The 57,671-nt window shown below is 27.4% G+C and carries 50 protein-coding genes, 2 pseudogenes and 1 riboswitch; of the genes and pseudogenes, 41 read left to right on the top strand and 11 right to left on the bottom strand.

Features of this window, described 5'->3' with window-relative positions; genetic code table 11:
* Positions 1–160: 160 nt before the first annotated feature.
* Positions 161–751: a sugar O-acetyltransferase gene (locus tag I2A75_RS14470; RefSeq protein WP_195265775.1), complete on the top strand. Its 591-nt coding sequence runs from the start codon at positions 161–163 to the stop codon at positions 749–751.
* Between the two features lie 151 nt (positions 752–902).
* On the opposite strand, the gene I2A75_RS14465 is transcribed toward I2A75_RS14470, so the two are convergent.
* The 6 genes from I2A75_RS14465 to I2A75_RS14440 all read right to left on the bottom strand — a co-directional run bounded on the left by I2A75_RS14465 (position 903) and on the right by I2A75_RS14440 (position 6,351).
* Positions 903–1,832, bottom strand: coding sequence for a TDT family transporter (locus I2A75_RS14465; protein ID WP_195265773.1), 930 nt, complete (start codon positions 1,830–1,832; stop codon positions 903–905).
* 10 nt (positions 1,833–1,842) lie between these two features.
* Complete coding sequence (locus I2A75_RS14460; protein WP_195265771.1) at positions 1,843–2,328, bottom strand: C-GCAxxG-C-C family protein; 486 nt, start codon at positions 2,326–2,328, stop codon at positions 1,843–1,845.
* Between the two features lie 388 nt (positions 2,329–2,716).
* Positions 2,717–3,565, bottom strand: coding sequence for a MurR/RpiR family transcriptional regulator (locus I2A75_RS14455; RefSeq protein WP_195265769.1), 849 nt, complete (start codon positions 3,563–3,565; stop codon positions 2,717–2,719).
* A 67-nt stretch (positions 3,566–3,632) separates the two neighbouring features.
* Positions 3,633–4,484 carry a Cof-type HAD-IIB family hydrolase gene (locus I2A75_RS14450; protein ID WP_195265744.1) on the bottom strand — a complete coding sequence of 284 codons (852 nt, stop codon included), beginning with the start codon at positions 4,482–4,484 and terminating at the stop codon, positions 3,633–3,635.
* Positions 4,485–4,693: 209 nt separating this feature from the next.
* Entirely contained in the window at positions 4,694–5,713 is a 1,020-nt protein-coding gene (locus I2A75_RS14445; RefSeq protein WP_195265742.1) for a hypothetical protein, read from the bottom strand.
* Positions 5,714–5,850: 137 nt separating this feature from the next.
* A complete protein-coding gene (locus tag I2A75_RS14440) occupies positions 5,851–6,351 on the bottom strand; it encodes a DUF2798 domain-containing protein (RefSeq protein WP_195265741.1) in 501 nt (166 codons plus the stop codon).
* 522 nt (positions 6,352–6,873) lie between these two features.
* Between I2A75_RS14440 and I2A75_RS14435 the strand changes: the two genes are divergently transcribed.
* From I2A75_RS14435 to hsp18, 4 genes and pseudogenes are all read left to right on the top strand, one after another.
* Complete coding sequence (locus tag I2A75_RS14435) at positions 6,874–7,743, top strand: GyrI-like domain-containing protein (protein ID WP_195265739.1); 870 nt, start codon at positions 6,874–6,876, stop codon at positions 7,741–7,743.
* A 271-nt stretch (positions 7,744–8,014) separates the two neighbouring features.
* Positions 8,015–8,785 carry a helix-turn-helix transcriptional regulator gene (locus tag I2A75_RS14430; protein ID WP_195265737.1) on the top strand — a complete coding sequence of 257 codons (771 nt, stop codon included), beginning with the start codon at positions 8,015–8,017 and terminating at the stop codon, positions 8,783–8,785.
* A gap of 35 nt (positions 8,786–8,820) precedes the next feature.
* Positions 8,821–9,526 (top strand): annotated as a pseudogene (locus tag I2A75_RS14425) (transglutaminase-like domain-containing protein).
* A gap of 224 nt (positions 9,527–9,750) precedes the next feature.
* Positions 9,751–10,209, top strand: coding sequence for a heat shock protein Hsp18 (gene hsp18 / locus I2A75_RS14420; RefSeq protein WP_195265735.1), 459 nt, complete (start codon positions 9,751–9,753; stop codon positions 10,207–10,209).
* A 147-nt stretch (positions 10,210–10,356) separates the two neighbouring features.
* On the opposite strand, the gene I2A75_RS14415 is transcribed toward hsp18, so the two are convergent.
* Positions 10,357–11,076 (bottom strand): LysM domain-containing protein, encoded by a 720-nt coding sequence (locus I2A75_RS14415; RefSeq protein WP_195265733.1) that lies wholly within the window; start codon positions 11,074–11,076, stop codon positions 10,357–10,359.
* Positions 11,077–11,253: 177 nt separating this feature from the next.
* On the opposite strand from I2A75_RS14415, the gene I2A75_RS14410 reads away from it, so the two are divergent.
* The 19 genes from I2A75_RS14410 (at position 11,254) to I2A75_RS14320 (ending at position 33,880) form a co-directional block, all read left to right on the top strand.
* Positions 11,254–12,333 carry a GntR family transcriptional regulator gene (locus I2A75_RS14410; protein ID WP_195265731.1) on the top strand — a complete coding sequence of 360 codons (1,080 nt, stop codon included), beginning with the start codon at positions 11,254–11,256 and terminating at the stop codon, positions 12,331–12,333.
* A gap of 233 nt (positions 12,334–12,566) precedes the next feature.
* Positions 12,567–14,225, top strand: a complete 1,659-nt coding sequence (locus tag I2A75_RS14405; RefSeq protein ID WP_195265729.1) for a ribulokinase — start codon at positions 12,567–12,569, stop codon at positions 14,223–14,225.
* Between the two features lie 9 nt (positions 14,226–14,234).
* A complete protein-coding gene (locus I2A75_RS14400; RefSeq protein ID WP_195265727.1) occupies positions 14,235–14,930 on the top strand; it encodes an L-ribulose-5-phosphate 4-epimerase in 696 nt (231 codons plus the stop codon).
* A 118-nt stretch (positions 14,931–15,048) separates the two neighbouring features.
* Positions 15,049–16,542, top strand: coding sequence for an L-arabinose isomerase (gene araA / locus I2A75_RS14395; RefSeq protein WP_195265725.1), 1,494 nt, complete (start codon positions 15,049–15,051; stop codon positions 16,540–16,542).
* Positions 16,543–16,657: 115 nt separating this feature from the next.
* Entirely contained in the window at positions 16,658–18,133 is a 1,476-nt protein-coding gene (locus I2A75_RS14390; RefSeq protein ID WP_195265723.1) for an alpha-N-arabinofuranosidase, read from the top strand.
* 1 nt (position 18,134) lies between these two features.
* The gene (locus tag I2A75_RS14385; protein WP_195265721.1) at positions 18,135–18,389 is read left to right on the top strand and encodes a DUF6171 family protein; all 255 of its coding nucleotides are present in this window, start codon (positions 18,135–18,137) and stop codon (positions 18,387–18,389) included.
* Between the two features lie 148 nt (positions 18,390–18,537).
* Entirely contained in the window at positions 18,538–20,772 is a 2,235-nt protein-coding gene (locus I2A75_RS14380; RefSeq protein ID WP_195265719.1) for a glycoside hydrolase family 127 protein, read from the top strand.
* A gap of 281 nt (positions 20,773–21,053) precedes the next feature.
* Positions 21,054–21,872 carry an aldo/keto reductase gene (locus I2A75_RS14375; protein ID WP_195265717.1) on the top strand — a complete coding sequence of 273 codons (819 nt, stop codon included), beginning with the start codon at positions 21,054–21,056 and terminating at the stop codon, positions 21,870–21,872.
* A gap of 343 nt (positions 21,873–22,215) precedes the next feature.
* On the top strand, positions 22,216–22,614 hold the full coding sequence (locus I2A75_RS14370; protein ID WP_195265715.1) for a hypothetical protein: 399 nt from the start codon (positions 22,216–22,218) through the stop codon (positions 22,612–22,614).
* A 187-nt stretch (positions 22,615–22,801) separates the two neighbouring features.
* Positions 22,802–23,932 (top strand): DEAD/DEAH box helicase, encoded by a 1,131-nt coding sequence (locus tag I2A75_RS14365; RefSeq protein WP_195265713.1) that lies wholly within the window; start codon positions 22,802–22,804, stop codon positions 23,930–23,932.
* A 197-nt stretch (positions 23,933–24,129) separates the two neighbouring features.
* Positions 24,130–24,229, top strand: a riboswitch (purine riboswitch).
* A gap of 149 nt (positions 24,230–24,378) precedes the next feature.
* Positions 24,379–25,368 (top strand): adenosine deaminase, encoded by a 990-nt coding sequence (gene add, locus I2A75_RS14360; protein ID WP_195265711.1) that lies wholly within the window; start codon positions 24,379–24,381, stop codon positions 25,366–25,368.
* 212 nt (positions 25,369–25,580) lie between these two features.
* Entirely contained in the window at positions 25,581–26,204 is a 624-nt protein-coding gene (locus I2A75_RS14355) for a plasmid pRiA4b ORF-3 family protein (RefSeq protein WP_195265709.1), read from the top strand.
* A 165-nt stretch (positions 26,205–26,369) separates the two neighbouring features.
* Positions 26,370–26,639 (top strand): hypothetical protein, encoded by a 270-nt coding sequence (locus I2A75_RS14350; RefSeq protein ID WP_195265707.1) that lies wholly within the window; start codon positions 26,370–26,372, stop codon positions 26,637–26,639.
* A 130-nt stretch (positions 26,640–26,769) separates the two neighbouring features.
* Entirely contained in the window at positions 26,770–27,744 is a 975-nt protein-coding gene (gene uvsE, locus I2A75_RS14345) for a UV DNA damage repair endonuclease UvsE (protein ID WP_195265705.1), read from the top strand.
* Between the two features lie 127 nt (positions 27,745–27,871).
* Positions 27,872–28,060, top strand: coding sequence for a hypothetical protein (locus I2A75_RS14340; RefSeq protein ID WP_195265703.1), 189 nt, complete (start codon positions 27,872–27,874; stop codon positions 28,058–28,060).
* 393 nt (positions 28,061–28,453) lie between these two features.
* Positions 28,454–30,220, top strand: a complete 1,767-nt coding sequence (locus I2A75_RS14335) for a methyl-accepting chemotaxis protein (protein ID WP_195265701.1) — start codon at positions 28,454–28,456, stop codon at positions 30,218–30,220.
* A gap of 255 nt (positions 30,221–30,475) precedes the next feature.
* Positions 30,476–32,023 carry a glycosyl hydrolase family 18 protein gene (locus I2A75_RS14330; RefSeq protein ID WP_195265699.1) on the top strand — a complete coding sequence of 516 codons (1,548 nt, stop codon included), beginning with the start codon at positions 30,476–30,478 and terminating at the stop codon, positions 32,021–32,023.
* A gap of 334 nt (positions 32,024–32,357) precedes the next feature.
* The gene (locus I2A75_RS14325; RefSeq protein ID WP_195265697.1) at positions 32,358–32,615 is read left to right on the top strand and encodes a hypothetical protein; all 258 of its coding nucleotides are present in this window, start codon (positions 32,358–32,360) and stop codon (positions 32,613–32,615) included.
* Between the two features lie 17 nt (positions 32,616–32,632).
* Positions 32,633–33,880 carry a DNA polymerase IV gene (locus I2A75_RS14320; protein WP_195265695.1) on the top strand — a complete coding sequence of 416 codons (1,248 nt, stop codon included), beginning with the start codon at positions 32,633–32,635 and terminating at the stop codon, positions 33,878–33,880.
* Between the two features lie 649 nt (positions 33,881–34,529).
* Here I2A75_RS14320 and I2A75_RS14315 read toward each other — a convergent pair.
* Positions 34,530–35,369 (bottom strand): AraC family transcriptional regulator, encoded by an 840-nt coding sequence (locus tag I2A75_RS14315; RefSeq protein WP_195265694.1) that lies wholly within the window; start codon positions 35,367–35,369, stop codon positions 34,530–34,532.
* A 180-nt stretch (positions 35,370–35,549) separates the two neighbouring features.
* Here I2A75_RS14315 and I2A75_RS14310 point away from each other — a divergent pair, with 180 nt between their 5' ends.
* Entirely contained in the window at positions 35,550–38,561 is a 3,012-nt protein-coding gene (locus I2A75_RS14310; RefSeq protein ID WP_347707768.1) for a glycoside hydrolase family 2 TIM barrel-domain containing protein, read from the top strand.
* 198 nt (positions 38,562–38,759) lie between these two features.
* Here the strand turns inward: I2A75_RS14310 and I2A75_RS14305 are convergent, their stop codons facing one another.
* Together I2A75_RS14305 and I2A75_RS14300 are read right to left on the bottom strand one after the other, a co-directional pair.
* A complete protein-coding gene (locus I2A75_RS14305) occupies positions 38,760–39,518 on the bottom strand; it encodes a TSUP family transporter (protein ID WP_243242180.1) in 759 nt (252 codons plus the stop codon).
* A 149-nt stretch (positions 39,519–39,667) separates the two neighbouring features.
* Positions 39,668–40,537: an AraC family transcriptional regulator gene (locus tag I2A75_RS14300; RefSeq protein ID WP_195265691.1), complete on the bottom strand. Its 870-nt coding sequence runs from the start codon at positions 40,535–40,537 to the stop codon at positions 39,668–39,670.
* Between the two features lie 157 nt (positions 40,538–40,694).
* Here I2A75_RS14300 and I2A75_RS14295 point away from each other — a divergent pair, with 157 nt between their 5' ends.
* The 10 genes from I2A75_RS14295 to I2A75_RS14250 all read left to right on the top strand — a co-directional run bounded on the left by I2A75_RS14295 (position 40,695) and on the right by I2A75_RS14250 (position 51,007).
* Positions 40,695–42,182 carry a sulfatase-like hydrolase/transferase gene (locus I2A75_RS14295; protein WP_195265690.1) on the top strand — a complete coding sequence of 496 codons (1,488 nt, stop codon included), beginning with the start codon at positions 40,695–40,697 and terminating at the stop codon, positions 42,180–42,182.
* Between the two features lie 13 nt (positions 42,183–42,195).
* Positions 42,196–43,566: a glycoside-pentoside-hexuronide (GPH):cation symporter gene (locus tag I2A75_RS14290; protein WP_195265688.1), complete on the top strand. Its 1,371-nt coding sequence runs from the start codon at positions 42,196–42,198 to the stop codon at positions 43,564–43,566.
* A 233-nt stretch (positions 43,567–43,799) separates the two neighbouring features.
* On the top strand, positions 43,800–44,912 hold the full coding sequence (locus I2A75_RS14285) for an anaerobic sulfatase maturase (protein ID WP_195265686.1): 1,113 nt from the start codon (positions 43,800–43,802) through the stop codon (positions 44,910–44,912).
* A 489-nt stretch (positions 44,913–45,401) separates the two neighbouring features.
* Entirely contained in the window at positions 45,402–45,728 is a 327-nt protein-coding gene (locus tag I2A75_RS14280) for a metalloregulator ArsR/SmtB family transcription factor (protein WP_195265684.1), read from the top strand.
* Between the two features lie 23 nt (positions 45,729–45,751).
* Positions 45,752–46,120: an arsenite efflux transporter metallochaperone ArsD gene (gene arsD / locus I2A75_RS14275; RefSeq protein ID WP_195265682.1), complete on the top strand. Its 369-nt coding sequence runs from the start codon at positions 45,752–45,754 to the stop codon at positions 46,118–46,120.
* 19 nt (positions 46,121–46,139) lie between these two features.
* On the top strand, positions 46,140–47,885 hold the full coding sequence (gene arsA / locus I2A75_RS14270; protein ID WP_195265680.1) for an arsenical pump-driving ATPase: 1,746 nt from the start codon (positions 46,140–46,142) through the stop codon (positions 47,883–47,885).
* Between the two features lie 15 nt (positions 47,886–47,900).
* Entirely contained in the window at positions 47,901–48,305 is a 405-nt protein-coding gene (locus I2A75_RS14265) for an arsenate reductase ArsC (RefSeq protein ID WP_195265678.1), read from the top strand.
* Positions 48,306–48,314: 9 nt separating this feature from the next.
* Positions 48,315–49,379: an ACR3 family arsenite efflux transporter gene (gene arsB, locus I2A75_RS14260; RefSeq protein ID WP_195265676.1), complete on the top strand. Its 1,065-nt coding sequence runs from the start codon at positions 48,315–48,317 to the stop codon at positions 49,377–49,379.
* Between the two features lie 54 nt (positions 49,380–49,433).
* On the top strand, positions 49,434–49,631 hold the full coding sequence (locus I2A75_RS14255; RefSeq protein WP_195265674.1) for a DUF4177 domain-containing protein: 198 nt from the start codon (positions 49,434–49,436) through the stop codon (positions 49,629–49,631).
* A gap of 443 nt (positions 49,632–50,074) precedes the next feature.
* Positions 50,075–51,007: a DMT family transporter gene (locus I2A75_RS14250; RefSeq protein ID WP_195265672.1), complete on the top strand. Its 933-nt coding sequence runs from the start codon at positions 50,075–50,077 to the stop codon at positions 51,005–51,007.
* A gap of 198 nt (positions 51,008–51,205) precedes the next feature.
* Here the strand turns inward: I2A75_RS14250 and I2A75_RS14245 are convergent, their stop codons facing one another.
* Entirely contained in the window at positions 51,206–51,532 is a 327-nt protein-coding gene (locus tag I2A75_RS14245; protein ID WP_195265671.1) for a hypothetical protein, read from the bottom strand.
* Positions 51,533–52,009: 477 nt separating this feature from the next.
* Here I2A75_RS14245 and I2A75_RS14240 point away from each other — a divergent pair, with 477 nt between their 5' ends.
* The 6 genes and pseudogenes from I2A75_RS14240 to I2A75_RS18020 form a co-directional block, all read left to right on the top strand.
* Positions 52,010–53,161, top strand: coding sequence for a sensor histidine kinase (locus I2A75_RS14240; protein ID WP_195265670.1), 1,152 nt, complete (start codon positions 52,010–52,012; stop codon positions 53,159–53,161).
* 1 nt (position 53,162) lies between these two features.
* Positions 53,163–53,807 carry a response regulator transcription factor gene (locus tag I2A75_RS14235; RefSeq protein ID WP_195265669.1) on the top strand — a complete coding sequence of 215 codons (645 nt, stop codon included), beginning with the start codon at positions 53,163–53,165 and terminating at the stop codon, positions 53,805–53,807.
* Between the two features lie 86 nt (positions 53,808–53,893).
* On the top strand, positions 53,894–54,829 hold the full coding sequence (locus I2A75_RS14230; protein WP_195265668.1) for an ABC transporter ATP-binding protein: 936 nt from the start codon (positions 53,894–53,896) through the stop codon (positions 54,827–54,829).
* A gap of 11 nt (positions 54,830–54,840) precedes the next feature.
* A complete protein-coding gene (locus I2A75_RS14225; protein ID WP_195265667.1) occupies positions 54,841–55,935 on the top strand; it encodes an ABC transporter permease in 1,095 nt (364 codons plus the stop codon).
* Complete coding sequence (locus tag I2A75_RS14220; protein WP_195265666.1) at positions 55,926–56,996, top strand: ABC transporter permease; 1,071 nt, start codon at positions 55,926–55,928, stop codon at positions 56,994–56,996. The genes I2A75_RS14225 and I2A75_RS14220 overlap by 10 nt, the downstream gene beginning before the upstream one ends.
* Positions 56,997–57,309: 313 nt before the next feature.
* Positions 57,310–57,452 (top strand): annotated as a pseudogene (locus I2A75_RS18020) (IS30 family transposase); the annotation flags it as partial.
* Positions 57,453–57,671: the final 219 nt, after the last annotated feature.

Below are 57,671 nucleotides of genomic sequence, written 5' to 3'. Positions count from 1 at the left end.
ATAAATTAGAATATTATAAAATGAATTTTAATGTTATATTCTTATCTTATGGTAGGGACACGAAAAGTATAGATTTAAAGAAATTAATACAAATGGCGATAATTTATTAGAATTGAGCTATTTTTTATAAAAAAGGTTATATAGAGAAGGAGAATTGAAAATGAGAGATTATGAAAAAATGCATAGTGGAAAGATTTATAATTGTGGTGATGAAGAATTATTAGAAATGCAAACTAAGTGTTTGGATAAGTTATATGATTTTAATGCAACACGCCCAACAGAATTTGAAAAACGCCAAAGTATGTTAAAAGAAATGTTAGCAGAAATGGGAGAGGGGTGTTATATTGAACCTCCATTTCGTAGTAACTGGGGTGGGAAACATGTACATTTTGGCAATAATGTATATGCTAATTTTAATTTAACATTAGTAGATGATACACATATTTATGTAGGGGATTATACAATGTTTGGTCCTAATGTTACTGTTGCTACTGCAGCACATCCAATAGATCCTAATTTTCGTATGCCTGTAACACAATATAATAAACCAGTTCATATTGGGAAAAATTGTTGGATAGGAGCAGGTGCTATTATATTACCTGGAATTACAATTGGGGATAATACAGTAATTGGAGCTGGTAGTGTAGTAACTAAAGATATTCCTGCAAATGTTGTTGCAGTAGGAAATCCGTGTAAGGTTTTAAGAAAAATTAATGAAAATGATAAAGCTAATGCTCAAGAAATGATTTAAAAATAAGATTCTATTGAGGTGATTGATATAAAATAACAAGAAACAACTTACAATGTTTTTAATGTAGTAAGTTGTTTCTTATTTACTTAAAAGATTATAATAATTGGTATAATTCATTTTTCTATTTTATAAAAGTGAATTATGATAAAAATTATTGAGCTATTGAATAATCCTTTTTTTCTGGAATTAAAAAAAGAATAAACCTAAGTAAAGTATAAATTACTAATACTGTAGCAATAATTGTTTGAAATAAAAGGATATATTTTAAGAATCCCATATCATATCCTGTTTTAGCTAAGTAGTTCATAGTCATTTTTGTTGCGATTCCACTTATAACAAATGGAAATGTAAATGCAGAGTAGCTTGGGGAAAATGGCATTTTTAAATAATTTGGTAACTTAAATAAAACTATAATAAATGTTATGAATGCTAAAATAGATAAAAAAGATACCATTAAAAATGACTTTGTTTGCATTGATTGGATATACCCAGCAAGACAAAGATTTACAGGAGCTGCATATATACAGAATAATGGCTTAGCTGGAATAGGAATTTCTTTATATTTAACATATCTATATGTTACAACTACAAGTAATATCAGACATAATATAAATGCAAACCAAAATGCCAATGTGCCTATATTTGTTTTTTCAAAATCTGGGGCAGAAACACTTGCAACAGCTAGTCCAACATAAACTATAAAATACGTTGTAAAAACTTTTTTTATATCAAACTTTAATATAAATTTTATCGAGAAGTACACTATTAAACATAGATGAATAATTATTCCTAAATACCAAATATAAATAGCTTTGTCCCCTATAAAAGGTTTTATATAAGTAGATAAAAGCATTATAGCCATTGGAAATGTTGCAGATACACCAGCCATAATTGGATTTTTCATGTCTTCTTTTATCATAAATGGATACATTACAATTTTACATATTAGTAGTAGTCCTAGAATTAAAGATACAATTCCGCATACTAAACGAATAGATTCAGAATAGCTTTGAAGTAAATTACCTAAAGCCGCAAAACCAAGCATTACCCCTGAAATAGGGAGTGGTATTTTCTTTATCATAATTTATCCCCTATACTGTAACTAAAGAATCTGTATTAACTAGATTTAGTTCTCTTACTATTATTTCTGCAACTTTTCCAGCAACCATACCTGTAAACTGTATACATTGTTCTTTATGAGCCCCAGATGACATATCGAATTCTTTAGTTAATATACGGCAGCAAAGAGAATTTTTGCCGTTAGATTCTTTGAACCAATCATGTAATTCCTTTGATAATTCTAAATTTTTCTCTACTTTAGAATCTCCTTGTTTAGTACGACCAAAGAATAAACCTAAAGCCATAACCCCACCAGAAACTGCTCCGCATATACATTTAGAACGTCCGATTCCAACAGGAAATCCTGAAGCCATTGCAATTACTTCTTCTGGTATATCTAACTCAAAGTTAGAGCGTATTGAACTTATTAGTGCTTCAGAGCAGAAAAAGCCTCCTCTAAATAAATCCTCAGCATCTTGAGATATTTTTTTTATGCTTACCTCTTTTTTTATATTCATACAAAACCTCCATTTTATATAGTCACTTTTATTATAAATCATGAGGAAATTTAATACAAATTTATATTTTAATGAAATAAATACAAATTAATTATTTCTTATTTATTAAAATTAGACCAACTATACTTAAGAATATTTCTAATCCATTAATAAAAGATAGTTTACTTTTATAAATAAAAATACCAACTATAATTAATATTATTGTTAAAATTATACTTACAAAAATTTGTAATAATTTTTATTACAGGAAGCATTTTCAATATGAATAGAGTCATCAAAGAATATATAATAAAATGTAAAGTTGAGATGAATTCACAAAATTGCTTAAACAAGATTAATAAGTAGGTTAAACACTATAAGGACTGAGATATTATAAATCAGTCCTTTTTTATTTTCTTGATAATTTTTTATATGTATTAAGTTTAAAGCTTACATTTTTATCATATTCAATATTAAAATAGCATGTATAAATACAATCTAAAATATATAATAAAGATAGCCTAGTTGAAAATGATGATATCTTATTAAAGTGGTTTTCATTTGAACTTAAATATACTTGATAATTTGCATATTTAGTAAGAGGATTTTCATTTGTAGAGGATATTAAAATAATTGGAGTTTTGTTCTTTTTTAAAATCTCTGCTATGTTTTCTGCTATTATTCCTCTGCCTTCAAAGGATACAATTATTGCAATGTGGTTTTCATCACTAGTTGAAGCTGTTAAAAGCTGCTGATATTCCTCTAGAGGAACATTAATAAAAGTTCCTATTTCTTGCATCTGAAATTTAAAGTTTGCTGCAAAATAAATATTTCCAGCAGATGTATAAAAATCTATAAAGTTTGATTTTTTTAAAACATGAGCAATTAATTTTAATTGTTCAAGATCTATTAAGTTTAATGATGATAACAGAGTTTGCTCGTAAAGTTCTTTCATTTTAAGAACAATTTCATATTGAGTTTCATTTTCTTTAAAAGGATAGTTATAATCTATGGAGCTTTTTTCTTTTAAATACTCCTTAATAGAAGAAGAGACTTGTACTTTAAGTTCTGATAATCCAACAAAATCTAATTTTTGGCATAGCCTATAAATTGTTGAAGTAGAAATAAAGCAGGCTTCACTAATTTCGGAAGCACTCATTTTAACAAAGCTTTCTGGATTATCTTGCATATATTTAACTAGTATTTTTTCATTTTCAGTTAAGTTAGTTAATTTAGTCAATTTACTAAAAATGTTCATGAAGAATCACCTCATGAACATTATACAATATTTTAATAAGTTTTAGTTTCTTAAAATTATTTATAGCTTAAACTTCTATTTCTTTAATATATTTACTTAGTGTATATGCAATACCATCTTCTTCATTAGATAAAGTAACTTCATCAGCTATAGCTTTTAAATCATCTACAGCATTTTCCATAGCGACTCCTATACCTGCATACTTAACCATTGAGGCATCATTATGTCCATCTCCAAAAGCAATCATTTCTTCCTTTTTATATCCTCTAGGAATTAAAACAGAATCTAATGCTTTAGCTTTATCTATTCCTTTAGCAGTAAATTCAAAGTAGAAATCTGCTGTGAACATGCAGTTTAAAGTTTCTTTGAAAGGTTCCATCATTTCTTTATAATGAGATTTAAGATATTCAGGCTCTCCAGCAGTTAAAATTTTATTTAACGGATAATCAGCAAAAGCAGCTAAATCATCTTTTTCACAAAGTTTAAATTTACCGCCACGAGATTCATATTGAATTATATTAAAAGGCGCACCTTTATAGTTTATTTCATTATTAAAAACATCATTAACATACATATAATTACCTTTATCAATCATAGGTTTAACATCAAATTTCTTCATATGTTCAAGGACAGCTTGTCCTTCTTCAATACTCATAGTTTCATTAAATAAAACTTCATTAGTTTCACAATCTATAACCTTAGATCCGTTAAAAGCAACTAAAAGCCCATTATTTTCATTCATTTTTAATTCTTTAGCAAGGTCCATTAACCCAGATGTAGGTCTTCCTGATGCTAAAACCAGTATAGCTCCTTTTTCTTGCGCTTTAATTAAAGCATTTTTAGTTCTTTCAGTTACTACTTTTTTACTATTAGTTAATGTACCATCTACATCCATAATAATAACTTTTATATTACTCATTTATCTTTCCTCCATAGTTCTTTTTATTTAATTATACTAATACTGGTCTTATAATGGAATCGATTAATTAAATAATGAGTAATTTATATCAAAAATAATAAAATTAAAGAATAATAAATGAAATAACTTTGTCATTATTGAATTTTTAATAATAAATATGGGAACATAAAATATCCTTAGCTATTTATTAATATTAGCTAAGGATATTTTTATATGGCAAGTATATCTCTTAAAACTTCTTTACTGTGAATTATACTTAATAGTTTATCTTCAGTTTTTATTACATCATTTCTTGTTTTAAAATATTTATTTACTTTCTTTGCAATTTTACTTGAATCTTCATCCAAAGAGGAAATAAAGTCAAATATACTTTTACCTTCATAAATTGCACAAATATATGGAGCTACTATATATTTCACATCACATAGTATAGAATTTTCTATCCAGTAATCTATATGAGAAATGTTGATCTTCTTTTCCATTAACTTAATATATGATTTTAAACCATCTTCAGTAGATTCCCAAAAGTCTATATATACATAATCAAACTTATTAAGATAAGCTTCATTATAGTAATCAAATGCATTACCATGAATAATTTCTAGTTTTTTATTAGTATTAAATTGTGGCCTTATATACTTTTCAAATAAATCAATTACATCTTTATTAAATTCAACTACTGTTACACTTTCTACTTCATCTTTAAGTAACCAAAGATATGGTAAAACTCCAATTCCAAGCCCCATAGTCATACAATTTCCATGGCCTTTTTCTATTCCATCTCCCATACTTTCAATTTCACTAATAGCAGGGGACATCCATACTCTTTCACCTTCTTTTAATACTGGCAAATGGATATCACTTTCAAAATACCCAATTGGATGATAATGAAATAGATATTTTCCTAGAGGTTTATAGAAATCCATATTCATTAAAGTTCTTTTCTTAATAGTTGCTTTTTCATATCTTACAGTATCTGAATAAATATTATCAAGTTTAATGTTTTTATAATAAGGGTTATCTGTAAGTTGTCTTGAGTCGTACTTTAAGTTATTGTAAGGAAGATTATATTTTTTCAATATTTTTATTAGTTCTTTTTCCTTATTTGGAGTAAGAATCTGTTCATTATAAGTTAAAATTGATGATAAATAATCATTCATGTTTACCATAGATAATATAAGATTTTTCATTGATAAGTCTAATTCTTTATTTTTCTCAAATTTAATCATCTAGAACCTCCAGTATATTTTTCATGAAAGAATTAATTAAGTTTTGCTAAGCAGAGCACTTCTTGCGCAGCTATTTATTTTATGGAGGATATCCATTTATCTTCGCCTTTATATCATCAATTTATAAATTTTTATGCTTACGCAAGTTCATTTGCTAAATCTGATTTTTTCATAGATAATTGATTTTTAAAAACTAGTCTAAAGACAAATCTTACAAATGGTTGTACTAAAAACAATTGTGTAAAGATTGCAAACGGGAAGTTGATTACTATGTTTTGCATCCATCTAGCAAAAAATTCTGCGTTAAGGCCATTAAACATAAGTGTTGAAACAAATGACATCATTGGACACATTAAACATACAGTTGAAAATATAATTGCTGTATTAACTATATATGGTTTTTCTTCTCGTGGATTTACAGCTCTAAAAGCTAATTTTAATGAAAGTGGACCTGCAATAAATACTTCAAGTAAGATTGCAAATATAAATTCAATCCAAACTATACTACGAGATTCTATAAATACTTGATTAGACATTCCCCCCATTTCAATTGAAAGATTATAAAACACAAATAAATGTACCGTTATTATTACGGTTAAAAAGGCAAAAAATAATTTTTGTAATTTTGTTGTTGGCATAAATACCATCCTTTCCTCTAATGAAATTATATTTTAATTTTTTGAACGCAAAAAAACGACACATATGATTTGTTTGTACCGTAATCAGATTTACGTGCAAAGCACCACATGTGTCGTTATCTCAAGTTCTATTTAATTATTTTTGTATTATAATATTTTTTTTGTGAAAAGTCAAATAATAGGTATCATTTACAATAATACTTCTGGGTAAAATTTTTATTGTCTTCTTTTTTTAGTTGAGTCATAATGCCAGATACGTTGTTTTTAATAAATTTAATATTTAAATACAAATGTTCAAATCAATAAACAGTTTAAAATGTCGAACTATTTATATTTACAATACTATTTATTTCTTTCATAGCCAATAGATAAATTTTACATAATTGTGATATTATATATACATAAAATGTAATTAATTGAAATTAGTAGATTAAAATAATAAAGATTAGTCTGCAAAATGCGGCATCAAATATCGAGTAAAATGATTATAGAAAGTTTATTATTAATTTGAGGTGAGAGGTTATGGATTGGGTAGATAAATTAAATGAATCAATAAACTATATAGAAGAAAACCTTACAGGTGATATATCGTATGAGATTATTTCTAAAATTGCAGGATGTTCTGTTTATAATTTTCAAAGAATGTTTTCGTATATAGCAGACAAGCCGTTATCTGAATACATAAGAAATAGAAGGTTAACTATGGCGGCTTTTGACTTATTAAACAATTCAGCAAGAATAATTGATATTTCTTTAAAGTATGGATACGAATCTCAAGATGCATTTACACGAGCTTTTAAAAATTTTCATGGGGTATTGCCTTCAAAGGTTAGAAATGAAACAGTCCAATTAAAGTCCTGTCCGAAGCTTTCATTCAAAATAAAAATTAAAGGAGAAAATCATATGAATTATCAAATTGAACAATGGCCTGCATTTAAAGTAATGGGGATATCTAAGAAAGTCAAAACTGATGAAGCTTTCAAAGTAGTTCCTAATATTTGGGGAGATGCTTGGAAAGATGGCACTATGAAGAGATTTTTAGAGAATTTTCCTGGATATAGGCCATCAGGATTTTTAGGAATTGCACAAGGAGGAGAGTGGGGAGAGTCAGAATACATGGAATATATTATAGGTGTAACAAATCACGTTGATACATCAGACTGCGAATACGTTCCAGTACTTGAAGGTATGAAAGATTTTTCTTACCCAGCTGCAACGTGGGCAATTTTTGAAGCAAATGGGGACTTAGCAGCTAGAATAGAAGAAATTTATAAACAAATTTATACTGAATGGCTTCCAAGTTCAGGATATGAGCTAGCCAATCTTCCTGTTATTGAATGCTATATGCAAGACAATAAACAAGAGGTTTGGATGGCTGTTATAAAAAAATAATAAAAACTAAAATTGGTAATGAGTCTAGATTTTTATTTAATGCAATTAGATGGTTAATTAAAATAATATAAGAGTAAAAATAAATAAAAATTATAATTGATGTAAATAAGTATGCAAAATAAAATTAAAATGTTTTGCATACTTATTTTTATTGTATTTAGAATGAATTTTAATACAGCTTCTTATATAATTAAGTTATAAGACTAATTAAAGGAATCGTATCTTATAATTAGTAATGAATTTTATAACTTAATTTTTTAGGAGAGTTATTATGAATTATATTTTTATGGGAGAAAGCTATATATCAGCTTTTACAAATTCAATTAATGCTGAATCACACAAACATTATATGCTTCAATTATTTATGAGTTATAAAGATAATTTAAATATAAATATAAAAGGAAAAAATATATCTTGCAAATGTATAATTGTAAATACTGATGTAGAACATCGTTTTTATTCAGATAACATTATTCATTTTACAATGCTTATAGATGCAACATCGGATATTGCTCAAGAATTTAGAAGTAAATACTTGTTTGAAGAAGATTATTATATTCTTGATTGTGAAGAAGTTACTTTATTTCAAGAAACACTTCAACAAGTAATAAAAAACTTGAATATGGAAAAATATATTGAATTTACTTTTTTACTATTTAGTATCTTAGGAATAAAAGTAAATGAAAGAATTAAGTACGATGATAGAATTATTGAGATATTAAAGGCTATGGATAATTATGATTATGAAATAAACTCATTAGAAGAGTTTTCTAAAATTGTTTCATTATCTGAAAGTAGAGTATCTCATTTATTCAAGGAAAATGTAGGAATACCTCTTAAAAGCTACATTGTGTTATGCAAATTGAAAAGAGCCTACATGTATTTATTGGAAAGTGGGAATATAACAGATGCAGCAATGAAATCAGGATTTGATAGCCCATCACATTTTGCATATACAAGTAAGAAGTTAACGGGAATGTCAGCTAAAAATATTCGTAAAGATAGCGTATTTTTGAAAGTGTATAATTGCAAAATAGAATAAAATATAGCTAATAAATGAAATGGAGGCTATATTTTATGATGAGATATTTAGAAGAAACTAAACTTTTAAACTTTTCTGCAAGTTGTATAAGTAGTTTAATAGAAAAAGAAAAATGGATTAAGCTAAGTGATTATGATAAAATTCTTAAAATATATAATTATGTAAGGGATGATATTGAATTTGGATATAATGAAGATGACGCTATCTCAGCTTCAAAAGTTTTAGAAGATGGTTATGGACAATGTAATACAAAAGGTATTTTACTTATGGCTTTATTCCGTGCTGTAGGTATTAAATGTAGAATTCATGGTTTTACTATAGACAAATCATTACAAAAAGGAGCTATGGAGGGATTTTATTATGAGCTTGCACCTAAAGAAATAGTCCATAGTTGGGTTGAGGTTTATTATAATTCTAAATGGTATAACTTAGAAGGCTTTATTTTGGATATAAAATATTTAAATAATCTACAAAGTAAATTTTCAAGTTGTACAAACTCTTTTTGTGGATATGGAGTTGCAACAGATAATTTTAAAAATCCTATTATTTATTGGAATGAAAATGATACCTATATACAAAAGGAAGGTATAGTAAGAGATTTCGGTATATTCGATAATCCAGATGAATTTTTAAAAAGGCATTATCAAGCAATTAGTCCTATAAAAAAAGTTTATTTATAAAAATTTTATAAGACATTTGATGAATAGAAATATTATCAAAATTAGAAATTTTAAGAATTAAAGAACTATAATTTATTTAATTAGTATCTATATTTTCAAGCAAGAGAATAATAGATACTTTTCATTTTCTATAAATGAATTTTTAAACAATAAAAATCAAATCTAACCTTGACTTTCTTTGACCTTAGTTTTATAATTAAATTGTAAAAAGAAATAGTAAATAAATTTAATTTACTATAAAAATAATTTCAAACTATAATTTTAATATTAAAGGAGGTTTTTAGTATGTTTGAAATGGTTCCTTGGAAGAAAAATAATTATGTACAAAGAAAAGGAGATGATTTTGAAAACATGGTAAATAATTTCTTTAATGATGATTTCTTTAATTCATTTAGTATTGCTCCTTTTGGTCTAGTGAAAAATAATTTTTCTGTAGACTTAAAAGAAACAGACAATGAGTATATCATTGAAGCTGATTTACCAGGAGTTGATAAAAAAGATATTGATATAAATTATAGTGATGGATACTTAACTATTTCTGCTAAGAGAAACAGTTTCGTAGAAGATAAAAAGGATAATTACGTAAGGCAAGAAAGAAGTTACGGAGAATTCAAGAGAAGCTTTTATGTAGATAATATTGAAGATGATAAGATAGATGCAAATTTTGATAATGGAGTTCTTAAAGTAAACTTACCTAAGCTAAATAAAGAAGTTTCTAATATTAAGAAAATAGAAGTTAAATAGTATATACTATAATTAACAATCAAAAAAGTTCTATAAATTACCACAGTTATTTATAGAACTTTTTTGATTTTATTAAATTGATATGAGCTTATGAAGTCAGATCATATATGTAAGATGAAATTTAAATTACAGATTTAATAATAAACTTTATAAATTAGGTAAAAATACATTTTCACCGAGTGGAAGATCAGAATTGGGTAAATTATTAATAGATATTAAAAATTTTATAATATCATCGGTCCTGTATTCAGGATAGTTTGATTTAGCTAGTTTATACCAAGTGTCTCCAGATATAACTTTATATAATCTTCCATTTGCAAGCGCTTTGTCTGGTAAGTTAATAAAAGAACCGATTTCTAGATTGTCTAAATCTACTTGTGGGTTAAGCAACTTTAAATGTTTAACTCCAGTCGTATAGTTACAGGTACCTTCATAAGTTCTTAGGATTTTACTTATAGTATCTCCAGATTGAACTTTATATGTAGAAGTTGTTAAATTTGATTTATAAGAATCTATTGAAATAGACTTAAAAGCATTTTGGGTTATTTCTGTATCACCTGATGATGGTTTAGTTGAGTCTGATGGGATGGTATCTTTTTCGGCTGGGTTAGTATCTCCATTTTCATTATTACTATTATCATTTGGATGTTGCAAATAATCATCTGAAGATACTTCAGTATCAGCTTTTTTAAAGTTAATTCTTTGAGGATTATTTAAAGTGTATTTATCATCAGTTTCTAAATTTAAAATAGAATTACTATTAACTTTTGTTTGTTGTGTAGATTTATAATATATTTGATAAACTAGCAAGCATGTAGGTAAAAAAAGTACAAGAGATAGAATTAGTATTCGTTTTTTTCTTTCCAAAATATTGGCCTCCCGTTAATAATCTATCTTGATTATTAACTAAAATAATTTATAATATTCAAACTAAATACATAAATAAATATTCATTCAAAAAAATTATACATTAAATAATATATTGCAATTAACTTTCAAAATATAATATAATTGTATGTACAATATATGAAAGGTAGTTAAGGCATGGATAAAAAAATAAAATACATTGAAATATTTGAATTTTATAAAGATAAAATATCATCAGGAGAAATAAAGGAAAATGAAAAGCTACCAACAGAACAAGAAATTGGGCAAATTTTTTCTGTAAGTAGGCATACAGTAAGGCAATCTATAGTAGAACTAGAAAAAGAAGGCTATATTTATAGAGAAAAAAGCAAAGGTGCTTATGCTAAAAAATTAGATAAATTAAAAAAGACACATAGTAAGCTTGTTATAGTAATAACTACATATATATCTGAGTATATATTCCCATATTTAATTAAAGGTATTCAGGAAGCATTAAATGAAAATGGTTATGATATATTATTGTTAAATACTAATAATGAAAAGGCTAAGGAAAGAGAGCAATTAAAAAAGCTATTAGAATATGATGTTGCTGGAGCAATAATTGAACCAACAGCAAGTGCCTTAGGAAATACTAATGAAGATTACTACGCAGAAATAGATAAAAACAATATACCTTATCTTATGATAAATGCAACATATGATAAGGAAAACCAATCTTATGTTATAATGGATGATAAAAAGGGAACTTATACACTTTGTGATTATTTAATTAATTTAGGTCATAAAAAAATAGCTGGAATTTTTAAAGAAGATGATATACAGGGGTTAGAGCGTAAAAAGGGTTATTTAAAAGCATTAGAAAAAAATAAAATAGAAATTGATAGTACAATAATAGGGAATTTTAAAACTTACGAAGAAGATTTTTATGTATATGCTTTTGCAAAGAACCTATTAAGTAGAGGGGATAGACCAACAGCAGTTGTATGTTATAATGATAAAACAGCCATAAAAGTAATTAAAGTGGCTAAAGAACTAGGCTTAAAAATACCAGAAGATTTATCCATTGTAGGTTACGATAATGACGAAACTATTTCTGAAATATTAGATTATGGTATAACTACTATAAACCATCCTAAAGAAAAAATGGGAAAAAAAGCAGCAGAAATTCTAGTTTCATTAATAAACAAGGAAAAAGATAAAGCAAATTATATATATGATCCAGAAATAGTTAAAAAGGATAGTGTCAGAAAAATATAAATATTGAATCATAAATAGAAGTATGTATTAACAAAGTGTTAAACATACTTTTTTTATTTAAAATATAATTTTCTGAAAAATGCAAAAATATGTTACTTTAAAATGTTTACAATATAAATTTTATTTGCTATCATTTAATTGTACGTAACATTTATAATAAATATATAATTGTACGTACTGATGTGTAGTGTTTTAAATGTTTTATATTTTGTATGTAAAATGGAGGGGAATTTATGAGTAAATATTCTATAGGAGTTGACTATGGTAGTGAATCTGCAAGAGCATTACTACTTAATGTTAGTACAGGAGAAGAAGTTGTTTCAGAAATGATGACTTATCCTCATATTGTTATGACAGAAAAACTTCCTTGTGGTAAAAAATTAGAGCCTTTCTGGGCTTTGCAACATCCAAAGGATTATATGGATGTATTGGAATACATTATTCCAAAGATAATTGAGAAATCAGGTGTAAAAGCAGAAGATATTATAGGTCTTGGAATTGATTTTACAGCATGTACAATATTACCTATGAAAAAGGATGGAACTCCTCTTTGTTATTTGGATGAATTCAAAAGTAATCCTCATGCTTATGTTAAGCTATGGAAGCATCATGCAGCTCAAGATGAAGCAAATAAGTTAAATGAAATAGCAAATAATATGGGTGAAAAATTTATAAGTCGATATGGAGGAAAGATATCATCTGAATGGTTTATTCCAAAGGTATGGCAAGTGCTAAATGAAGATTCAAAGGTTTATGAAGCAACAGATAAATTCATAGAAGCAACAGATTGGGTAATAATGCAACTTACAGGTAAAGAAACCAGAAATAGTTGCACAGCTGGATATAAAGCAGTTTGGCATAAGCAAGAAGGATTTCCAAGAAAAGAGTTTTTAAAAGCATTAGATCCAAGATTAGAAAATTTATTTGAAGATAAATATGATTGTGAAGTTACTAGTTTAGGAGAAAGAGCAGGAGAGTTAACTGAAGAAATGGCTAAAAAACTTAAACTAAAGACTGGAATGCCAATAGCAATAGCTAATGTAGATGCTCATGTTGCTGTGCCAGCTATGGGAGTTACAGAGCCAGGAAAAATGGTTATGATTATGGGAACTTCAACATGTAGTATGGTTTTATCAGATAAAGAAGTAGTTGTACCAGGAATTTGTGGTTATGTAGAAGATGGAATAATACCAGGTCTTTATGGATATGAAGCTGGACAATCAGCTGTAGGAGATATCTTTGCATGGTTTGTTAATAGTTGTGTGCCACAATCATATATAGAGAAAGCGGACAAGCTGGGATTAAATATACATCAATATTTAACTATGAAAGCAGAAAAGTTAAATCCAGGAGATTCAGGTCTTTTAGCTTTAGATTGGTTAAATGGTAATAGAACAGTTTTAGTTGATACAGATTTAACTGGATTTATATTAGGCTTAAATTTAAATACGAAGCCAGAAGAAATTTATAGAGCCTTAATTGAATCAACAGCTTATGGACATAAAAAAATAGTAGATACTTTTAATGAATATGGTGTTGAAATAAATGAGCTATATACTTGTGGGGGATTACCACAAAAAAATAGAATGTTAGTTCAAATTTATGCTGATGTAACAAATCTTCCAATTAGAATTTCTAAATCCACTCAAACACCAGCATTAGGCTCAGCTATGTTTGGAGCAGTTGTAGCTGGGAAAGAAAATGGCGGATTTGACTCAATACATGAAGCAGCAAAAGTAATTCCAAGATTACTAGATGAAGTAATAACTCCTATACCAGAAAATGTAGAAATTTATTCAAAAATTTACGCTCATTATGATAGATTACACGATTACTTCGGCAGGGGTGAAAACGATGTGATGAAAGATCTAAAGAAAATGAGAAAACTTTAGGAGGTAACTATGTTAGAAGCATTAAAAAAGGAAGTTTTTGAAGCTAATTTAGCTTTAGTTAAAAATAATTTAGTTGTTTTAACATGGGGAAATGTTAGTGGAATTGACAGAGAAAATGGATTAATTGTTATAAAACCAAGTGGAGTAAGCTATGAAAAAATGAAAGAAGAGGATATGGTAGTTGTAGATTTAGAAGGAAATATAGTTGAAGGAAATTTAAGACCTTCATCAGATACAATTACTCATGTAGAGCTTTATAAAAGGTTTCCTAATTTAGGAGGGATAGTTCATACTCATTCCACATTTGCAACATCATGGGCACAAGCAAAAAGAGATATTCCTTCATATGGAACAACTCATGCAGATACTTTCTATGGATCAGTTCCATGCACTAGAATGTTATCAAATAATGAAATAAAAACTGAATATGAAAGAAATACAGGATTTGTAATAATTGAAACTTTAGAATCAAGAAATATAGAAGTTTTAAGCATTCCAGGAATAATAGTTGGAAGTCATGGGCCCTTTTCTTGGGGGGAGACTCCAAGTAAAGCAGTATCAAATTCAGTAGTCTTAGAGGAAATTGCTAAAATGGCACTTATAACTGAAAACTTAAATAATCATGTAACTCCAATAAATAAGGAACTTCAAGATAAGCATTACTTTAGAAAACATGGTGAAAATGCATACTACGGACAAAAGTAGTCAACACAATAGATAAATGGATAAGTATTTATTAACAAGTGATTGAATTAAAAAGTTTTTAAGCTATTTTATAGGACATAAAATAATTAATTTAAAGTAGAATTTAGGAGGGGTTAATATGTTAAGAGTTAAAGAATATAGTTTTTGGTTTGTAACAGGAAGTCAAGATTTGTATGGCGAAGAAACATTAAAGCAAGTTGCTGTAGATTCTCAAAAAATTGTAGAAGGATTAAATGAAGTTGATAGCATTAAATACAATATAATTTATAAGCCAACAGTTAGAAATGCTAAGGAAATATATGATGTTTGCTTAGCAGCAAATAATGATGAAAATTGTGCAGGAATAATTACATGGATGCATACATTTTCACCAGCTAAAATGTGGATTAGAGGTTTATCAATCTTAAATAAACCACAACTTCACTTCCACACACAATTTAACAGAGATATACCATGGGATACTATGGATATGGATTTTATGAATTTGAATCAATCTGCACATGGAGATAGAGAATTTGGATTTATAAATGCGAGAATGGGAAACAAGAGAAAGGTTATAGTTGGACATTGGCAAGATGAAGAAGTTCATAAAGATATAAATAAGTGGATGTCTGTTGCTGCTGCATTTGTTGAAGGCCAAAATATAAAAATAGCTAGATTTGATGATAATATGAGAAATGTTGCTGTAACTGAAGGGGATAAGGTTGAAGCTGCAATAAAACTTGGATGGACTTGTGATGCCTTTGGGATTGGTGATTTAGTTGAGGAAATAGAAAAGGTTACTTCTAATGAAGTAGAAGAATTAATTAAGATTTATGAAGAAAAATATGATTTTTGTGAAGAAGGAAAAATAGAAGGCAGTGTTAGAAATGCTATAAAATATCAAGCTAAGGTTGAAGTTGCATTAAGAAGATTCCTAGAAAAAGGCGATTATACAGCGTTTACTACCAACTTCCAAGTACTACATGGAATGGAACAATTACCTGGACTTGCAGTACAAAGACTTATGGAAGATGGATATGGATTTGGAGGAGAAGGGGACTGGAAAACTGCTGGATTAGTAAGGTTAATGAAGATAATGTCAAATAATATTGGAACATCATTTATGGAAGACTATACTTATCATTTTGAGCCAGGAAATGAAATGATATTAGGTGCTCATATGCTAGAAGTTTGTCCAACGGTTGCTGCAAACAAGCCAAGAATAGATGTAAAACCTTTATCAATTGGAGATAAAAATGATCCAGCTAGACTTATATTTAGTGGCCAATCAGGAAAAGCTGTATGTGCTTCATTAATAGATTTAGGCGGAAGAATGAGATTAATAATAAATGAAGTAAATGCTAAGGAAGTAGAAAAAGATTTACCAAACCTTCCTGTTGCAAGAGTTTTATGGACTCCAGAGCCATCATTAAAAGTTGGAGCTGAAGCCTGGATACTAGCTGGTGGAGCTCATCATACTTCATTTTCATATGTAGTTGATGCAGAATCATTATGTTATCTTGCAGATATGTATGGCTTAGAAGCAGTTGTAATAGGAGAAAATACTAATATAAGAGATTTCTCAAATGAATTGAAATGGAATAGCATTTATTGGATGTTAAATAAATAATGAATTGATGTTGAAACAATTCAAAATCAAGGTGAATTTAAAGTTAATGTAAAAACTAAGATTAATATAAATATAAAAATATACGATTCAAGAAAGGGTAACAAAAGGTGAGGAAATGGCTAAATATATAATAAATACTGACAAAAAGATTTCAAAAATAAATAAGGAGATATATGGACATTTTTCTGAGCATTTAGGAAGATGCATTTATGAAGGAATATATGTTGGAGAAAACTCTGATATACCTAATACAAATGGTATGAGAACAGATGTTGTACAAGCTTTAAAAGAAATGAAAATACCAGTTTTAAGATGGCCAGGTGGTTGTTTTGCAGATGAGTATCACTGGAAGGACGGAATTGGGCCAAAAGAAAAAAGAAAAAAACTTATAAATACTCACTGGGGTGGAACAATTGAAGACAATAGTTTTGGAACACATGAATTTATGGAGCTATGTAGGCAACTTGAATGTGAACCCTATATAAATGGAAATTTAGGTAGTGGTACAGTTCAAGAAATGTCAGAATGGATAGAATACCTAACTTTTAATGGTGTATCTCCAATGGCTGATATTAGAAAAGAAAATGGACATGAGGAAGCTTGGAAGGTTAAATATTTTGGAGTAGGAAATGAAAATTGGGGTTGCGGTGGAAATATGACGCCAGATTTCTATGCAAATATGTATAGAAGATATCAAACTTATTGTAGAAATTATCCTGGAAACAAATTATATAAAATAGCTTGTGGTCCAAATGACAATAATTATAATTGGACAGAAGAGGTAATGAAAATAGCTGGCAATTTTATGGATGGTTTAAGTTTGCATTATTATACTTTCCCTGGAGGATGGTCTGATAAAGGTAGCGCTAGAGAATTTGATAATGAAACCTGGTATAAAACATTGAAAAAAACTCTTAAAATAGATGAGTTTATAAAAAATCATATAAATATAATGAATAAATACGATAAAGAAGAACGAGTTGGTTTAATTGTAGATGAATGGGGGAGTTGGTATGATGTTGAACCAGGAACTAATCCAGGATTTTTATATCAACAAAATACAATGAGAGATGCCCTTATTGCTGGTATTAACTTAAATATTTTCAACAAAAATTCAAAAAGAGTAAAAATGGCTAATATAGCTCAACTTGTAAATGTACTACAATCTGTTATTTTAACAGAAGGCGAAAATATGGTATTAACACCAACATATCACGTCTTTAATATGTATAAAGATCATCAAGAAGCAACTCTTTTAGAAAGTTATATTGAAACTAAAGAAATAGGATTAGAAGAAGATAATTTAGTACCTAATTTACATGAATCAGCTTCAATAGATAAAGATGGCAGAATAATATTTACTATTAATAACTTATCCATAACTGATGATTATAAAGTGGAAACAGAATTATTAGGTAAAAAACCTACAAATATTACTGCAAATATATTAACTAATGAAATGACAGCTTGCAATACATTTGAAAATCCAAATGTAGTTAATGTTGAAGAATTTAATAATTTTATAGTAACAGAAAAAGGATTAAACTTCACAATTCCAAAATGTAGCGTTATGAGATTTATTATTGAATAATATGAGTAAAACATTTTGCAGACGATGTCTTATGGATGAAGTTTTAAGTAAAGAAGAATATGTTCATATGAAAGAATATATTTCTGCAATAGATGATTATATTAAGGCTAGCGAAGAAGAGTATAAAAGAAGATTAAATATATGCAAAGAATGTGATTCATTAATAAATGGAATGTGTAAATTGTGCGGATGTTTCGTTGAAATTAGAGCTGCTGTTAAAAAGAATTATTGTCCTAACAAAAATAAATATTGGTAAAATAGTAGGCTTGTAAAAATATGAAATAGGCAAAGTAGAGATATTTTAGAAATAAGAAATAAAAAATAATATCAATTTAAGTACTAAAAGTATAAGAATTGATATTATTTTTTATATTAAAAACTATTAAAAGTTGAGAGGTTAATATATGAGTAAAATAAAGTTGTTAAATGGAATATTTAAAGAATCAGAAAGTAAGGGAAAGGAATACTTACTTTATTTAGATGTTGATAGATTGTTAGCACCATGTTATGAAGCAATTGGATTAGAGCCTAAAAATAAAAGATATGGTGGTTGGGAAGAAAGAGAAATAAGCGGTCATTCACTTGGTCATTATCTTTCAGCACTATCATATATGTATGTAGCAACGGAAGATGAAAAAATTAAAAGAAAGTTAGATTATGCAATAGATGAGCTAGGATATTTACAAGATATAGAAAAGAGTGGATATGTAAGTGGTTTTAAGAAAGATTGCTTTGATAAGGTTTTTAGTAAGAATTTTAATGTAACAAGATTTGATTTAGGTGGCAGTTGGGTTCCGTGGTATAGTATCCATAAAATTTATGCAGGTCTTTTAGATTCATATAAGCTAACAAATAATAAAAAAGCCTTAGATATATTAATAAAGTTATCAAATTGGGCAAAAAAAGGATTGGACAATTTAACAGAAGAAGAATTTGATAAAATGCTTTATTGTGAGCATGGCGGAATGTGCGAAGTTATGGGAGAGTTATATGAAATAACTAAAAATGAGGATTACTTAAAACTAGCAATAAGATTTATAGATAAGGAAATTATATATCCTCTCATAGATGAAAAAGATGAACTTGAAGGTAAACATGCTAATACTCAAATACCTAAAATTCTTGGAATTGCAAAGCTTTATGATATTACAAAAGAAGAAAAATATAGAAAAGCTAGTGAATATTTTTGGAATATAGTTACAAGTAAAAGGTCATATGTTATTGGAGGAAATAGCATAGATGAACATTTTGGAAAAGTAGGAAGTGAAACTTTAGGGGTTACAACAGCTGAAACTTGTAACACTTACAATATGTTAAAACTTACAGAATATTTATATAAGTGGAATCATGACACTAAATATATGGATTATTATGAAAAAGCATTATATAATCATATACTTGCATCACAAGATCCAATAAGTGGAATGAAAACATACTTTGTATCAACAAAACCAGGCCATTTTAAGGTTTATTGTTCACCAGATAACTCCTTTTGGTGTTGTACAGGAACTGGCATGGAAAACCCAGGTAAGTATACAGGGAATATATATTACGTAGATGATAATAACGTATATATAAATTTATTTGTTGCTTCTAACATAGAATTAGAAGATAAAAATGTAAAAATAAAGCAAATTACAGATTTTCCGAAAGAAGAAAAAACAAAGATTATAATAGAAGAAACAAATGATTTAATGTATGAAATAAAAATAAGAATTCCTTATTGGTTAAATGGAGATATTAAAGTTTCTCTTAATAATGATGAAATAAATTATAAAAAAGAGGAAGGATACATTTCTATAAGTAAGCTATGGAAAAAAGGTGATGTTTTAAATATTAATTTAAATATGAATTTGCACATTTATACATCAAGAGAAGATAAAAATAAAATTTGCTTTATGTATGGACCATTAGTTTTAGCAGGAGCCTTTGGTAGAGAAAATTTCCCAGAAACTGATATATTAGAAGATCACTTAAAATTGAATCACTATAAATGTATAGATGTATCTATGATAATAAGTGAAGATAATAAGCTTATGGAAAATATTACGAAAATAGAAGATCAAAGCTTAGAGTTTAAACTGAATTTTAATAATGGAAATGTCAATAATTTTGTGAAATTAAAGCCATTTTATGATATTCACCATGAAAGATATAGTATTTACTTTACTAAAATGACTAAAAGTGAATATGAAAACAAAGGATTATTTAGCTATAATGAATTATTAGAAAGTATAACTATAGATAAAATTAATTTTAACGAGCAGCAAATGGAAATAGAACATAAACTAAGTACTAAAAATTCAATTTCAGGTTATTCTTTAGAATATAGCATGGGATATAGAGAAGCACTAGATAAGGGACATTTTAGCTTTTTATTAGAAGCAGGATTAGAAGATGAGCTATATTTATATTTAAATAAATTAAATCAAGATAAAACTTCATTTGCCATTTATGTAGAAGATAAATTGTTAGAAAAAGAAATTATTGAAAATGAAGAAAAGAATGGTGTATCATATTACCTTTACCATATTCCAAAGGAGATTATAAAAGAAAAAATAGAAATAAAAATAAAAGCAAGAGGGAATTTATCAACGGGAAAGATATTTTCAGCTAGACTAACAAGTGGAAGAATGTAAGTTAATAGGAAGTGTCGAATCAGTTTGTAAAGAATGATACATCAAGATATTGTTATCTATTTTTATCTTTTAATGCTCTAGCATAATATGCTGGTTATAAATATGAGAATAGCTTTATTAATATTTTTATATCTATATACTAATACTATCCTATATAATTAAATTTTAATTTAATTTTTTATGTGTAAATTTAATATTATATCTTTTTTATCAAAAGTTTCTAATTTTACAAATTAGATATATAATAAATATACATTAATAAAGTATCTAGGAGGGCAAAAATGAATATAGATAGCAAGATAAAAATGAATACTGGCACTGAAATTTATCAATTTGGATTAGGGGTTTGGCAAAGTGGTCCTGAAACTAAAGAAGCTGTTCTTGATGCATTAAAAGCAGGATATAGGCATATTGATACTGCAGCAGCATATAAAAATGAAGAAGCTGTAGGAGAAGCGATAAGAGAAAGTGGAATTCCAAGAGAAGAGTTGTTTATAACAACAAAGCTATGGAATCAAGATATGAGAGATCATAAAGTAATGGAAGCTTTTGAATTAAGCTTAAAGAAACTTGGCTTAGATTATGTAGATTTATACTTAATACATTGGCCAGTTAAAAATGAATATATTTCATCATATAAAGTAATGGAAGAAATTTATAAAAGTGGCAGAGCAAAAGCTATTGGAGTATCAAATTTTAAAACTCATCATCTTCAAGATTTATTAGATAATACAGAAATTGTTCCAGCAGTAAATCAAATGGAGTTTAATCCTCAAATGCAAGACAATGATATTTTAGAAATGTGTAGAGAAAAAGGGATTGTATTTGAAGCTTGGTCACCACTTGGCTCAGGAGCTTGCCTTGATGATAAAGGAATAATAGAAATAGGTGAAAAATATAACAAATCTGCAGCTCAAGTTATTATTAGATGGTTATTACAAAAAGGAATAGTAGTATTCCCTAAATCAGTGCATGAATCAAGAATAAAAGAAAACGCAGATGTATTTGATTTTAACTTAACAAATGAAGATATGAAATTAATAGATGGAATGAATAGAAATTTAAGAACTGGTGCTGATCCTGATAACTTTGATTTTTAATATATTTAGAAGAGTTTAGTTAGAAGTGTTCATATATTATGATTAAAATAAATTAAATTAAATACTATAGAGAAAATGTATTCAAGCATACTATTACTATCAGAAAATGTTAAAGTTAATGAAGTAGAAGTCTATTTTATAAATAAAGCAACATAGACTTAATATCTTTATTTTAAAAATAGGTATATAGTGAATTATTTGTAATTTGATTTGCCTTTTATTTGAAATATATACTAAAGTTTTTAAAAAGTTTATATATAATGAATATTATATAGGCTTAAATGAATATCATATAGGCTTAAATGAATATCATATAGTAATAATATGAATGGGAGAGATAAAAATGATCAATGTAGATACCAAGTTCAATAATTTATTAAAGAAGAATATTAAGGAAAAAGAAAGGGTAGATATAGAAATAGTAAAATTTAATGAGAAAAAGATAGAAATTACAAAAGATATTGAGGAAATTAATGTTGTATTAGATTATTTTAAAAATCAAAGTTTAATAAATAAAGAAGAGGATAATATTAAAAATTTAATATTAAAACGTTATATAAGTTTAGGATCTGTTAAGGATGTTATAGAAGAGTTGTGTCCTCCAGAGTTTGGAAAAGAAGGATCAAGAGATTTAAGAAAATATAGTTATTCAGAAGTTATGAAAATATTGGATGAGGATAATAGTTGCGATGAATACTTAACTAAAGTTGCTAGAATAGTAAGAAAATATAATAGTAAATAAGTAAATAAAAAATTCTATGTTGGTTAAACAATATAGAATTTTTTCGTTGTAATAAATAAAAATATTGAGTTATATAAACTTATAAAAATGTATAAATCTAAACTTATAAATAGTAATATATTTTGACAATCTTCTAAACTATTGATAAAGTTAAGAGGCACATAATTTAATGAAAGAGGTACTAGTTATGGAAAAGAGTTTTGAAAATCTAAAAATAAATGAAAAAATAATTAGTGGATTAAATGCTATGGGAATAAATGAACCCACTGAAATACAAGAAAAAATTATTCCATTGGCCCTAGAAAAAGTTAATTTAATTGGACAATCAGAGACAGGTACAGGAAAAACCCTAGCATACCTTTTACCTATAATTGAAAACATAGATATAAGCAAAAAAGAAATGCAATGTATAATATTAGCACCAACTCATGAATTAGCTATTCAAATAAATAATACTATAAATGAAGTAAAAAAGGCATCAGGTTTAGAAATTACCTCTACACCTTTAATTGGAAGTGCTAATATAAAAAGACAAATAGATAATTTAAAAGCAAAACCACATATTTTAGTAGGATCATCAGGAAGAATTCTAGAATTAATAAGAAAAAAGAAAGTAACTGCTCATACAATAAAAACTATTGTAATTGATGAAGTAGATAAGCTTTTAGATAAAAATAATCTTCCAACTGTAAAAGATATAATAAAGGTTACACCAAAGCTAACTCAAGTTATGATGTTTTCAGCTACATTAAATGGTAAAACTTTAGATATTGCTAAAACTTTAGCAGAAGACATAAAAGTAGTTTCAGTTAAGAATAACAAAGTTAATGAGAATATTAATCATAATTACATAAAGACTGATAGTAGAAAGAAAGTTGAAACTTTAAGAAAACTTTTAAATGCCTTAAAATCTCCAAAGGTTTTAGTATTTAATAATGATAGCTATACAACTAACACTGCTGTTGAATATTTGACATTTAATAATGTTAAAGTAGCAGCTATTGGTGGAAATGGAAAGATGGAAGATAGAAAAAGAGCTTTAGAGAACTTTAGAAAAGGTAAAATTAATGTTTTAATTGCTTCTGATATAGCAGCTAGAGGTTTAGATATAAAAGGAATAACTCATGTTGTTAATTTTGATATCCCAGAAGATTCTAAAGACTATCTACATAGAGCAGGTAGAGTTGGAAGAGCAGGAGAAACTGGTGAAGTAATTTCTTTAGTTGATGATAAAGAAGAAAAAATAATTAAAATGCATGAAAAGAGTTTTAAAATAAACATTCCAGAAAGAATTCTTTATAGAGGAAATATAGAATAGTAATTACTTAATTAAGGGGCTGCCGCATAAAGCAAGCTAATGCAAAATGAAGAATGTGAAATTTTGTATTTTCAATTGTGCGGCTGCTCTTTTTTATTTATTAACTAAATATAAGCAATATCAATATTATGATATAACACATCAAAATTTTATGTTGACTATTCATGTATATATGCTAAAATAAATATTAATTTAAATAAAGATACATTAAATACCTTCGTATAACCCTAATAATATGGTTTAGGGGTTTCTACCAAGAGCCAAAAATTCTTGATTACGAAGAAATCATTTTATTTGTGATTTCTTCGTAATTAAGAATTTTTTTATATCTAAATATATTTAAATTAATAATATATTGTTGATTTAATCTAAAACTAAAGTAGTTTGTTTGTATATTGAGAAGATTATTTTTTACATATATAAGAATTTTAAGGAGGACTAATTTTATGGATATTAATAACTTACCTAAAATAGAGCTTCACTGTCATTTAGATGGTAGCTTAAGAGTTGAAACGGTTATAGAGCTTGCTAAAAAAGAAAATATTCTATTAGACAGTTATGACTATGATTACGTTAAAAATTTATTAACTATTGCAGAGGATTGTGATTCTTTAGATGAATATTTAAAGAGGTTTGATTTACCTAATGAAGTTCTGCAAACAAAAGAAAATTTAAGAAGGGCATCTTATGAGTTGTTAGAAGATGCTGCAAAAGAAAATGTTAAATATATAGAAGTTAGATTTGCACCAATATTTCATACAAAAAAAGGACTAGCTTTAGAAGAAATTATAGAAAGTGTTATAGACGGCATAAAAGATGCTGAAAATAAGTATGATATAAAAGGTAATGTAATAATTTCTTGTATTAGAGGATTAGATTTAAATCATGTATATGAATCTATAAGAGCAGGAGAAAAATACCTTGGAAAAGGTGTTGTAGCAATAGATTTAGCATCATCTGAAAAAGAAGATTTTGCTTATGAATATATAGAAGCAATGAAAATTGCAAAGGAAAAGGGATTTAGAATTACAATCCATGCAGGAGAAACTGGATTCGGTAAAAATGTAAGAGATTCCATAAATCTTTTAGGAGCGGAAAGAATAGGACATGGAGTATTTATATATAATGATGAAGAAGCATATAATCTAGTAAAAGAAAATGGAATAACATTAGAAATGTGCCCCAAAAGTAATGTAGATACAAAAGCTGTAAATTCATATGAGGATCATCCTATATATAAATATCATAAAGATAATATTAAAGTTAACCTTAGTACGGATAATAGAACAGTTTCTAATATAAATTTAAATGAAGAAACAAGCAAATTAATTGAAACATTTAAAGTAAATCTAGATGAATACAAAGAAATTTATATAAATAGTGTTAATGCGGCTTTTTGTGATGATGAAACAAAAGCAATGCTTTTAGCAATATAATTAAGTGCCCAAGGGGATATACCCCTTGGGCATTTATTATTAGACTAAGGAAATTATTAATTTGATTTGAAGTTAAAATCAATAATGTTCACTTATGTAATTGGAAATATAATCAACTATTAATTACTCAAAATATTAATATAATAAGTATTATAGGAATAAATGATTCAAATACCAAGATACTTTTAAAATATAGGAAAAGGATATAGATTATGAGAGCATATAAGATAAAAATAGAATTAAGAGATAGTGAACCATTGATATATAGAAGAGTTATAGTTCCTTCTAATATTAGTTTTGAAAAATTACATAATATAATTCAGATTTCCATGGGATGGAGAAATAGTTATTTATATGATTTTAATATTAAAGAAGAAAATTTAAGAGTTACTTGTGATAAAGAAGCAATATCTGAATATGAACTTTATTCTAAATTAAAGTTAAATGAAAAAAATGATCCTCATGGATTTATAAAGAATATGCTTAAAATTAAACCTAAACTTAGTAGTGAAGTTAATGTAGATTATTATTTAACTAAAAGTAAAAAAATTGAATATGTATACGATTTTGGCGATTACTGGAAACATGATATTATTGTAGAAGAAATAATTGAAGATTATATAAATGATTATCCTAAATGCATTGAAGCAGAAGGAAATTGTCCACCTGAAGATATCGGAGGAATAGAAGAATATATGGAATTTTTAGAAGTAATTAATGACAAAAACCATCCTGATTATGAAAATGTAGCCTTATGGGCAAGTAAACAAAATTATAAAGAAGGTTTTGATATTGAAAGTGTTAATATCCTTATGAAAGAAATAAATAATATTTAAATTAAATCTAATTTTATATTAATTAATTAAATGCACTAAGTTTACTTCTTAGTGTATTTTTATATTAAAACAAAATTTTTATATAAAGATAATCCTTTATATACCAAATACTAACATGGTAAAATAAGGTATAAGGTAATATTACAAAAATATAAAGGATAATGTATGAGTGAAAAAATATATAATGTTTTAAATACTATTTTTATTATCATAGTATTAATATTATTTCTATTAACAACAATTAACAATGATATATTCAATATAATACCTCAAATTATACTTTTATTTTCAGGAATTTCTATTACTATAAATGGGAAATTTAAATATAAAAAATACTCTAGAGTATCATTTAAGGAGCAATTTATATTAGGTATATGTGTAACTATATTAGCTATAGTTTATTTAACTGGTACAATAATATCTATATCTCAATAAAGATTAGCTAATAGAGAATTAAATATAATAGTTCGAGTGAGAATAGAATTTTGCATATTTTAAATTTATAAATGTAATTTTTTTATCAGGGAATACTACTCTTAAATAATGCTTAGATAGGAGAATACTTATGATAGTAAGACTTGGATATGTTGCTATTTCAAACATATTAGGCAAAAAGGTAACAAGCTCTAGTACTGTTACTTTTGCAAATTATAATAAAATTACATCAGAAGAAAAGAGATTAGAAAAGTTAAAAACTGTGGCTTTATCAAATTTAAATGCATTACAAGAATTATTAAAATATAACATAAAAAATAATATACATTTTTATAGAATAACATCAGCATTAATTCCTTTAGTAACTCATCCTGAAGTTGGATATTGGGGACATAGAGAAATATTAAAAAAAGATTTTGAATATGTTGGGAAGCTGATAAAGGATTCTAATATGAGAGTCGATACTCATCCAGATGAATTTAATGTTATAAATAGCAGTAATACTAAAGTTGTTCAAAATACATTAATAAACTTAATGAGACAAGTAGAGTGGTTTGAAGACATGAATTATAAGCAAGGTAAAATGGTAATTCATGTAGGTGGAGCAACTGGAGGAAAAGAAGCAGCAATAGATAGATTTATTAATAACTTTAATGAATTTCCTAAAAATCTAAGAGACAAATTAATTATAGAAAATGATGATAAAACATATACAGCTAAAGAAACCTTAAAGTTATGCAAAATATTAAATATACCTATGGTTTTAGATATTCATCATCATAATTGTAATAATGAAGGAGATGACATTGTAAATATTTTAGGTGATATATTAAGAACTTGGGATAATGAAAGCTTGCCACCTAAGATGCATTTTTCATCGCCTAAAGATACGACTTTAATTGATAAAGTTGATAAGAAACATTCAGACTTTATAAATCCATATGATTTTATAGAATTTATGGAAATTTTGAAAATATTTGATAAAGATATAGATGTAATGTTAGAATGTAAAGAAAAAGATGTTGCTCTATTTAAATTAGTTGATGATATAAGAGAAATTAAGCCTAAATATAAATGGATTGATGAAACTACTTTAAAGATATAAGTTATATAAGCTTTCAATATAAAAAAACTTATATTATAAATAACATATTTAATAAATGGGGGTGAGTAATATTTTAATATCTTTAATTTTTTTTATAATATTATTAATATATCTTATATGTAGAGTTATGCAACATGATATGGAAGATAAAAAACTAATGTTCATATCTATTTTTACATTTTTAACAGGAATAAGTATCTCATCTCTAGTTTCAAATGGTGATGATAAGTTTAGCTTTTTTGCAAAGCTAATAGCATCTATATTTATGGTTTATGGTTTTATTTCAGGAATACAGTTTTTAAGAAGAAAAAACTAAATTAATTATACTAATTAAAATAACTATGCAAAAATAATCACTTCATTATTTTTGCATAGTTATTTTAATATTTATATAGAAAACTACAGTTATATTTTAAGGAATTTAGAATTATAAATTTAAGTTTTATTATATTAATAAAAATATATAAGTACAATACATTTTATAGTACAGTTTCATCTATAACATACGAATATTTATATATGAGAAAATCAAAAACGTCTGAAACATATAGAATAATATCATTAAGGTATATACAATATCAAAATGAAATGATGTTTCTTTAATTCTATTTAAAATAGCATTAAACATAATACAGGATAATTTTTGAAATTTTAATGTGTGTTTTAAATGGGATTATATACTAAAGATTTATAATAAGGAGGACTATTCATGAATAAAGTTAAGTACAAACTAATTATTGTTACGATGTTTATATCTCTAGTAACAGCTTTAATCATAACTGCTACTATGACTTTTAAAAACATCCAAAGTAATAGCAAATTATTATCTATTCAAAAAGAAAGTTTAAATGAAGATTATGATCAAAGAATAAAGGAGCAAGTAGAAATTGCTATTTCCATGATAGATGGACTTAATGAAAAAACTAAAACTGGAGTACTTACAGTTGATGAAGCTAAAAAACAAAGTGCAGAGTTACTAAGAAATTTAAAATTTGGTGAAGAGGGTTATTTCTGGGCAGATACTGTAGAAGGAGTAAATGTTGTATATTTAGGAACTGATACTGAAGGGAAAAATAGACTTAATGATAAAGATGCTAAAGGAAATTATATGATAAAAGATATAATTGAAAATGGTAAAAAAGAAGAGGGAGGATATACTGAATATTGGTTTCCTAAAGCGGGAGAAAGTGATGCATCTCCTAAAAGAAGCTATAGTAAGCTTTATAAGCCATTTAATTGGGTAATAGGAACAGGAAATTACATAGATGATATTGATGAAATAATAGATGCTAGAGAAGCTATAGTAAAACAAGATTTAGTAAATAGTATAGTTATTAATATATTTTTACTAGCAGGTTCACTATTAATAGCTATAATTTTAGCTTTTATTTTAAGTAAGCAAATAACCAATCCACTTATAAGAATAAAAGATTTTGCAATTAGACTATCTTCTTATGATTTTAGCCATTCAATTGACTTTAAAAGTAAAGATGAATTTGGAGAAACTGCAAATGCATTAAATAAAGCACAGGAAAATGTAAGTAACTTAGTAAAATTAATTATTGAGGATTCTGAAAATATAGGAGCTTCGTCAGAAGAACTTTCAGCAACAGTAGAAGAACTATTTTCTAAAATTGTTATAATTGATGAAGCTGTTGATACTATTGCTTCTGGAATACAGGAGTCTGGAGCTGTAACAGAAGAAATAAGTGCATCAATTGAAGAAGTTGATGCAAGTATAAATATATTATCTGCTAAATCTATGGATGGAAGCAATATATCAAATGCTGCAAAGAAAAGGGCTATAGAAGTTAAAGATAGTAGTAAAAAAGCAATTGAAGAAACAAGAGAAGTATATACTCAAAAGAAAGAAAAGATGGAAAAAGCAATTGAAGATGGTAAAGTTGTAGAAAGTATAAAAGTTATGGCAGATACTATAGGAAGTATAGCTGAGCAAACTAATTTACTTGCATTAAATGCAGCTATTGAAGCAGCAAGAGCAGGGGAACAAGGAAAAGGTTTTGCAGTTGTTGCAGATGAAGTAAGAAAATTAGCTGAACAGTCAGCTGAATCAGTGAAAAATATTAAAGAAACTATTTTAAAAGTACAACATGCATTTAAAAGTAGCATTGAAGCAGGAAATGATATACTAGAGTTTGTTAACACTAATGTAAATTTACAATTAGATGCATATGGTGAAACAGGTAATAAGTATCATGACGATTCTGAATTTGTAAGCCAAATGTCTGATGAAATTGCTGCTATGTCTGAAGAAATAACAGCTACAGTTGGACAAGTTAGTGATGCTGTACAAAACATGGCTGCATCTTCACAAGAATCTAGCGAAAAGGCAGAAGATATTAGAGAAAGCATGAGAGAAACTACAAAGGCAATTGAGCAAGTCGCACAAACAGCACAAAATCAAGCAGAACTTGCTCAAAAATTAAATGAAATTGTTCAAAAATTTAACATATAGATAATTAAAATGAACTAGCCTACTTGCTTGGGGCTAGTTAATTATTTTTTATAATATATACTAAAAAATATATTGTGTATTATATTTACATGATATCAAAATAATGTAAAATGTAATTAAGGGCGCTTAGTTATTTTATTTATTTTGGAGGTGATATTTATAGAATCTTAAGATATATATCTAAAAGATAAATATTAATCGTGATAGACAGAAGATAAATAATTTTAAAAGGTATGTATAAGGGGAAGGGATAATATGTATAAAAATTTCAAGAAAATCTTATCACTGTTTATTGCTACACTAATAATAATGACTATTACGCCAAGTTCAAAATTTAAAGCTGATACCAATATAGCTGGTAATGGAAGATTACTTGTTGGATATTGGCATAATTTTGATAACGGAGCTGGGATTGTTAAAATAAGAGATGTAGATCCAGCATGGGATATAATAAATGTTTCATTTGGAGAGACATATACAGATAGAGCAGTTGTAGAGCTACATCCAGTTTATGATGAAAAGGAATTCATAGCCGATATCGATTATGTACAAAGTAAAGGTAAGAAAGTAGTTTTATCTTTAGGTGGTGCAGAAGGTACAATTCAAGTTCCAACAGATGCAGCAAGAGAAAAATTTATGACATCACTTACAGGTTTAATAGACAAGTATGGATTTGATGGAATAGATATTGATCTTGAAGGTGGAAGTGGAATGATACTTCAACCTGGAGATACAGATCTTAAAAATCCTACTACGCCTCAAATAGTTAACTTCATTAAGATTATCAAGGACTTAGTAAAAAAATATGGAGACAATTTCATTATAAGTATGGCTCCAGAATTATCATATGTTCAAGGTGGTAATACTGGTTATGCAACTAATTGGGGGGCATATCTTCCACTTATAGATGCAGTAAGAAATGAACTTGATTATTTACAAGTTCAACACTATAACTGTGGAGGAAATATGGCCCTTGATGGAATTACCTATAATCAAGGAACAGCAGATTTTCAAGTTGCTATGGTAGAAATGCTATTACAAGGATTCCAAACAAGAGCATCAAAAAATAGCTTCTTTGCTCCATTAAAGCAAGAGCAAGTAGTAATTGGTGTTCCAGCTTCACAAAAAGGAACATTAAATCCAAATTCAGGTTATATTCCACCAACAGAAATGCTTAAAGCTTTAAATTATTTAATAAAAGGACAATCCTATGGTGGTTCTTATAAAATGATAGGAGAGAAATATCCAAATCTTAGAGGAATAATGGCTTGGTCAATAAATTGGGATAACGTAAACAATAAAGAATTTGTTAAGAGCTATAGACCATTTTTTGATTCATTATCTGAAGTAGTTCCAGAAAAACCATCACTAAAAGCGGCATCAGTTAAATCATCAGCAGTTGCTAATAAAAGCTACTCATTAACTATTAATGTGCCAACTTATAATACTGCAACATCATATGAGCTATTTGAAAATGGCAAATCTATAGCAACAGGTGCATTAACATCAGGATTAACATCTGTTCAAACAGTTAAAAAGGATTTTACGAATAAGGCTTATGGAACTTATACTTACTCAGTAACAGTAAAAGATGCAGCTGGTGTATCTGTAACTTCAGCAAACTGCGTAGTAGAAGTTAAAGAAGTTGAAGTACCATCAGTACAAGAATGGCAATCAGGAGTTAGTTACAAATTAGGAGATAAGGTAACTTATCAAGGAAAAACTTATGAGTGTATATTTGCTCACACATCACATATGGGATGGTTACCAGGAACAGTTCCTACTTTATGGAAGCAATTATAAAATTGCCAAAATAATAAAAAATATATAAATAAAGTTTTATACAAAGTAGCTAATTATAATTTTATAGTTAGCTACTTTTCTATTATGTAAATTTTCAAAGTAATTTTATTAATAAATCATATTAACAAATATAAAAGTAATATAAATAGTATATACATATTATATATTATTAAAATTCTATAAATTCTAATAAGTACTATACTCAATAAGTTAAATTAGTATTTTAATAAGATTATGAGTAATTTATACAATAAAAACATATAATATATTTATCTTTACAAAAGAACATATGTTCGATATAATTAATTTAAGAATTTCCAGAGGAGGGATATCCTTGAAGGTTATAGCTAAACCAATACAAATGATAGCATGGTTTAATGAAGATGGATCCATTAATCCCATTAGATTCAAAGTACTTGAAGAAGAAAGTAAAGTCATAAAGATAGAAAAGGTTTTAAAGAGAGAGAAAGAAAAACTATCAGGCAAGGTAATGGAAAAGTTTGTATGTAGTAGCTGTATAAATGGTATAGAAAAAATATTTGAAATTAAATATGATGCAACTAATTATAAGTGGATTTTATTTAAGTATTAGAAAGGTAGTGTGCTTTTGTGGAAGAAAGAATAGTTTTTCATATCGATGTTAATTCAGCTTATCTTTCTTGGACAGCAGTAAGGATGTTACAACTAGGGGAAACTACAAAAGATATTAGAGAAATTCCATCAATAGTAGGTGGAAATACTGATGAAAGGCATGGAATTGTATTAGCTAAGTCCATTCCTGCGAAAAAGTATAAGATAAAAACAGGTGAGCCAGTTGTAGATGCATTAAAGAAATGTCCTGATTTAAAAATATTTAAACCTAATTATAGATTATTTATGGATTGTAGTAATGCTATGTATAATTTGCTTTGTGAATATTCACCTAAAATTCAAAGATACTCTGTAGATGAAGTATTTATGGATATGAGTCATTTTAAAGAAAATTATATTGAAAAAGCAATTGAAATACAAAATAAAATAAGAAGTGAACTTGGTTTTAATGTTAATGTAGGAATAAGTACTAATAAATTACTTGCAAAAATGGCAAGTGACTTTGATCCTAAAAATGCTATTCATACATTATTTAAAGAAGAAATTAAAGATAAAATGTGGCCTCTACCTGTAGATGACTTATTCATGGTTGGAAGAGCTACAAAAAGCAAGTTGGATAAGTTAAATATAAATACTATAGGTGAACTTGCAAATTTTGATATAGGGATTCTGGAAAGCATTTTTAAAAGCCATGGTAAGGTTATTTATAACTATGCAAACGGAATAGAAGAATCGTCAGTTAGAAAATATAATTATATAAATGTCAAAGGAATAGGAAATTCTACTACTATAGCTTGGGACGTAACTTCAAAAGAAGAAGCCTTAAAAATAATTTTATCACTTACAGAATCAGTTTGTATAAGATTAAGAAACAATAAGAGTTTATGTAAGGTAATTTCAATATCTATAAAAGGATTTAATTTTGAAAGATATATACATCAAAGGACATTATCAAATTATACAGATTGTACAGAGGAAATATATAAAGAAATTGTAAAAGCATTTAATGAATCCTGGAGAGGAGAACCAATAAGACAGTTAGGCGTAAGAGTTACGAATCTTTGTAGTAATGAATTTTTCCAAAGTTCTCTATTTGATAATGAAAGATTAGAAAAACAACGCGCTTTAGATAAAACCATAGATTCTATTAGAGAAAGATATGGGAACTATTCAGTAATTAGATCAACATTCTTGCATTCTGGTATAAAAGCCATAAATGGTGGAAATGGAGAAGATGATTATCCTATGATGGGAAGTATATTGTAGCAATTGATAATATATAATTAGTGATTGATAGTGAATAATAAATATATAATTAATAAAACATGGAAGGAAAAATTTCTCGCAAATTAAACTTTCATTTTAAATAATTAATGATATACAAATCTTAACAATAAGGTACATTAACATCCGAATTGACGTCTGTTCAAACAGTTAAAAAGGATTCTACAAGTAAGACTTATGGAAACAATTATGATATAACTAGAGTCATAAGAGTTTAGGATATAAGTTTAAAAAGAAGTAGTTAATTGAGAAATTTCAATTAACTATTTCCTTTTCTTTATTTAAGAATATAAACTCCATTAATAATAAAGTATTCCGTTAATACAGCTATATATGATAGGATTCTTTTAATCATTTATTTAGCGAAACTTCAAATAGTTCAATAAATACTAAAAGAATATAAGTATGAAAGTAATCAAATTTTAATAAAGAAAGAGCTGCATATGGTTGTAACTCTTTCTATAAATCTAGTGAAGCTTTAATGAAATTTTAAATAATTGTTTATGTACTGAAAACTAATTAAGAAAATTTAATAGTGCGATATTAAATTGAGATATCCTAAATTACAAAAAATAAAAATAGTAAATTATGATGTCATAGTAATTGAAAAGATTCTAAATTAAAATACAACTTAATATTCTTTATTTTTTTGATGAGTTTTTCTATAATTTGAAGCAGACATAGAAAAATGTTTAGAAAAAGCCTTAGAAAATAATAATGGATCACTATAACCAACTTTATTTGCAACTTCTGATATGGGTAAACTAGTCTCTTTTAGTAATAGTGAAGACTTATACATCCTAATATTAATCAAATAACTTTGAGTAGATTGACCAAGATGTTTAATAAACATCTTGTATAAATAACTTCTGCTTAGACTTACATGATTAGCTACTTCTTGTACTGTTATTGCTTTCATATAATTATTATTTATAAAGTCAATAGATTCTTGAATATAAGTATGAGTTAGATTATTAGAGTATTTAAAAGATTTAGGAAATTCGGATGAAATATAATATAAAAGTAAATGTAATTTACTTAATAATAATATATCATCAGAAGAAGTTTGATTATATTTCTTTGAAATATTGCACATATCAATTATTGTATTAGGAATTTTTGATTTTTTATTAAAGTTAATAATGCAGGTGTCTATGATTGAAGTTCTTTTAAGATATTCATTTATATTTTGTCCACTAAATCCTACCCAATAATATTTCCATGGATCATCAATAGAAGGTATATATTCTACATGCATTCCTTTTAATAGAATGAACCCATCTCCCTTCTTTAGTGTATATATTTTATTATTAATTTTAAAAACTCCACTACCTTTTGAAATGTAATGTATAACAGCATTTTTTACTACTTCATAATTATAACCAATTCCGGGTGTACTTTGTTCAATTCCACATTCATCTAAGTTTGCTTCAAAATTATTATTTTTATATTTTTTCCATAAAATCTGCATTTCATCCTCCTAATATTTTTTTGGAAACATTATAACATGTTTTAGCACTATAATTCTATATTAAAGTAAACAATTATTAATTATAATATAAATATACTTAAGTAAACGCTTTCTAGAAGCGAAAAATATGTTTATGATTCATTATTATAATGTATCTATTTTAAAGAAGGGGGAATAAAAGTGTTGTTAAATTCGTATCATGAAAATATTTCTTTTTTGCATGTAAATATGATGCCTAGAAGAAGTTATTATGTTCCATTTGAAAGCATTAATGAATCACTTAAAAATATAAATAGAGAAGAGCAAAAGAGATTTAAATCATTAAATGGAATATGGGAATTTAAAATTTTCGATAATTTGGAGCCTTTCGATATTAATATTGAATTAACTAATAATAATGTTGATTTAATAAGCGTTCCTTCTGTCTGGCAAATGGATGGGTATGATACTCATCAATATACAAACGTTAAATATCCAATCGGATTTAACCCACCATTTGTACCAATGAATAATCCTTGTGGGCTGTATACAAGGGATTTTGAAATAGATGACTTTTCAAAAGACAAGGATTATCATCTGAATTTTGAAGGAGTAGATTCATGCTTTTATGTATGGTTAAATGGTAAGTTTATTGGATATAGCCAAGTCTCTCATAGTATTTCAGAGTTTGATATAACAGAAGAAATATTAGAAGGAAAAAATAAAATAGCAGTACTTGTTTTAAAGTGGTGTGATGGAACTTATTTTGAAGATCAAGATAAATTTAGAATGTCTGGTATTTTTAGAGATGTATATATTTTAGAACGTTCTAAATCAAGGATTATAGATTATAAAATAACTACAGATATTGATCTAGAAAAACAAATAGGATTTTTATCATTTGAAATTATAGATAAGGTAGAGAATCCTGAAATTAGTTATTTTCTATTAAATCCTAAAAATGAAATTATTCTATCTGGATCCATGATAGATGATGATATTACTCTAAAAATAGAAGAAGTTGAACTTTGGAATCCTGAAACTCCTAATTTATATACTTTATTAATTAAGACAGATTATGAAGTTATTAAAGAAAAAGTTGGGATGAGAGTAATTTCTATTGAAGATAAGATTATAAAGCTAAATGGTGTAAGCATTAAGTTGAGGGGGGTGAATCATCATGATAGTCATCCTTTAAAAGGGTATGTAATGACAAAGGAAGATTTAATTTTGGATTTAATACTAATGAAATGGCATAACTTTAATTCAATTAGGACAGCCCACTATCCAAAATCTCCTATTTTTTATGAGATGTGTGATGAATATGGATTTCTTGTTATCAATGAAGCCGATATTGAAACACATGGAGTTGTTGAATTATATGGACGAGGATACCTTGAAAACTATAATATGATAGCAAATGATCCTATTTATGAAAATGTTATTAAAGATAGGATTGAAGCTTCTATTATTCCCTATAGGAATAGATCGTGTATTTTCATGTGGTCAGTTGGGAATGAATCAGGATTTGGGTGCAATTTTGAGAATGGTTTAATAAGGGCTAAGGAACTAGATAATACTAGGCTATTACACTATGAAGGAGCATATTATGCAGATAAAAATAGAGAGAATGATTTTAGCAATATAGATGTTATTAGCCGTATGTATCCTAGTATTGATGAAATAAAGGATTATTTTAATAAGGGAATAGATAAACCATTAATATTATGTGAATATGCACATGCAATGGGGAATGGTCCTGGGGGCTTAAACGAGTATGATGAATTAATCCAAGAGCACCCCGAATTTGCAGGAGCTTATGTTTGGGAATGGTGTGATCATGCCGTATACATAGGAAAAAATAAAGAAGGAAAGGTAATTCATGGGTATGGTGGAGATTTCGGAGAAAGTACTCATGATGGAAATTTCTGCGTTGATGGGTTAGTATATCCAGATCGTATTCCTCATACAGGTCTTTTAGAATATCAAAATATTAATAGGCCTATAAGAGTAGTAGATTTAGATAAAATCAATAAAAAAGTTAAGTTAAAAAACATGATGGATTTCAAAGATGTAGGTAATTTTTTGAAAGTTAAGTACAAGCTTTTTTCAGATGGTAATATTATTGCTGAAAAAGAATTGTTACTTAATACTTTGAAGGCAAGAGAAGAAAAGTGGTATAGTTTAGATTTACCAGAAATACCAAATACAATTGTAACTATATTATTTGAATACATTGTAAAATTAGATTTCCTATTATATAAAGAAGACTTGGTATTAGGACATGACCAAGTAATATGGTCTAACAATATAAAAAGTCTTAACTCATTTAAAACTATTATAAAAGTAAATAGTGATGAAGAAGAGTTTATAATAAATGAGACATCAAAAGAAATAAAGATAACTAATGGAAATTTTAATTATGTTTATGATAAAAGCACTGCATTATTCAAATCAATAGAAAATCAAAATTTCAAATTCATTAAAGATTATATGAATTTTAAAATATGGCGTGCTCCCACTGACAATGATAGGAAAATAAAGATTGAGTGGATGGAAGCTGGTTTTGATAGGGTAGAAACAAGAGTATATAAAACAACAATAGAAAAGATGACAAATTGTATAATAATTACAAGTCATTTAAGCCTAATACCTATATACCGTGAAAAGATATTAGATATTATAGTTAAATGGTTTATACTACCAAATGGATTAATAAAGTGTGAAATTAATGCAATTAAGAACGTTAATTTACCTTTTTTGCCTAGGTTTGGAGTCGAAATAAAATTGGATAAATCTTATGAAAGCATAAGTTATTTTGGATTAGGGCCTTATGAAAATTATCAAGATAAGCATTATGCTAGCTATTTAGGAAGATTTAATACAAGTGTTTCAAAAATGCATGAAGATTATATTCGTCCTCAAGAAAATGGAAGTAGAAGCCTATGTAAGGAAGTTAAAATTTATAATAAAGACTCAAGTATTTATGTTGTATCTATTGATGATTTTAGTTTTAATGCATCCCATTTTTCAACTGAAGAGTTAACAAATAAAAATCATAATTATGAGTTAATTGAAGATGATGCAACTTACTTGATAGTTGATTATAAGCAAAGTGGAATAGGTTCAAATAGCTGTGGGCCAGAACTAGATAATAAATATAGACTAAACGAAAAAGAGATAAACTTTACATTTTATTTAAGATTTGAATAAAAGTAATACTTTTTAATATAGAAATAAGTAATCAAGACCACCTGTTAAACGGGTGGTTTGTTCTATGCCTATAATTTTAAAACGGAGTTTTTTTATTTCTGATTATTACTAGAAGCATCCATGATACACAGATCAACCCTGTAGTTATTATAAATAATAAAATAATCAGGACCGCTCCATTTGACTGGAGGTCCTGATTTAAATATATTTGAAAATATTATAAATATTAATACATATGATTAACAGCATCACAACAATAAATAATTTGTCTACCTTTTCATTATTCATTCTTTTGTTCAATAAATTACCAATAACTCCACCTAATATTCCACAGAATATCATTAGTAATAAAATAGTGATATCAAAGTAGGGAATATTCCAAGTTATTATTGTGGATGCAAGATTCGATATTTGAGAAAACATAATTACATATATTGAATACATAGTGGCTTCACGAGTACTCATTGAAAAGAAATAGAATAGTACTACCAAATTAATCGGACCCCCTCCAATCCCAAGGAAAGAAGACATAATACCCAAGATTAGACCAATAAGGAATATTATTAGTTTACTTTTAATATTAAGGGTGTGAATCTTGTATTTATGAATTGTATATATTAGTGTTCCTAATGTAATGATTAATAAAATGATTGCCTGGATTGCCCCAATTTTATTGCTGTCCGGAAATATTTTCAAGATATCTTGAAATAATGAATTACCGATTAGCCCGCCAATAACACTACCCAATGCTAAGACAGTAGCGAGTAATTTATTAAATACAAATTCATTCTTGATTTTAATATTTTTACTTAATGAAACTATTGACATAGATAAAACTGTACAACCTGATAAAAAGGAAACTGCTTTCACAGACATAATTCCAACTGCATCTAGTACTGGCTTTATTATAACCCCTCCACCAATTCCACATATCGAACCAATGATTGATGACAACATACATACACAAATAATAATAATATATACCATTTTGCTACCTCACTTTCTATTTTAATTAATTAAAACATACTTATGAGTATAACAATGTACAATTTTTAGGCTATAGCTTTTAATGACTCTTATATGTATAATTCTGCTTTTTTAAGTAATCATGTAACAGAATACCATTCAGGTGTACGTGATTCTAATAAATATTTTTTAAATTTGCTTGGTGACATTCCTGTTGATTTTTTAAAAACCTTACTGAAATAAAGCGAATCTTGAAATCCTACGACAGAGGATATAGTTGAAATATTCATAGTTCCTTCTTCAAGAAGTTCCTTCGATTTTTCTATTCGAAGTTCATTTAAATAACTCATCGGAGAAATGCCCATTTGTTTTTTGAATTTATGTGAAAAATAGCCTTCACTCAATTTACAATAGTCAGACATTGATGAAATAGTCCATGGTTCCATATATTTTTGATTAAGTTGAATTACAAGTCTATCTATTGAAAAATCGTTTTCGGTAGATAGAAGGTCGGCTTGGGACAATCTAGAAATCATAGCAAGCATAAGATATAAATTACTTACTACGATATCTTCATAACGTTTTTTTTTAAGCTGAAGCTCTGTAATAATCGATTGGAATAATTGTTTTAATATTAAATTTTCTCCTATATAACAATTTTTTATTTCGAATTTATTAATAAGAGTTTCACATTCTTTTCCAGTAAAATGAATCCAATATATTTCTGGCTGCTCGTTAGCATAGTAAGAATATACTTGGGGTTCCAGTGGTTTAAATAGGATGATATTACCACTAGATAATAACTTCCACTCATTATCTAACAAATAATGCCCTGATCCTTTGTGTACATATATAATTTGATAGTCTAGCCTTCCATTGGAGCGATCTTGATGGTAATCTTTAGTTTTAAGAATTTGTTCACCACAACAATTCACCATTAATTGAGTAGTATCATCATTATATCCAATAATTCTTCGTTGATTTCTTAAGTGTCCGGAAATATTAATCATTGTCATCCCCTCCTTTTCTTTGAATACCATAACATAGAAAAGCAGAATTGTCCATATTGAAAACATTTTCTGATATAGGATTATCTATGTGCTCTAAGTATAATAAAATTGAAAAAAAGAAAAATATATATTGTTAAATATGAAAGGAGAAATAAGTTTGAAAAGACAAGTAGTTTTTTTGATGACTGACACAACAAGAAAAGATATGTTAGGTTGTTATGGTAATTTAGATATGAAAACTCCACATTTGGATAAGCTGGCATATGAAGGTATAAGATATGAAAATGCATATTCGTGTCAACCAGTATGTGGACCAGCTAGAAGTGCGATTTTTACTGGAACATTTCCACATACCAATGGTATGGTATCTAACAGTATTGCAATGGGTGCTAATGTAAAGACGATTGGTCAGAGACTAACAGATAATGGTATTGAATGTGGTTATATTGGTAAATGGCATTTAGATGGTGGGGATTATTTTGGCTTGGGAGTTTGTCCAGAAGGATGGAATCAAGATTATTGGTATGATATGAAATGCTATTTGGAAGAGTTACCAAAAGAAGAAAGGGTAAAATCTAGAAATCCAGAAACAGCATATGAAGAAGGGTTTTCTGAGAATTTTACATATGCTCACAGATGTTCAGATAAAGCAATCAGATTTTTGAATGAATTTAAAGATCAAGATTTCTTTTTAACTGTTTCTTATGATGAACCACATGGCCCATCTTTGTGTCCAGCACCATACAATACAATGTATGATGGATTCAAATTTGATAGATGTCCAAATTTCCAAGATGATCTATCTAAAAAGCCTTTCATGCAGCAAGTATGGGCAGGAGATAATCTCAATGCAACTGAAGAGGAAATTAATAAACCTTCTAAGGGATTATCTTTATTTTTGGGTTCTAATTCTTTTGTAGATTATGAAATTGGACGAGTTTTAGAGGTGATTAATGAACTTGTACCAAATGCTTTAGTTATATTTACCTCTGATCATGGAGATATGCTTGGAGCGCATAGGCTATTTTCAAAAAATGCTACAGCTTACAAGGAAGTTGCTAATATTCCGCTGATTATAAAAGGGGGAATAAAGGAATTCGTATGCGAGGAACCAGCCTCTCATATTGATTTAGCTCCTACCATAATGGATTACTTTGGATTACCTATTCCAAAGTTACTTGAAGGACATAGTATGTTGAAGCAAATCTATAATCCATCAGAAAAAATAAATGATGTTGTTTTTACAGAATTTACTCGTTACGAAGTAGATCATGACGGATTTGGTGGTTTACAGATAATGAGAGCCGCAATTAGCAAAAAATATAAATTGGTAATTCATTTATTAGATACGGACGAATTCTATGATTTGGACAAGGATCCTTATGAGATAAATAATTTAATAATGGATGAAGCATATGAGAAAGAACGAAATGAATTACATGATATTTTAATTAATCATATGAATGAAACACGTGATTTGTATAGAGGATATCAATGGTCTATGCGACCTTGGAGAAGAAATATAACTCCTATATGGGATAATGAAGGTTATACCAGACAACGTGAAAATGAAGAGTATGAGCCTAGGCAATTAGATTATGATACAGGATTGCCAATGGAGAATGCAGTAAGAAGAAAGAATTAAGGGGGAAGAGAAAATGGGTGAGAAGAGATATTTAAAATGGTATAATAAAGTAGGTTATGGTTCGGGAGACATTGCAGGAAATGTGGTTTTTGCTTTTGTATCATCATTTATTATGATTTATCTGACTAATAGTATTGGGCTGAATGCGGGTATTATTGGTAGTTTAATTGCTGTTTCAAAACTATTCGATGGAATAACTGATTTATTTTTTGGAGTTATGATTGACAAGACAAACAGTAAGATTGGAAAAGCAAGACCGTGGATGTTAGGAGCATTTGTAGGATGTGCAATTACGTTAGTTGCTCTTTTTGCAATTCCAGTTGAGTTAGGAGAGTTTGCAAAATACGCATGGTTCTTTATTGCATATGTCCTATTACACGCAGTCTTTTATACGGCAAATAATATTGCATACTCTACATTGACAGCTTTAATAACTAGAAATAGTAAAGAACGAGTGCAAATGGGATCTATAAGATTTATATTTGCATTTGCTACAAGCCTTTTAATTCAAACAATTACAGTTAGTGCGGTGGAGGTATTTGGCGGAGGTGCTACTGGTTGGCGTACAATTGCAATTATTTATGCCATTATTGGATTAATTGTAAACACAATTTCTGTTTTTTCAGTAAAGGAATTACCTGCTGAAGAACTTTATGATACAACTCTTCAAACAGGAGAAAAAAAAGAAGAACACTATAGTTTTATTGAAATTGTTAAATTATTAGTGTCAAATAAATACTATCTGATTATTTTAGTTGTTGATGTCTTACGACAAATTTATTCTGCAATGATTAATATGGGTATTTACTTTATGACATATGTCTTGGGAAGTGAAAAATTATTTGGAGTGTTTTCTTGGGCGATTAATATTCCTATTATTATTGGTTTATCTATTACTCCTATGATTGTAGCAAAGATGAAGGGGCAGTATAAAGTAAATGCAGCAGGATATGTAATTGCGGCTATTGGGCGTATGTTTGTTGTAGTAGTAGGATATATTGGTAACTTGCCATTGATGTTGGTATTTACTGGACTTGCTGCCTTTGGTATGAGTGCTTTTCAGGGAGGTTTAAATGCTCTTATCGTACAATGCTCAGAGTATACATATTTGAAAACACATAAGAGAATAGACGGCTCTATGTATTCTTGTACTTCTTTCGGATTGAAAATTGGAGGGGGAATTGGAACAGCGATTGCAGGATGGTTACTTGCATATAGTGGCTTTGATGCTTCCTTGGCAACTCAAAGTCAAGCATGTATTGATATGCTTTATATGATGTATCTTTGGATACCTATGTTCATCAATATTATTATTGCAATTCTGCTGATGGGATTAGATGTTGAAAAAGCAAATGATCGTTTAAGAGCAAAAATTGAGGCCTAGTTTTTCAAATAATTAACTAATTTGTATTATGATAAAGGTTGATATTTGTTCATCAGCCTTTATTAATTTTAAAAGCTCAAGTGCGTTAATGAATGATATATTTTACAAAATTACTTGTATTCATTTAGTTAAGTGTAAGCCCTGTATAATCAGAATTATTATGTATGATTTTATAATGGAATTTGAAAATAATTAATTGATAAAGAAAATAGAAAGAAGTGAAGGAGATAGGTATGCCAAATATTACTGTTATGATTAAGCCAGCCTCAGGATTATGTAACATAAGATGTGATTATTGTTTTTATTCAGATGAAATACAAAATAGAGAATCTCCATGCTTAGAAATTATGGATGATGAAGTAATTGATCAGGTAGTACAAAAAACACTGTCTTTTGCAACTGGGCATTGTAATTATTTATTTCAAGGTGGAGAACCAACATTAGCAGGAATTTCTTTCTTTGAAAAATGGTTAGAATATGAGAAACGTTATAATATAAATAGTGTAAAAATCAGTCATTCAATCCAGACGAATGGTTATTTATTGAACAAGGAGTGGTGTGATTTTTTATCTAAAAATAGATTCCTTGTAGGATTATCTATTGATGGTATTAAGTCAACACATGATTTATATAGGAAGGATCATTCAGGACAGGGAACCTTTGAAAATGCAATGAATGCAGCTAATTTACTTAAGAATGCAAATATAGAATTTAATATTTTAACAGTAGTTAACAGTAAAACAGCTCCTGAAATTCAGAAGATTTATGAGTTTTATAAAAAGAAAGGATTTATATGGCAGCAGTATATAGCTTGCCTAGATCCAATAGGAGTAGCTCAGGGAAAAAAAGAATATTCTCTTACGCCAAAAGTATACGGACAGTTTTTGATAGAGCTATTTAGGCTATGGGAAAAGGATTTGTATCAAGGTACGCAACCATATATAAGGCAGTTTGAAAATTATATAGGAATACTTATGGGAGAGCCTATAGAATCATGTGAGCAAAGAGGAAGTTGTAGTTTTCAGACTATAGTGGAAGCTGATGGTAGTGTATATCCTTGTGATTTTTATGCTATGGATTCGTATAAACTAGGAAATTTACTTGTTGATAATTTTGATAACATTAATCATCAACGAAGAATAATCAGGTTTGTTGAACAATCTTATAATCATGCAGAAAGTTGCAAAAAATGTGCTTATTTTGGAATTTGTAGAGGTGGGTGTCGCAGAAATAGAGAACAGTTTTGTGAGGAAGAAGGGATTAATTATTTTTGTGAAGCGTATAAAATGTTTTTTGATGAATGTTTATCAGATATAAAAAAAATAGCAATTCAATGCCTGAAATAGTAGAATAATTTGAATCTACTAAGTTGATAGAAAAAATTAATTAATATATAGAAAGGAATTTATTCAGTGATTAGGTCAACATTCTTGCATTCTGGTATAAAAGCCATAAATGGTGGAAATGGAGAAGATGATTATCCTATGATGGGTAGCATATTGTAACAATTAATAATAGATAATTCATAATGTATTTTGATGTAATGTATATATTTTGAGGTAATGAATAATGATAGTGATAATGAATAATAGATTATGGGTAATTTATAATGAATAATGCATAATTGGGTATGGATAGATTATTAATCTTAACAATGTTTTAGTTGTTAAGATTTTTTGTTTTTAATAGTAACAAAGTTGATTTGAAATCATATCATATAGATATATATCTATTAATGTTACAATAAACTCAATTATTTAAATGAATTTATTGATAACATATAGATAGTGTTCTATATTTGAATATAGATTAATGTCTATATAAGGAGTGAAAATATGAAAAATGACTACGAACAGAATGCTAAAATATTTAAAGCGTTAGGAGATCCTAATAGGCTAAAAATATTAGATATTTTATCTTGTGGAGAAAAATGTGCTTGCGATTTGTTAGAAAGTTTTAAGTTTACTCAACCTACTTTGTCACATCATATAAAAGTTTTAACTGAGTGTGGGTTAGTATTATCTAGAAAAGAAGGAATATGGAATTATTATAAACTACATATGACTAATGCTAACAGATTAATTTTAAGCTTAATGAATATTATTACTGATACGGAAGAATGCATTTGTAAGCAAAAAGAGTGTGTATGTAAAAAGAATTAAATTTTAAAGGAGTGTATATTATTATGAAAAAAATGATTATTTTTGATCCTGCAATGTGTTGTTCAACAGGGGTTTGTGGCCCATCTGTAAATCCAGAACTTTTAAGAGTTTCTACACTAATAAACAATTTAAATAGTAAAGGAATATTAGTTGAGAGATACAACTTAACAAGTAATCCACAAATATTTGTTGATAATAAAACAATAAATGAAATATTGATGAAACAAGGCGTTGATGTATTACCAGTAACAATGGTTGATGGAAAAGTTGTAAAGATGGGTAGTTATCCTACTAATGATGAGTTTTGTAATTTACTAGAAATTTCTTCAGATTTATTAAAAGTGGAAGAAAAGAGATCAAATACCTGTTGTTGTAAAGGTGGATGTTGTTAACTAAAAGGGAGTGATAAAAGTGTACAAAACATTTGATGTACAAGATATAAATCTAACCAAATATTTGTTTTTTACAGGCAAAGGCGGAGTCGGTAAGACTTCAACAGCTTGTGCAACAGCAGTATCTTTAGCAGATGAAGGAAAAAAGATAATGCTTATTAGTACAGATCCAGCTTCTAATCTTCAAGATGTTTTTGATACTGAGTTAAATAATAAAGGTGTTCAAATAAAGGATGTGCCTAATTTAATAGTGGCTAATTTTGATCCAGAACAAGCAGCAACAGAATATAAAGAAAGTGTTATAGCACCATATAGAGGTAAGTTGCCAGAAACTGTACTAAATAATATGGAAGAGCAGCTTTCAGGTTCATGCACTGTTGAAATTGCAGCTTTTAACGAGTTTTCTTCATTTATTACTGATGAAAAAGCAGCCAATGAGTTTGACCATATAATTTTTGATACAGCTCCAACAGGGCATACATTAAGAATGCTTCAGTTACCATCAGCATGGAGTAATTTTATAAGTCAAAGTACTCATGGAGCATCATGTCTAGGTCAATTATCAGGACTTGAAAGTAAGAAAGAAATCTACAAAAATGCAGTTTCTAATTTAGCAGATGGTACAAAGACAACTCTTATTCTTGTATCTAGACCAGAAGAATCACCATTAAAAGAAGCTGAAAGAGCATCTAATGAACTTAAAGAAATTGGTGTATTAAATCAGATATTAATTGTAAATGGAATATTGGAAAATCATGATGATAATCTATCAGCTGCATTATATAATAAGCAACAAAATGCATTGAAAGATATACCATTAGGGCTAAAAAGTATTAAAACTTATAAAATACCTTTAAGGCCTTATAACATTACAGGTCTTAAAAATATGAGGGCATTATTAAATGATAACAATATAGAAATAATTACAGATACAATAAATGCAAGTAATATTCCTAAGTTAAATAGTATTATAGAGGATTTATTTAAGAGTGATAAAAAAGTTATTTTCACAATGGGGAAAGGTGGAGTAGGAAAGACAACTATTGCAGCTGCAATTGCATTAGGGCTTGATAAGAAAGGTAAGAAAGTTCATTTAACAACTACAGATCCAGCAGCCCATTTAAAGTTTGTTGTTGATGAAAGCTATGGAATAACTTTAAGTAGTATTGATGAAAAGAAAGAACTAGAAAAATATAAAGAGGAAGTTTTAAGTAAAGCAAGAGAAACAATGAGTGATGCAGATATAGAATATGTTGAAGAGGATTTAAGATCACCTTGTACTCAAGAAATTGCTGTATTTAGAGCTTTTGCAGAAATAGTTGACAAATCAGAAAATGAAGTTGTAGTTATTGATACAGCACCAACTGGTCATACCTTATTGCTTCTAGATTCAACTCAAAGCTATCATAGAGAAATTCAAAGGTCTGAAGGCGATATACCAGAATCGGTTAAAAAGCTTTTACCAAAACTAAGAAATGAAAAAGAAACAGAAGTTATTATTGTTACACTAGCAGAAACTACTCCTGTATTTGAAGCGATGAGATTGCAAAAAGATTTAAATAGAGCAGGAATAAATAGTAAATGGTGGATAATAAATTCAAGCCTTTACGCTATAAACACAAGTAATGAGATATTGAAAGCTAAGTCAAGTAACGAGATAAAATGGATAAATAAAGTTGATGAAATATCAAGTGGAAATTTTTCTGTAATAGAATGGAAAACTGAAGAAGTAAAAGGTGAAAAATTATTAGAAATAATTAAGTAAAAGGAGATATTAAAGATGAAAAAGAAGGTAGCATTTATATGTGTTCATAACTCTTGTAGATCACAAATGGCAGAAACATTAGGAAAATTATATGGTGATGAAGTTTTTGAAAGTTATTCAGCTGGAACTGAAACTAAACCACAAATAAATCAAGATGCAGTAAGAATAATTAAGAATTTATATAATGTGGATATGAATGAAACTCAAAAATCTAAATTACTTACTGATATACCAGATGTAGATATTGCAATAAAAATGGGATGTAATGTTGTATGTCCTACTATATCTGCTACTCATGTTGAGGATTGGGGATTAGAAGATCCTACAGGTAAAAGTGATGAAGAGTTTATTAAAGTTGCAAAGATTATTGAAGAAAAAATAAAAGATTTAGCAAAGAGAATTAAGAATAACGAGATATAGGAGGGAATCATGGGAGAAGAAAGTAAAGGAAAGGGGTTAGGAGTCTTTGAACGATATTTAACAATATGGGTTGCAGCTTGTATTGTGATAGGAATATCTATTGGTCAATTACTTCCTATTATACCTGAAACATTAAATAAGTTTGAATATTATAATGTATCCATACCTGTAGCTATCTTAATATGGCTTATGATATATCCAATGATGTTAAAAATAGATTTCTCAAGTATTTTAAATGCTACTAAAAAGCCAAAAGGTCTAATTGTAACATGCACTACAAACTGGTTGATAAAGCCATTTACAATGTATGCAATAGCAGCATTCTTCTTATTTGTAGTATTTAAAGGAATTATTGCACCGGATCTAGCTAAGGAATATTTGGCAGGAGCAGTTTTATTAGGAGCAGCACCTTGTACAGCTATGGTATTTGTATGGAGTTACTTAACTAAAGGTGATCCAGCCTATACATTAGTTCAGGTAGCAGTAAATGATTTAATTATACTAATTGCATTTGCACCTATAGTAGCATTTTTATTAGGTGTTGGTGATGTTTCTATACCATTTGCAACTCTAATTTTATCAACTATATTATTTGTTGTAATTCCTTTAGTATTAGGATATGTTACACGAACTATAGTAATTAAAAATAAGGGGAAAGATTATTTTGAAAATGTATTTTTAAAAAAGTTTGATAATGTAACAATAGTAGGGTTACTTTTAACTTTAATAATATTATTTTCATTCCAAGGTGATACTATATTAAGCAATCCAATTCATATATTATTAATTGCAATTCCACTTACCATTCAAACATTCTTTATATTTGGATTTGCATATATTTGGGCAAAACTTTGGAAGTTACCTCATAATATTGCAGCGCCAGCAGGAATGATAGGAGCAAGTAATTTCTTTGAACTCTCAGTTGCAGTAGCTATTTCTCTTTTTGGGTTACAATCAGGTGCTGCACTAGCAACAGTTGTGGGAGTATTAGTTGAGGTTCCGGTGATGTTAACATTAGTTAAGATTGCAAACAAAACAAGAAAGTGGTTCTCTACTGAAAAATTAAGTAATTAATAAATTTAATGGGTATATTAATATTAGAATCTAAGAAAGGAGGTTATATGCTTTATGAAATGGGAATACAAAGTTGTTAAAATAAGCTCAATTAAAGGGCTAGGAAATCAAGAGGAATTACAAAAAGAACTTAATGATTATGGAGATTCAGGCTGGGAGCTAGTAGGCGGTTTAACTAAACCTCATGAAGGAGTCGGTTGGATTCCAAAACCTGATGATGGCTCAATAATATTTAAAAGAGAGATTGTCTAATTATAAGAATATAATTAATTATAAAAAAATTATTAATTTGATTAATAAGATATAGAATTGTGTAATAAAGGTGAGTGTATGGTTTTAAATATAAAAATAGCCAGTATAGAATTAATTAATGGTCCGCTAAAACACATAAATTAAATTTTATATACTAGCCAATTTTATTATATAATATATAGAGGAATAGAGTAAAGTATTATATTTGCTCTATTTTTATGCTTATAATCAATAAAAGTAATATATTAATTACTAGATAGTATGGAATAATAAATGTAACTACTTAAGTAATAATTGGGATTACCTTAATTATTGAGTTAAAGATATTAGGTTGCTTTTTATTTGTATAAATATATTTTAAGATAGTGAACTTTTTTTATATAAATAAGTGTATAATAAGTTCTATGAAATTTATAAAGTGTTACAAGAAGGGATGAAGATATTTGGATAAATCAAAATTTTATACTAACAGATTAAATATAATTATAATAGCAATAATTTGTACCTTCTTATGGGGAAGTGCTTTTCCTGCTATTAAAGTAGGATATGAAATCTTTAATATAACAAGTAGTGATGTAGGTGCAAAACTTATATTTGCTGGATATAGATTTTTCTTGGCAGGAATTATTGTATTAATAATAAAGCTATTAATGAAGCAAAGTATCTTTGATTTAACTTTTGAAGATATGAAGGAAATTACAATATTAGGACTTGGACAAACAACTCTTCAATATATATTTTTCTATTTAGGAATGACATATACTACTGGAGTAAGAGGTTCAATTATAAATGGGACAGGTACATTTTTTAGTATTATATTAGCACACTTTATTTATAAAAATGATAAGTTGAATTTCAATAAGATTCTAGGATGTATAGTAGGATTTGCAGGAGTTATAATTGTAAACCTTGGAGGATCTTCAGTTTTAGAAGGTGGTTTTTCCTTTAAAGGTGAAGGCTTTATAATGCTTGCAGCTTTTATGCTTTCAGTTTCATCAATATACAGTAAGAAGATAAGCCAAAATAAGGATGCATATACTATAACAGGTTATCAATTAGCTATAGGAGGACTAGCTTTAATATTAATAGGATATCTATTAGGAGGACATCTTACAAACTTTAATATTAAATCTACTTCATTATTACTATATATGGCATTATTATCATCAGTAGCATTTGCATTATGGTCACAACTTTTAAAATACAATAAAGTTGGAGTGATTTCTGTTTTCAACTTTTTAATTCCTGTCTTTGGAACTACACTTTCAGCTATAGTCCTTAAAGAAAATATCTTTGATATAAAGATACTTATAGCTTTAATACTAGTTTGCGCTGGAATTTATTTAGTGTATAAAAGGAAGGAAAGTGTAGATTAGAGATTTTATAAAACTTATAAAGCTTAAAATAACTATAGTATAATTCTAAACTATACTATAGTTATTATTTATAGGCTCTGTTTTAAACTAATGTTGATTTAGAGTATTATAAAAGTGGATAAAATTAAATTGTCCATTTTTTTAGTTCGTACAAGTTTAAACTTGCGAATCAATTATTTTATTATTAATAGTTATTCTTTAATTGTTAATTTTCATCCATACATATTTTTCATTTGTATTTGAAGATGTTTCAATAAATCCATTTTCAATTACTTCATAACTATTTTTTTCAAGTTCCCACTGACAGTTCTGTGTTGGTGTATTAAATGTGGCTTTTAAATCATTAACTGTCAATTCTCCTCCATAAGTAAAGTTTCTGACTTCACCTTCCTGTGTTATTATTTGACTTAATGTATATACCCCGTCTAAAATTTTAGTTGAATTTTTATTATCTGTCGCACCAATAACAAACGATAAAATTGCTATACATATCGTTGGAATTATTATTTTTTTTATGTTTATCATATACTTACCTCCTTTTTACTGAATAACAATATAATAAAATTATTCATTATTATATATTCTTATTATACATTATTTATGGATTATAATTCCAATATTTATATAAAATAGGTAAATTTTATATAAATATTTGTTATCTTGTTTTGAATCACTTCATTCTAATATAACTATATGATATATTGCTATGTACTATCAAATTTTTAGTTATAATACTTTCTTTTTCTGAACTAAAAGTTTCATCCATTTCCTTATTTTTCAATTTTCAGTGACGTATTATAAGTTGGCAAATATAAATAGAGTATGCTTATTTCACAGTCTATTTATATTTGTAAGCTTATATTTCATTACTTTTAACTGTTAAATGAAGAATTAGCCTCATTAATACATATCATTATGTCTAATTCAAAATTATATCTATTCACCAACATGAAAATATGTTGTATCATTATCTTAGATAATAAAAAAAGTTTGGAGAGAACTATGAGAAAAAGTAAAGAACTATTATTAATACGATATATATCATTTATAATTTTAATAGTTCAAATTTTTATTAAAGAAAGTAATACGAATATTTTTAGCATAATATTTGTTTTGTTATTTATAATAAACAACAATCTTAGGGTGTTTTACTTTAAAAATTATAAATTAACTATTTTTTCAATGATTGTTGAAATAATAATAGCACCAATAGCTTATTTAAGCTTTGGAGGAAGCATTTTATTTTATTTAATAGGAGTAACTATAGATGCTTTTACATTAAAATTTGAAAAAATAAAATATATATTTTTAGTTGTAATATCTTTAATATCATTATCTAGTAAATTTAATAAAAATATAGAAAGTGGTTTTATTAATTTAGTTATTATGCTTATTTTTATAATTCTTTTAAATTACATATCTAGATTGCATAATACAAAAAAAGAAGCTCAAAGGTTATATGATAAGCTTAGGGTATCTGAAGAAAATTTAATTGAAACAAAGAATTATCTTGAAGAGTGTCTTACATCAATAGAGGAACTAACAGTTCTTAAAGAAAGAAATAGAATATCAAGAGAAATACATGATAGCGTTGGTCATTCTTTATCAACAGCTATGATTCAGCTATCTGCAATGGAAAGTATAGCTGATAAAGAAGGAAGCATGCTAAAAGATATGGCAAGTAACTTAAGAGATTTTATAAATGAGAGTTTTCAAGATGTTAAAAAGGCTGTAAGTGAACTTAAATCTGATGATTATGATAATTACAGAGGATTAATTAGAATTCAAGAGTTATGTAAGAATTTTGAAAAGATGTCAGGTGTAGAAGTAAATATTATTTTATCAAAGGGTGATTGGACTCTTTCTATTAAACAAAGTACTCACTTATATAGAATAACTCAAGAAGTTTTGTCAAATGCTTTAAGACATGGAAAAGCATCTAAAGTTAAAGTAATTATGAATTTTACAGAAAATGATTTTGTAATATCATTTAAAGATGATGGTATAGGAACTGATATTATAAAAGAAAGTGGTTTTGGACTTAAGAATATAAGAGAAAGAGCTGAAGAAATAGATGGAATAATTGACGTTAGCTCAGAAGTTGGAAAGGGATTTTTTATAAAGCTTGTAATTCCGAGAGATAAGGAGAATTAGGATGGGGAAAATTAAAATATTAATTGTGGATGATGAAAAACTAATTAGAGAAGGCTTAAAAATTATGCTTTCAACTTTTGATGATATAGAAGTTGTTGATACTGCTGAAAATGGATATAAAGCTTTAGAAGTATGTAAAAATAAAGATGTTGATGTAGTACTTATGGATATAAGAATGAAAGATTGTGACGGAGTAATGGGTACTAGGCTTATTAAGGAGCAATTTACTAAGATTAAAGTTATTATATTAACTACATTTAAAGATAAAGAATATATTCAAGATGCATTGAAATATGGAGCTTTTGGATATTTGTTAAAGGATAGTTCTCATCAAGTTATTTATGAAGGAATAAAAACAGCTTATATGGGAAATATGGTTGTTCATCCTGATGTTGCAAATGAAATACTTAGTAATAATAGTCATAACTTAAATAATAAAGAATTAAATAAATATAATTTTTCAGATAAGGAATTACAAATTATCAAATGTATAGCTGAAGGATTAACTAATAAAGAAATTTCAGAAAAGCTTTATTTATCAGAAGGAACTATAAAGAATAATATTACAAATGTTTTATCTAAGTTAAATCTTAGAGATAGAACACAAATTGCAATTTTTGCATTTAAAAATGGAATAGTGACTTAAGTCATTCATCTAGTGACTTGGAGTGATAGCAAGCCCCTTAGCTTTGTCTTATTATATAAGTAAGATAAAGCTAGGGGGTATTTTTAATGAGTATCATAGAAGTAAAAAATGTCACAAAAAGATTCAATGACAAGTTAGTTTTAGATAATGTAAGCTATGAAGTTAATAAGGGAGAAATATTTGGATTTATAGGACCTAATGGAGCAGGAAAATCTACTTTAATAAATATAATGACTAGTCTTTTAACCCCAGATAGTGGAACAGTTAAAATTTGTGGTTATGATATTTTAAAAGAGCCAATAAAAGCTAAAGAATGTATAGGATATGTACCACAAGATATTTCTTTAATAGAAGAGTTAAATGCTTATGACAATTTAGAGTTTTTCGGTGCTTTATATGGATTAAAAGGAAAAGAACTTAAAGAAAGAATAAATGAAGCTTTAGAAGTTACAGGCCTTCAAGATAAGAAAAAAGAAAAAGTTAAGAAGTTTTCAGGTGGAATGAAGAGAAGGCTTAATATTGCAGCAGCTATTATGCATCATCCAAAAGTATTAATAATGGATGAGCCTACTGTTGGAGTTGATCCTCAATCAAGAAATCATATATTCACTTTTACAAAAAATATTTGTAAGGAATGGGGGACAACAGTTATATATACTTCTCATTACATGGAAGAAGTTGAAGAACTATGCAAGCGAGTATTCATTATAGATTTAGGCAAAGAAGTATCTTATGGAACAAAAGAAGAAATAAAATCTTCGGTATTTCCTAATAATAAGGTGATAATAGAAGCTAGTGATATTACAGCGGAAGTTCTTTTAAATATAGAAAAATTAACAGGAGTAATAAAAGTTAAGGAACAAGATGATATTATTTCATTAACTATAGACTCAAATTTTAAACTTCATAATGTACTAAGTATAATAGAACAATATGGAGTTAATGTTAAAAAAATAAGTTATGAAGATGCAAGACTTGAAGATGTTTTCTTAGCTTTAACAGGAAAAATGTTAAGAGATTAGAGGTGAGTTAAATGAAATTGATATATTATACAAAGACAACCTTAAAAGGAATGGTTTCTAATGGAGCTGTAACACTTTTATATTATATACTATTTCCAGTTTTGTTAGCAGCTTTCATGGGCTTTTTCCAAAAAACACTTATGGATAGTCCATTAAAATTAACAACTTTAAAAGTTCAAATAAATGATATGGATAATAGCACTATGTCTAAAAATTTAGTATCATTTTTAGAAAGTAATGATATGAAAGAGCTTGTTGAATTAACTGATAAAAAAGCAAATGTAGAAATTTCAATCCCAAAAGGATATGAAAATAATGTTGTATCTTTAAAAAGAGGAGAGATAAATATAAATAAGCTAGAAGAAGGATATAGTAATTCCACAAACACCTTAAAAACTATTTTAGATAAATATCATGAAAGTCTTTATGTTAATTTATCTGGAGGATCTACTGAAGACTTAGCAAAAGTTTCTGGAGAATCTGTTATTGAAAAAATAGATATAGATTCTAAAAAAACGTCTAGTAGTTATGAAAAAATGGCTGCATCAATGATAGCATTTGTAATAAGTATGTTGATTTTTACTCTTATACAATCCAATTATGCAGAGGTAAGTGTAAATCTTGATAAAAGAGTTGCATCAACACCTGTAACTAGAAAGCAATACTTTTACTATGATTCCTTTGCATTATTTGTATATTCAACTGTTATTATTTCAGGATATGTATTTTTCTTTAGAATTTCAGGAATAAGCTTTACTGGAGGCATTTTTCCTTTATTAATATTAATTTTGACTTCATCTATGCTAGTAGTATCATTAAGTAAGTTTGTTTATACTTTTTTTGGAGCGAAGTACGGTAAGGTTGTGGGAGCATTAATATTTACACTTCCTATAATAGGAATGGAAATGTTCACTGGAGAAGGAAATGCATTAAAAGTTTTATCACCAACACATTATATTTCAAAGTTATTTACTTTATATAATTTAAATGGAAGCTTTAGTGCTAATAATAAGGATTTAATATTAATTCTTTCAATTTCAATAATACTATTTATAATTGCAATATTAAAAATAAGTTTATCTAAGGAGGAAAGAAGATGCGCTTAATAAGATTAACCATAATTAATTTAAGAAGAAGTTTAAAAAATCCAGCAATTTTAATGATGACATTTTTCCTTCCAATGGTAGTTTTATTTGGAGTAGTTGGACCTAGTTCAAAAGAATCATCCTTAGGTAAGATAGGAATATTAGATAAATCTTCTGGTAAATATTCAAAGGATTTAATAAGCGATTTATCAGAAAAGTACTCTATAGAAGAGCTAAAGGGTGAAGCAGAAGATAGCTATAATGATTTAAGAGATAAAAAGCTTGGAGCTATATATGTAATAGACGAGAATTTCGAAAAAGAAATAGATAGTGGTGAAATTCCTAAGGTAAAAAGTTATACTAATGAAGCTGGGATGGGATCTGTTGTTGCAGAAAATATTATAGCTAATTACATTAATAATTTGCTTAAAGAAGGAATAAATGATGGCCTTAGTACTAATACAGTAAAAGCTGTAATAACAGACAAATTTGAAGTAAATAAAGCTGATTATGTTCTTACCGTCCTAATGATATGCTATTTTATGATGATAGGTGGATCTATATTAACTGATGATATAATTAAACTTAAAGCTCAAAAAGTTTTAAGAAGAACAATATCAACTGGTAATTCAGATAAAGTTATTTTAGGTTCTCTATATTTATCAGCGTTTATTCTTCAAAGTGTAGTAAGTTCAATAACATTAATTTTATCAGTTAATCTATTTAAAATAGAAAATTACAACTTAGGAGAAGGTATACTAGTTATTATGTTAAGTAGCTTAATTACAACATCGCTAATTATAGCTGCTACAAGATGGCTTAAAAATCCAACAATATCAAATCTAGCGATTGTAGTTTTTGGATTACTATCCTTTGGTGTTGCAATGCTAGGCAGTGGACTCCAAGAATTTGATAATGTACCTCAAATAATAAATAGTTTAAGTATAATCTCACCATTTTCATGGATGGTACAGATTATAAATGAAGGTAAAATAGTAGTGCCGATTATAGTAATATTACTAATGTCTGCAGTATTCTTTACAGCAGGAAGTTTTAGACTTAGGGATTATGCTAAGGAATAGTAAATTTGTTTTAGGTAGAAGAAATATTTCTTCTACCTTTATTTATATATAAGATAAATTACAATATCAAGTGCAACACTAAGTAATTTTAAAAAAATAACCCATACAGGCGCGTTCATGTTAAAGTAATAATTGACTAGAAAACCATTTTAAAGGGCATGACAATATGAGTTATAAAAATATTACTATAAATTAACGATATTGTATAGTAGAACATTCAAATTAAGGCTGGAATATATCTAAATTAGCTAAAGAACTTAATAGAAGCAAAGCTACTATTTCAATAGAGATTAAAGGAAATACTACAAATTTGCTTAAAACTATTACCGTTGATCGTGGTAAAGAATTTGCTGGATATGAAGAATTAACGTTAACTTTAACTTTGCTACTCCCTAGAGTTCTTGGCAAAGAGGGACCAACGAAAAGATTAATGGCTTAATCAGAGAAATTTTCCCTAATAATTTTTATTTTTTTACTATATACACAAAATCATGGTAATATTGTTGAAAATTATTTAAGTAATAGGCCACGAAAGTAACTTATTTTAATTATTTTTCAATTTAAGTTTATACACAAAAATTTTTTGTGTTATTAAAAATCGTTGAATGAAAAAGTAACTTCCGTTTTAGCGTAAGCTATTGTAACTGCAAGAGTAAAGTCAGTTTTTAAATATAA

The sequence above is a fragment of the Clostridium sp. 1001275B_160808_H3 genome (assembly GCF_015550425.1).
Taxonomy (GTDB): domain Bacteria; phylum Bacillota; class Clostridia; order Clostridiales; family Clostridiaceae; genus Clostridium.
The sequence above is the reverse complement of the archived record's forward strand: the minus strand, read 5'-3'. Positions and strand labels throughout refer to the sequence as shown.

Bases quoted from the DNA above. Each gene is read 5' to 3' on its own strand.
- I2A75_RS14470 (WP_195265775.1), top strand. From the start codon at position 161: ATGAGAGATTATGAAAAAATGCATAGTGGAAAGATTTATAATTGTGGT.
- I2A75_RS14465 (WP_195265773.1), bottom strand. From the start codon at position 1,832: ATGATAAAGAAAATACCACTCCCTATTTCAGGGGTAATGCTTGGTTTT.
- I2A75_RS14460 (WP_195265771.1), bottom strand. From the start codon at position 2,328: ATGAATATAAAAAAAGAGGTAAGCATAAAAAAAATATCTCAAGATGCT.
- I2A75_RS14455 (WP_195265769.1), bottom strand. From the start codon at position 3,565: ATGAACATTTTTAGTAAATTGACTAAATTAACTAACTTAACTGAAAAT.
- I2A75_RS14450 (WP_195265744.1), bottom strand. From the start codon at position 4,484: ATGAGTAATATAAAAGTTATTATTATGGATGTAGATGGTACATTAACT.
- I2A75_RS14445 (WP_195265742.1), bottom strand. From the start codon at position 5,713: ATGATTAAATTTGAGAAAAATAAAGAATTAGACTTATCAATGAAAAAT.
- I2A75_RS14440 (WP_195265741.1), bottom strand. From the start codon at position 6,351: ATGCCAACAACAAAATTACAAAAATTATTTTTTGCCTTTTTAACCGTA.
- I2A75_RS14435 (WP_195265739.1), top strand. From the start codon at position 6,874: ATGGATTGGGTAGATAAATTAAATGAATCAATAAACTATATAGAAGAA.
- I2A75_RS14430 (WP_195265737.1), top strand. From the start codon at position 8,015: ATGAATTATATTTTTATGGGAGAAAGCTATATATCAGCTTTTACAAAT.
- hsp18 (WP_195265735.1), top strand. From the start codon at position 9,751: ATGTTTGAAATGGTTCCTTGGAAGAAAAATAATTATGTACAAAGAAAA.
- I2A75_RS14410 (WP_195265731.1), top strand. From the start codon at position 11,254: ATGGATAAAAAAATAAAATACATTGAAATATTTGAATTTTATAAAGAT.
- I2A75_RS14405 (WP_195265729.1), top strand. From the start codon at position 12,567: ATGAGTAAATATTCTATAGGAGTTGACTATGGTAGTGAATCTGCAAGA.
- I2A75_RS14400 (WP_195265727.1), top strand. From the start codon at position 14,235: ATGTTAGAAGCATTAAAAAAGGAAGTTTTTGAAGCTAATTTAGCTTTA.
- araA (WP_195265725.1), top strand. From the start codon at position 15,049: ATGTTAAGAGTTAAAGAATATAGTTTTTGGTTTGTAACAGGAAGTCAA.
- I2A75_RS14390 (WP_195265723.1), top strand. From the start codon at position 16,658: ATGGCTAAATATATAATAAATACTGACAAAAAGATTTCAAAAATAAAT.
- I2A75_RS14385 (WP_195265721.1), top strand. From the start codon at position 18,135: ATGAGTAAAACATTTTGCAGACGATGTCTTATGGATGAAGTTTTAAGT.
- I2A75_RS14380 (WP_195265719.1), top strand. From the start codon at position 18,538: ATGAGTAAAATAAAGTTGTTAAATGGAATATTTAAAGAATCAGAAAGT.
- I2A75_RS14375 (WP_195265717.1), top strand. From the start codon at position 21,054: ATGAATATAGATAGCAAGATAAAAATGAATACTGGCACTGAAATTTAT.
- I2A75_RS14370 (WP_195265715.1), top strand. From the start codon at position 22,216: ATGATCAATGTAGATACCAAGTTCAATAATTTATTAAAGAAGAATATT.
- I2A75_RS14365 (WP_195265713.1), top strand. From the start codon at position 22,802: ATGGAAAAGAGTTTTGAAAATCTAAAAATAAATGAAAAAATAATTAGT.
- add (WP_195265711.1), top strand. From the start codon at position 24,379: ATGGATATTAATAACTTACCTAAAATAGAGCTTCACTGTCATTTAGAT.
- I2A75_RS14355 (WP_195265709.1), top strand. From the start codon at position 25,581: ATGAGAGCATATAAGATAAAAATAGAATTAAGAGATAGTGAACCATTG.
- I2A75_RS14350 (WP_195265707.1), top strand. From the start codon at position 26,370: ATGAGTGAAAAAATATATAATGTTTTAAATACTATTTTTATTATCATA.
- uvsE (WP_195265705.1), top strand. From the start codon at position 26,770: ATGATAGTAAGACTTGGATATGTTGCTATTTCAAACATATTAGGCAAA.
- I2A75_RS14340 (WP_195265703.1), top strand. From the start codon at position 27,872: ATGCAACATGATATGGAAGATAAAAAACTAATGTTCATATCTATTTTT.
- I2A75_RS14335 (WP_195265701.1), top strand. From the start codon at position 28,454: ATGAATAAAGTTAAGTACAAACTAATTATTGTTACGATGTTTATATCT.
- I2A75_RS14330 (WP_195265699.1), top strand. From the start codon at position 30,476: ATGTATAAAAATTTCAAGAAAATCTTATCACTGTTTATTGCTACACTA.
- I2A75_RS14315 (WP_195265694.1), bottom strand. From the start codon at position 35,369: ATGCAGATTTTATGGAAAAAATATAAAAATAATAATTTTGAAGCAAAC.
- I2A75_RS14305 (WP_243242180.1), bottom strand. From the start codon at position 39,518: ATGTTGTCATCAATCATTGGTTCGATATGTGGAATTGGTGGAGGGGTT.
- I2A75_RS14300 (WP_195265691.1), bottom strand. From the start codon at position 40,537: ATGATTAATATTTCCGGACACTTAAGAAATCAACGAAGAATTATTGGA.
- I2A75_RS14290 (WP_195265688.1), top strand. From the start codon at position 42,196: ATGGGTGAGAAGAGATATTTAAAATGGTATAATAAAGTAGGTTATGGT.
- I2A75_RS14285 (WP_195265686.1), top strand. From the start codon at position 43,800: ATGCCAAATATTACTGTTATGATTAAGCCAGCCTCAGGATTATGTAAC.
- I2A75_RS14280 (WP_195265684.1), top strand. From the start codon at position 45,402: ATGAAAAATGACTACGAACAGAATGCTAAAATATTTAAAGCGTTAGGA.
- arsD (WP_195265682.1), top strand. From the start codon at position 45,752: ATGAAAAAAATGATTATTTTTGATCCTGCAATGTGTTGTTCAACAGGG.
- I2A75_RS14265 (WP_195265678.1), top strand. From the start codon at position 47,901: ATGAAAAAGAAGGTAGCATTTATATGTGTTCATAACTCTTGTAGATCA.
- arsB (WP_195265676.1), top strand. From the start codon at position 48,315: ATGGGAGAAGAAAGTAAAGGAAAGGGGTTAGGAGTCTTTGAACGATAT.
- I2A75_RS14255 (WP_195265674.1), top strand. From the start codon at position 49,434: ATGAAATGGGAATACAAAGTTGTTAAAATAAGCTCAATTAAAGGGCTA.
- I2A75_RS14245 (WP_195265671.1), bottom strand. From the start codon at position 51,532: ATGATAAACATAAAAAAAATAATAATTCCAACGATATGTATAGCAATT.
- I2A75_RS14240 (WP_195265670.1), top strand. From the start codon at position 52,010: ATGAGAAAAAGTAAAGAACTATTATTAATACGATATATATCATTTATA.
- I2A75_RS14235 (WP_195265669.1), top strand. From the start codon at position 53,163: ATGGGGAAAATTAAAATATTAATTGTGGATGATGAAAAACTAATTAGA.
- I2A75_RS14230 (WP_195265668.1), top strand. From the start codon at position 53,894: ATGAGTATCATAGAAGTAAAAAATGTCACAAAAAGATTCAATGACAAG.
- I2A75_RS14225 (WP_195265667.1), top strand. From the start codon at position 54,841: ATGAAATTGATATATTATACAAAGACAACCTTAAAAGGAATGGTTTCT.
- I2A75_RS14220 (WP_195265666.1), top strand. From the start codon at position 55,926: ATGCGCTTAATAAGATTAACCATAATTAATTTAAGAAGAAGTTTAAAA.